Here is a 56,805-nt window from a genome sequence, read left to right as displayed (position 1 = left end):
CTCCCTACTCCATGCTCTGTTCTGACGTTCGCCTCAACAGCGACGGCCGGTGTCTCATTCCCGCAAGGAGCCGGTCCATCTGGTCACGGCGTCCGTGATGGTGAGAAGGGTCTCGTCCTCGGTGGTCCCGGCACGCTTGGGCACGGCGAACCCGTGGTCCCCGTGTGCCACTTCCACCAGTTCGTAGGCCCCCTCGGGGAACTCGCCGGGCCTGCCGAAGGGGTCGCTGCCGCCTTGCACCACCAGCGTCGGCACGCCCGCGCCGAGCAGCTCGTCCGCGCGGGACTTCTCCGGCCGCCCCGGCGGGTGCAGCGGGAAACTCAGCGCCAGAACGGCCGACGCACCGAGCTCCGCGGCGGTCCTGCACGCCACGCGCGCGCCGGCGCTGCGTCCGCCGGCGACGACCGGCAGCCCCTTCTTCGCGAGCGCCGGCCAGAGGTCGCGCCACGCGGCGTCCAGGGTCCGCGGCGCGGGAGCCACCTTCTTGCCCGCCACCCGCCACGGCTGCTCCACGAGGGCGACGGTGACGCCGTGCGCGGGCAGGACGCGCGCGATCGCCTGCAGATCGCGCGCTTCGATCCCGCCGCCCGCACCGTGACCGAGCGCCAGCACGAGGTGCGCGCGCTTCGCGCCGAACCAGGTGATCCGGGCGTCCCCGCCGGCGACCTCGATGATCTCTTTCCGCTCCATCCGGCCATTCTGGCGCGAGGCCGCCGGCCGCGCCGTTCCCGTGCGCGGTCCTGGCGGCCCTGTCGATCAGGAGGAACGCCCCCGGGTCAGAACAGCGTCGCCTCTTCCGGCGCGGGCAGCTCCTCCAGCAGCTCCGGCCCGTTGTTCCGCACGTTGCTCACCGCCGTCGTGACGGGATACGCCCGCATCAGCCCGCCCGGCGGCGGCTCCAGCAGCGACCGCAGCTCCTCCGGGTCGGTCCGGGCCGGGTCCAGCCACGCGTCCCAGCGTTCCGGCGTCAGCATCAGCGGCATCCGGGGGTGGATGTCCGCCAGCGCATGGGGTCCCTCCGCCGGCGCGACGCCCAGCGGCCCGGTCTCCGCCTCCGTCGTGATCACGGAACAGGTCACCCACCACGCCTGCGGATGGTCGTCCGGCAGGGTGCGGTCGCGCCAGAACTCGTAGAGACCCGCCATCGCGAACACCGACCCGTCGGCGGGCGTGACGAAGTACGGCTGCTTCCGCGGCCGCTTCTTCTTCCCCTCGACCTCCAGCTGCCGTTCGCCGGAGCCGGTCACCCACTCGTAATAGCCGTCGGCGGGCAGGATGCAGCGCCGGGTGAGGAAGGGCCGGCGGAACGACGGCTTGTCGTGCACCGTCTCCGCCCGCGCGTTGATCATCCGCGCCGCGCCCTCCGGCGTCTTGGCCCACGAGGGCACCAGCCCCCACTTCAACGTGCGCAGCTGGCGAACCGGAGCGGGGTCGCCCGCGTCCTTGAGAGGGCGTTCGAGAATCGCGTAGACCTCTTTGGTGGGCGCCACGTTCCAGTCGGGTTCCAGGGTCTCCTTCGGCTCCCACTTCTCGACCTCGAAGATCCCTACGAGGTCCTCCGGCCTACGACTCGCTGCATACCGTCCGCACATAAGTGCCACACTGCCACTTCCGTACGCCGTCCGAGGGAGCCGCCCGCGAAATGGTCACCACATACGCCGGCGCCGCGAGCGCGTCACTCACCGACCTGTGGGACCGCCTCTTCGGCACCCAGACCGCTCCGGAGCCGTGGCTCGTCGCCGTCACCGGGCTGGTGTCGCTCGCCGCGGTCATGCCGAACTTCCTGTGGCGTCTGACACGTAACGCCGTCACGATCGCCCACGAGGGCGGCCACGGGCTCGTGGCCCTGGTGACGGGACGCCGGCTGCAGGGCATCCGGCTGCACTCCGACACCAGCGGTCTGACCGTCAGCCGCGGCAGGCCGACCGGCATCGGGATGATCCTCACGGCCGCCGCGGGCTACACGGCGGCCCCGCTGCTGGGCCTGGGCGGCGCCTGGCTGCTCGCAGCGCACCACATCACGCTGCTGCTGTGGCTGGCGACCGCGCTGCTGCTGGCGCTGCTCGTCATGGTGCGCAACGCGTACGGGGTGCTGACGGTCACGGTCACCGGGGCGGCGTTCCTGCTGGTCTCGTGGCTGACGGGGCCGGCCGTGCAGGCCGTCTTCGCGTACACGGCCGTCTGGTTCATGCTGCTCGGCGGGGTGCGGCCGGCCTTCGAGCTCCAGTCCAAGCGGCGGTACGGCGGTGCGCCGGACTCGGACGCCGACCAGCTCGCCAGACTCACCCATGTGCCACCGGCGATCTGGTTGTTCTTCTTCCACGCGGTGTCGGTCTGTTCGCTGATCGGCGGCGGCCGCTGGCTGCTCGGCCTGTGAGACTCCGGCCGTCACACCGCCTACCACCTCCCCGTTACACCCCGGTTTCCACGTATTTGATCAAGATCTGGGTTCGCGCAGAGCCACTAAAGTGAGGGCCATGACCGAAAGCGCCGTGCAGCCCGCCCTCTGGCCCGCCCCCCTTGCGACCGGAGCCGTCGAAGCGACGGTCACCGTGCCCGGTTCGAAATCCGTCACCAATCGCGCCCTCGTCCTGGCGGCGCTGGCCGCCGAGCCTGGTTGGCTGCGCCGCCCGCTGCGCTCGCGCGACACCCTGCTGATGTCCGCGGCCCTTCAGGCGATGGGCGTGGGCATCGAGGAGACGGTCTCTTCGAGCACCGCGGGCGGCTCGGCCGACGAGCCCGTCGGCGGAGCCGGCGAGGCATGGCGCGTGATCCCCTCCGGCCTGAACGGACCCGCCACCGTCGATGTCGGCAACGCGGGCACCGTGATGCGTTTCCTGCCGCCGGTCGCCGCGCTGGCCGACGGTCCGATCCGCTTCGACGGCGACCCTCGTTCGTACGAGCGCCCGCTGAACGGCGTCATCGACGCGCTGCGGACGCTCGGCGCCCGGATCGACGACGACGGCCGCGGCTCGCTGCCCATGACCGTGCACGGTGGCGGCGCCCTGGAGGGCGGGCCGGTACGGATCGACGCCTCCTCGTCGTCCCAGTTCGTCTCCGCGCTGCTGCTGTCCGCCCCGCGCTTCAACCAGGGCGTGGAGGTGCGGCATGTCGGCGGCCGGCTCCCGTCCATGCCCCACATCCGGATGACCGTGGACATGCTGCGCGCCGTGGGCGCCCAGGTCGACGAGCCGGAGACCGGCGGCGAGCCCGATGTCTGGCGGGTGTCGCACAGCGCGCTGCTCGGTCGCGACCTGACGATCGAACCGGATCTGTCCAACGCCCAGCCGTTCCTGGCGGCGGCCCTGGTGACCGGCGGCCGGGTGACGATCCCTGACTGGCCGGAGCGCACCACCCAGCCCGGTGACGCGCTGCGTGAGATCTTCACCGAGATGGGCGGTTCCTGCGAACTGACGACTACGCCGAACGGAACGGCCCTGGTCTTCACCGGCAGCGGCCGTATCCACGGCATCGACGTCGACCTCGGCGAGGTCGGCGAGCTGACGCCTGGCATCGCGGCGGTCGCGGCGCTCGCCGACTCCCCGTCGACGCTGCGCGGTGTGGCCCATCTACGTCTGCACGAGACGGACCGGCTGGCGGCACTCACCAAGGAGATCAACGAGCTCGGCGGCGACGTGACCGAGACGGAGGACGGCCTCCACATCCGCCCGCGTCCCCTCCACGGCGGGGTCTTCCGCACCTACGACGACCACCGGATGGCGACGGCGGGCTCGGTGATCGGTCTCGCGGTCGACGGCGTGCAGATCGAGAACGTGGCGACGACCGCCAAGACCCTGCCCGACTTCCCGCAGATGTGGGCCGAAATGCTCGGGGCCTGACATCATGCGGCGCTACGGCAAGAACACCGACGAGGACGACATCCGGTCCCGGCCCAACCGCAAGGGCAACCGGCCCAGGACCAACATCCGCCCCAAGCACGAGGACGCCCTGGAGGGCATGGTCCTCACCGTCGACCGCGGCAGGCTGACCTGCCTCGTCGGGGACCGGATCATCACGGCGATGAAGGCCCGGGAACTGGGCCGCAAAGCGGCCGTCGTCGGTGACCGGGTCGGGATCGTGGGCGACCTCTCGGGCGACAAGGACACCCTCGCGAGGATCGTCCGCATCGAGAAGCGCTCCTCGGTGCTGCGCCGTACCGCCGACGACGACGATCCGTTCGAGCGGGTCGTCGTCGCGAACGCCGACCGGCTCGCCATCGTCACCGCCCTCGCCGATCCCGAGCCGCGCCCGCGCCTGATCGACCGCTGTCTGGTCGCGGCGTACGACGGAGGGCTCGAACCGCTGCTGGTGCTGACGAAGTCGGATCTCGCGTCGCCCGACGAACTGCTGGAGATGTACGGCGCGCTGGGCGTCCCGTACGTGGTCACCACGCGGGACGAGTTCGTCGACGGGCGCGCCGCGGAGCGGGTGCGCGAGCATCTGGTCGGCCGGACGACCGCGTTCGTCGGGCACTCCGGCGTCGGCAAGACGACCCTGGTCAACGCCCTCGTCCCGGACGAGATGCGGCGGAGCACCGGCCATGTCAACGCGGTCACGGGCCGAGGGCGGCACACCACGACCTCCGCCCTCGCCCTCCCGCTCGGGGACGACAAGGGCGGCTGGGTGATCGACACTCCCGGGGTGCGCTCCTTCGGACTGCACCATGTCGACCCGTCCCGCGTCATCAACGCCTTCCCCGACCTGGTGCCGGGCACCGAGGGCTGCCCGCGCGCCTGCTCGCACGACGAGCCGGAATGCGCTCTGGACGAGTGGGTGGCACAGGGCCACGCCGATCCTGCGCGGCTCTATTCGCTGCGGCGGCTGCTCGCCACCCGTGAGCGACGCGAAGGCGACTGAGTCATCGGTGTTTGCCGTCCCCGACGCCTGGTAAGTGCATAATCGCACCAGGTCGGACCGGCCGGTCATGACCGATCGGTCCGAGGCCCGGTCGGTCCCGGACCAGGCAGTCGTCGACTACGCGGGAGGCCCGGTACTCATGGCGTGGCTGCTGGTGGTGGTGGCGGGGTTCCTCGAAACGGGCTTCGCCGTGTGTCTCAAGCTGTCCCACGGCTTCACGAGGCTGTGGCCGACGGTCGCCTTCGCCGCCTTCGCGCTGGGCAGCTTCGGTCTGCTGACCCTGTCGCTGAAGAAGCTCGACGTGGGCCCGGCCTACGCGGTGTGGACGGGGATCGGAGCCGCCGGCACCGCGATCTACGGCATGGTCTTCCTCGACGACCTGGTCTCCACCCTCAAGATCATCTCGATCACGCTGGTGATCGTCGGGGTCATCGGTCTGCAGCTCTCGGGCTCGTCGCGGTGACTCCGTCGCCCAACGCCGCCCGCACCAGCTGGGCGACACTCCCACCGGCGGGCGCGACGACGAAGGACAGCGCGAGCCGCACCGCGAGTTCGCAGCGCTGAGGCAGGTCGCCCGGCTCGCCGTCACCGTCCCAGGGCCTGCGGCCGTGTCCCGGCGCGGCGAGCGAACGGTCCCGCACGGCCGCGACCAGTTCCGCCGGACCGGGCAGCCGCGCGTCCGCGCGGCGCTGGGCGGGCACCCGCGAGAGCACGGTCCCGCCGCGGACCGGGCGCGGCACCGGCAGCCGTTCACCCCAGCAGCCGGTGAGCAGTGCGCGCAGCACGGGTCTCGCACACGCCTCGGCGACGGTCCACTCGGCGACGGACACGAGCCGGTCGGCAACCGAGCCACTCTGCGTCATCAGCCGTTCCACCCCGCGCAGGTACGCGTCGGCCTCGCGCCGCACGAGGGCGCGGGCGAGGCCGTCCTTGCTGCCGAACTCGTTGTAGAGGGTCTGGCGGGAGACGCCCGCGGCGGAGGCGACGTCGACCATCCGTATCCCGGACCAGGGCAGGTCGCGCAGCGCCGCCAGAGCGGCGTTCAGCAGTGACTCCCGCGCTGCAGGCATGGTCGCCTCCCCGGCCGAGCAACTCCGGTCACAGAGTTGACGGGCTGCGTTCCACTGTCAATACAGGCGGCAGGAGGCATCGCCGCGGGCGGCCCGGGAACGACCGGGCCTGCACAGATAGAGTGGCGGCCATGCCCGACTACCACGATGATCTGCGGCTTGCCCACGTCCTCGCGGACGCCGCCGACGCCACCACCATGGACCGGTTCAAGGCCCTCGACCTCAAGGTCGAGACGAAACCGGACATGACACCGGTGAGCGAGGCCGACAAGGCGGCGGAGGAACTCATCCGGGGGCATCTGCAACGAGCACGGCCACGCGACGCGATCCTCGGCGAGGAGTTCGGCGTCGAGGGCACCGGGCCGCGGCGCTGGGTCGTCGACCCGATCGACGGCACGAAGAACTACGTGCGCGGCGTGCCGGTCTGGGCGACGCTGATCTCGCTCATGGAGGCGGGAGAGGGCGGCTACCAGCCGGTCGTGGGCGTCGTGTCGGCACCGGCGCTCGGCAGGCGCTGGTGGGCCGCGAAGGGCGGGGGGGCGTACACGGGCCGCAGCCTGACGTCCGCCACCCGCCTGCACGTCTCGAAGGTCGAGCGCATAGAGGATGCCTCCTTCGCGTACTCGTCATTGACCGGCTGGGAGGCCCAGGGCCGTCTCGACGGGTTCATGGACCTGACGCGCGCGGTCTGGCGCACCCGGGGCTACGGCGACTTCTGGCCGTACATGATGGTCGCCGAGGGCTCGGTCGACATCTGCGCGGAGCCGGAGCTGTCCCTGTGGGACATGGCCGCGCCGGCGATCGTCGTCCAGGAGGCGGGTGGCGTCTTCACAGGCCTCGACGGGCGGCAGGGACCGCACAGCGGCAACGCCGCGGCGTCGAACGGGCTCCTCCATGAGGAGCTGCTGGGTTACCTCAACCAGCAGTACTGAGGGACACACTCGCGGCGGCATCAGCGCCGGTGGGCGGGCGTGCGCCGCTCGGGCAGGGGCGTACGCCGGCCCGCCGGAGGCTCACGCGCGGGCCGGAGAGGCCGCGCACGCCCTCTTGCTGCCGTCCCGAAGGGCTGCAACTCTGAGAGTCCCCACACTTGTGAACTTGTGAATCGGTTCTCTTGCGGCCGATCACCAAGGAGGTGGCTCCCTTCATGCTCGTCCGTGACGCCATGAGCACGGTGGTCCTCACCATCGGACCCGCACACACACTCCGCCAGGCGGCCCGGCTGATGGCCGCACGCCGCATAGGCGCGGCAGTGGTCCTCGACTCCGACTCGAGCCTCGGCATCCTCACAGAACGGGACATCCTGAACTCGGTCGGCCTGGGGCAGGACCCCGACCTGGAGACCGCCGGCACCCACACCACCACCGACGTCGTCTTCGCCGCGCCTTCCTGGACCCTGGAGGAGGCGGCCGCAGCCATGACTCACGGCGGGTTCCGCCATCTGATCGTGACGGACGGGGACGGGCCCATCGGCGTCGTCTCCGTCCGCGACATCATCCGCTGCTGGGCCCCGGCCAGGAGCCGGGTGGTCGCCTAGGGGCCCTCACCGGGCCCCGGCCCGGCGGGTTCGGTACGGGAAGCGCACGCGGAAGGGGCCGGATCCCTCCCGGGATCCGGCCCCTTCCTCTGCGACAAGCAGTGCCGTCAGCCGCGCAGGGCCTGGACCGCGGCTTCGAGCCGCTTGCCGAAGTCACCGTCCGCCTGGCGGAAGTTGTTGATCGCACGCTCGGCGATGTCGTCACGCGACACCTTGGCGATGAAGCCCGCCAGGTTGTCGATGAGACGGTCCTTCTCGTCCTCGGACATCAGGCGGTAGAGGTTGCCCGCCTGGACGAAGTCGTTGTCCTCGGAGTGGACCGGGGCCGCGTGGTCGCCGGTCACGCCGGTCACCGGGATCGGCTGCCACAGCGCGCGGTCCGTCTGGTGCGGGCCGCCGAAGCTGTTCGGCTCGTAGTTCTTCGCGCCCTTGTGGCGGCCGTCGTACAGGAGGCCGTCACGGGAATGGGTGCGCGCCTCGGTGGCGTGCGGGCGGTTCACCGGCAGGTGGTCGGCGTTGATGCCGACGCGGTAGCGGTGAGCGTCGCCGTACGCGAAGAGACGGCCCTGGAGCATCTTGTCCGGGGAGGGGCCGATGCCCGGCACGAAGTGGGCGGGGCTGAAGATGGACTGCTCGACCTCGGCGAAGATGTTCTCCGGGTTGCGGTTGAGCTCCAGCTTGCCGATCTCGATCGGCGGGTAGTCCCCGTGCGGCCACACCTTGGTGAGGTCGAAGGGGTTGAAGCGGTAGGTCGCCGCCTCGGCCGCCGGCATGATCTGCACCTGCACGGTCCACGTCGGGAAGTCACCGCGCTCGATGGCCTCGCGCAGGTCGCGCTGGTGGGAGTCCGGATCCTCACCGGCGAGCTTGTTGGCCTCGGCCTGGGTGAGGTTCTTGATGCCCTGGTCGGTCTTGAAGTGGTACTTGACCCAGAAGACCTCTCCGGCCTCGTTGTTCCACTGGTAGGTGTGGGAACCGAAGCCGTCCATGTGGCGGTAGCTCGCCGGGATGCCGCGGTCGCCGAACAGCCAGGTCACCTGGTGGGTGGACTCGGGAGAGAGCCCCCAGAAGTCCCAGACGTTGTCCGCCTCCTGGGACCCGGTGTACGGGTCGCGCTTCTGGGTGTGGATGAAGTCGGGGAACTTGATGGCGTCCTTGATGAAGAACACCGGGGTGTTGTTGCCGACGAGGTCGTAGTTGCCCTCTTCGGTGTAGAACTTCAGCGCCCAGCCACGCGGGTCACGCACCGCGTCCGCCGCGCCGAGGTTGCCGGCGACGGTCGAGAAGCGCAGGAAGGTCTCGGTCTGCTTGCCGACCTCGGAGAGGAACTTCGCGCGTGTCCACTGCGAGACGTCGCGGGTCAGGGTGAAGGTGCCGTAGGCGCCCGCGCCACGCGCGTGGACGACACGCTCCGGGATGCGCTCGCGGTTGAAGTGCGCGAGCTTCTCGAGCAGCAGCTGGTCCTGGACAAGCACCGGCCCGCCGACGCCTGCGGTCTCGCTGTTCTGGTTGTCGGCGACCGGAGCCCCGGCCTCCGTGGTGAGCGGTCCCTGCGTCACGTGCGCCTCCTGCGTCATGTACTGCCCAGTCGTTCGTGCACACGACCTGTCCTTGGCGTGCGCTGGTCCCGATCCTACAATGGACAATGTCTAAGTCAAGCGAACATCCAAAGTCACACTTGTTCGGGATACGGCTCCCACCACTGTTAGGCTGGTGCTCATGAGTGACCTGTTGGAACGACTTCGCGGACGCGGCTGGCGTATGACCGCCCAGCGGCGTGTCGTGGCCGAGGTCCTCGACGGCGAACACGTGCATCTGACCGCCGACGAGGTGCACGCCCGAGCGGTGAAGCTGCTGCCCGAGATCTCCCGGGCGACCGTCTACAACACCCTGGGCGAACTGGTGAGCCTCGGCGAGGTGCTCGAGGTGTCGACCGACCGCCGCGCCAAGCGGTACGACCCGAACGCCCACCGCCCCCACCAGCACCTGGTCTGCGCCCGCTGCGGCGCGATCCGCGACGTGCACCCGGTGGGCAACCCGCTGGCCGGCCTCCCGGACACGGAGCGCTTCGGCTTCACGATCTCCGACGTCGAGGTGACGTACCGCGGCACCTGCCCGAACTGCGCTGCCGGGTGACGTAGGCGACACAGACCCACAGGCGACGAAGAGGCCCCCGATGTCCACATCGGGGGCCTCTTCGCGTCCGGCCGGAACAAAACACCGAAGGCCCGGATCCAAGGATCCGGGCCTTCGGTTTCAGTAGCGGGGACAGGATTTGAACCTGCGACCTCTGGGTTATGAGCCCAGCGAGCTACCGAGCTGCTCCACCCCGCGGCGATGAACCCAACAGTACGTCACCCCGCCGACCAGCGCAAATCCCTTGAGGCCCTGGACAGGGCCTAAGCGGTGAGCTCCTGGAGCAGTGCCTCACGCAGTCGTGCGGCCCGCTCAGCGACCTCCGCGGGGCCGAGCTCGACGGCCCTGGCGCACCACCGCTGGCCGTCGGCCAGCTCTCCCCGGCGAGCGGCGAGCAGCGCCAGCCGCAGTGCGGCCCTGCCGTGCCCGGCCCGGGCGGCCCGCGTCCACCACAGCGATGCCTCACGCTCGCTGCCCTCGCGGGCGAGCAGGAGCCCGAGGTTGAACGCGCCGCTGCGGCTGCCCGCCTCCGCCGCCTCGCGGTACCAGCGGGCGGCGTCGGCCGTGTCACCGCGTGCGGCGGCCAGCATGCCCACCCGCACCTGGGCACGACGGTGGCCCTGCTCGGCGGCCCGCTCGTACCACTCCTCGCACTCGCTCTTCTCCGCCACCGGCTCGCCGAGGGCCGGCGGTCCGGGCGGCGGGCGGCGGGCGTCCAGCACACTCGCGAGCCGGAACGCCGCCTCCGCGCTGCCGCCGCCCGCGGCGCAGCGCAGATGACGCTCCGCGCCCTGCTCGTCACCGTCCCTGAGCAGGGCGATGCCGACCTGGAGCGCCGCCTCCGTGTGCCCGGCCGCGGCGGCCCGCTCGTACCAGGTGAGAGCCGTACGGTCGTCGTCGCGGCCGGCGTGGAGGATGCCCAGGTTGAAGGCGGCGTCGACACTGCCGGCCTCCGCCGCCTTGGAGAACCACGGCTCGGCGCCGACCGGATCGCCCGCCTGAAGCAGCAGGACGGCGAGCGCGTTGGCGGCCTCGCGGTGTCCGGCGTAGGCAGCGCGGCGGTACCACTGCTCGGCCTGGGCCGTACGGTCCTGGGCAGCGCAGAGCAGACCCAGGTTGTACGCGCCGTTGACGTCACCCGCGTCCATGGCGGCGCGGTACCAGCGCTCAGCCGTCTGCGGCTCACCCCTGGCCGCGTGCAGCGCTCCGAGGGCGTTGGCCGCGTTGCCGTCGCCGTCCTGGGCGGCTCGCAGCCACCACACGGCGGCGCTCTCCTCGTCACCCGCGTCGCGCAGCAGGAAGGCGAGCGCGCAGGCGGCACGGGCCTCGCCGTCCTTGGCGGCCGTGAGGTACCAGCGTCCGGCCTCCTTCAGACGGCCGCGCCTCTCGAGGATCGCCCCCAGGTGCAGGGCGGCCCGCCGGTGCCCTCGTGCGGCGGCCTGCCGGTACCACTGGGCGGCCTCGTCGAGCAGGGCCCCGCCCTGATCCGCGGTCCGCTCCGGCGCGCCGGAGCCGGTCGCACCGGGACGGCCGTCACGTGCCCGGCGTCCGCCCGGGTGCTCGCCCGCTGCGGCCTCCGCGTCAGAGAGCACGCGCAGCGCGGGGTCGGTCTGCCCGACGGCGCCTGGGCCCGTCACGGCGGCCACCGGCTCGGCGCGACGCGCCTCGGACCGTCCCGCACCGCCCCTGGACACACCGGCGGGCCGCGCTCCGTCCTCACCGCGACGGGCACGCCGCACGGCGCCCCTCGCGGCACCCGGCTCCGCGGGTCCGGTGCCGACCAGCCTGCCGACGCCGTCGGTCCTGCGGCCCTCCTCCGCCGCCCGGCGCTCCAGGGCGCGGGCGAGCCGGTACGCCGCCTCGCGGTGGCCCTGCTCCGCGGCCGTGCGCAGCCAGCGCTCGGCGCCCACGTCGCTGCGGTGCTCCAGCAGGTCGGCTAGTGCGTACGCGCCGAGGGCATGGCCCTGCTCCGCGGACTGGCGCAGCCAGTACTCGGCGGCCGGCTCGTCGCCCCGCTCGCGGAAGTGACGTCCCAGGGCGTGCGCGGCGGCGGCGGATCCGGCCACGGCGGCGATCCGCCACCAGCCGGCCGCCTCGTCCGCGTAGCCGCGCTGGTGGAGGAGCACGCCGAGGTTGTTGGCCGCCGCGCGGTCGCCGTCGGCGGTGGCGCCCCGTAGATAGGGCTCCGCGCCGTCGAGGTCTCCACGGCGCAGCAGCAGCGCGCCGAGGACGCTCATCGCAGCGGTGTCACCGGCGTCGGCAGCGCTCCGGTGGCGCGCCTCGGCGCCGGCGGTCTCCACCGTGTCGGCGCCGTTGTCGTCCGTGTCGTCGTGACCGGTGTCGCTCCGGTTCTTGCCCGTGTGGTCGGCGCGGACCGCGGCGTCGATCGCGTCCGCCACGTTTCCGGCATGCGGCTGCACAAACCGCCCTGTCTCCAACAGAGTTGCCCTGTCCCCCATAAATTCCATCGTCGCACCACCTGCAACCCGCGTACACCTGGTATACCGCAGCCAGAGAGGTCACTTCAGCGTTTTGTCGACATGCCCACAGAGAGATAAGTCAAACACGTTCGGGCCCAACTCACGGCCCGCGGCGCGCACTTCGGCGTCACAAAGATGCGCACAAACATGAAGAGGGCCCGGATCCTGAAGGATCCGGGCCCTCTTCTTCAGTAGCGGGGACAGGATTTGAACCTGCGACCTCTGGGTTATGAGCCCAGCGAGCTACCGAGCTGCTCCACCCCGCGTCGTTGTGTTGCAACCGTACCACGACGCGGGATGGTGCCTGCTCAGGCCTGTGGTCCTCAGTCCCCGGGCGCCCCTTCGTCCGGTTTCGCGTCCGGCTCGGCGCCAGGCGTGGCCTCCGAACCCGGCGCGGACTCCGGCTGTGCCCTCTGTGCGTCGGCCGCCCGCTGCAGAGCGGCCTCCAGGGCGGCCTGCGCCTTGCCGTAAGCGGCCCAGTCCGTCGGGTTCTTCTCGAGGGCCGCCTTGGCGTCGTCGTACGCCTTCTGGGCGTCCGCGATGGCGTCCTGGAGCGCGGCGTCACCGGTGGCCGGCGGCTCGGTGGGCTCGGTGGGCGGCTCCTCCGGGTCGGTCGGCGGGGTCTCCTCGTCCGGTGCCCCCTCCGCGCCGAAGACCTGACCGAGCGCGCCGGCGAGGTCGTCGGCGAAACCGATCTTCTGGCCGTAGACGACCGCGACCTTGCTCAGGAGCGGGAACTCGGATCCCCGTCCCTGGGCGTAGATGGGCTCGACGTACAGGAAGCCTCTGTCGAGCGGAACCGTCAGCAGATTGCCGTACTTGATCGTCGAGTCCGCGCCCTTGAGGTCACGGACGTAGGTGGCGATGGGCCCGTGACGGTTGAGCCGGCTCTGCACCTGTTCGGGTCCGTCGACATTGTCGTCCGTCACCCGCAGCAGCTGGATCCGGCCGTAGTCGCTGCTCTTGGCGTCGGCGTCGACCGCCATGAAGGCCCGGAGGTTGGGCCGTCCACTGGGGGTGAACGTCGTCGTCAGGGAGAACTGCTGCGCCTTGTCGCCCGGCAGCTTCATCGACAGGTAGTACGGCGGAACCGCGTTGGTGTCCGACTTGGTCGGGTCGTTGGGCACCTGCCAGGCGTCACTCGCGTTGTAGAACTGGCCGGCGTCCGTGACGTGGTAGAGGGCGAGCAGCTCGCGCTGCACCTTGAACATGTCCTGCGGGTAGCGCAGGTGCTCCCTCAGCTCCTCCGGAATGTCGCCCTTGGCCTTCACCGTGCCGGGGAAGGCCTTCTTCCAGGTCTTCAGCACCGGGTCGTTCTCGTCCCACTCGTACAGCGTGACGGTGCCGTCGTAGGCGTCGACGGTGGCCTTCACCGAGTTACGGATGTAGTTGACCTGGTTCTGCTGCGCGACCACCGCGCGCTGCCGGTCGGTCAGCGAGTCGGCCGTGGTGTCCCCCAGCGTCGTACGCGAGGCGTAGGGGTAGCCGTTGGTGGTGGTGTAGGCGTCGATGACCCACTGGATCCGCTTGCCGATCACGGCGGGGTACGCGTCACCGTCGATCGTCAGCCATGGGGCCACCGCCTCGACGCGCTCCTTGGGCGTGCGGTTGTAAAGGATCTTCGAACCGTCGCCGATGGCGCCCGAGTACATGATCTGCGGCTCGCTGAAGGCGACGGCGTAGGCAGCGCGGTTGAGCGGGCCGGAGAGGTCGATGCCGCCCTTGCCCTTGTAGCTCGTGGTGACCTGGCCCCCGCCGTCCCGCTCGTAGTCCAGCTCCTTCTGAGGGCCGCCCACGATCGAGTACTGCGTGGTCTTCTCGCCGTAGTAGATCCGCTGCTCGTAGTCGCCGAGCATGCCCTTGGTCGGCAGGCCGGAATCCGTGAAGTCCGGGGCGCCGCTCGTGCCCGCGGCGGTGTCGGTGCCCTTGGCCGTGACAGCGCCGAAGCCGTGGGTGTAGGTGAAGTGGTCGTTGATCCAGTTGCGCTTGTCGACGCCTGCGAGGTTGAGCTCGCGCAGACCGATGACCGTGTCCTGACCCTTGTAGCGGTCGACGTCCAGGGTCGCCGGGAACTGGTAGTACTTACGCTCCTGCTCCAGCTGCTGGAACGTCGGCGAGACGATGTTCGGGTCGTTCATGCGGTAACTGGCGGCCTCGTCGGCGTTCTTCCGCTGCTGGTCGGGGTCCTTCACCTGACCCTTGCCCAGGTAGTCCGCGGGCTTGACGCCGTCGATCCCGTAGGCCTTGCGGGTCGCCTCGATGTTCTTCTCGATGTACGGCGCTTCCTTGGCCTGCTCGTTCGGCTGGACCTGGAACTTCTGCACTATGGCCGGGTACAGGCCGCCGATCAGGATCGCCGACAGCACCATCAGGCCGAAGCCGATCACCGGCAGCTGCCATGTGCGGCGCCACAGCGTCGCGAAGAACAGCAGCGCGCAGATGACGGCGATGCAGAACAGGATCGTCTTCGCCGGCAGATAGGCGTTGGCGTCGACGTAGCGCAGGCCCGTCCAGTTGTCGGTCGCCTTGAAGTCACTGGACTTCACCGCGAGCCCGTAGCGGTCCAGCCAGTACGCGACGGCCTTCAGCGCGACGAACAGGCCGAGCAGCACCGACAGATGGCCGGTGGCCGCGGCGGTCGCACGGGCGCCGGGGCTGGTGATGCGCAGCCCGCCGTACAGGTAGTGGGTCAGCGCGGCGGCGATCAGCGACAGTACGACGGCCGCGAAGCCGAAGCCGAGCAGGAACCGGTACCAGGGGAGGTCGAACGCGTAGAACGCGACATCCATCTGGAACTGCGGGTCCTTCTGGCCGAAGGGGACTCCGTTGACCCACATCAGCCACGTACGCCACTGGCTCGTGGCGGAGGCTCCGGCGATCAGCCCGACAAGAGCGGTGACCGCGAGCAGCACCCACTTCTTGTACGGGGCGATGCCCATGCGGTACCGGTCGAGGCTCTGCTGCTCGAGCGACATCGCGCTGAGCGGCGGCCGCAGCCGGTGGGCCAGCCAGATGTTCACCCCGACGGCGGTCGCCATCAGCAGACCGAAGACGGCGAACAGGCCGATCTTGGTCCACAGGGTGGTGGTGAACACGGACGAGTAGTCGACCGAGCGGTACCAGAGCCAGTCGGTCCAGAACCCGGAGAACATGACGAACACCATGGCCAGGACGGCCAGGACACCCAGTGTCATGAGCAGGGTGCGGACGCGCCGGGAGGGCCGGCCCACTCTGATCCGTGGCCCTGTCGGGCCTCCGCCGCGGTCCGGCATCTGGAAAGCCAACGTGCGCCCCTCGAAGTTCGCGGTTGTGTGATCGGGCCCCGCGATCGTAGAGCCCACTCATGCAACTTACTGAGGCTTTACCTAGTTCCCGTCGCGGGGCAGGAAGGAGGCAGGATATTGACCATGCCCAACGATTCCTCTTCCGGCCCCCCGATGGCCGCGAGCCCGCTCACCCGCGCCGTGCTCGAGATCGACGAGTACGCCTCCGGTCTCGGCTGGGACCAGCCGGCCCGGCTCTTCGCTCTCGTCGACACCCTTCAGCTGCGTTCCCAGGAGCCTGGCCTCGCCCGCCAGCTCGGTCTGGACGGCGCTGACGACGCTGCCGCGCCGCTCACCCCGGTCGAGCAGGACGAGATCCCTGCCGGCACCCCGCTCGACGAGTTCCTCGGCACCCTCGCCTGGCCCGACGCGGTGGCCGGCTGCGCCCTGACCGTGGAGCGCCTGATGCTGCCGCCCTCCGCGGAGGCCTCCGTGCCGGTCGGCCTCGACGACGCGGCCCTCACCAAGTGGGTCGCCGAGCACCCGGACCGTCAGGAGGTCCGGATGACGGTGGCCGTGCTGCGCGACGGCACACGGGAGTCCGCGCTGCGGCTGCGGGAGAAGGACTCCCCGACCGAGGTGCTGACCGGAGCCGGGCTGGTGCCGGGGCTGGCCGAGGCCCTGGCCGCCACCTTCGAGGCGTAGGACCTCCGCACATACCGGCGCCGCGCCCCGTCGGGGCGCGGCGTCGCTGTACGCGGTGGCGGCCTCAGCCCGCCGAGCAGCTCGGCAGGTCCGCGGTGGCACCCGAGTTGATCTTGGCCAGTGACTTCCGAGCGTCCTTGATGGTGTCCACCTTCACCAGCGTCAGTCCCTCCGGGATGTCGGAGACCGCGGAGGCGCAGTTGTCGCTGGGGGTGAGGAAGTACTCGGCGCCCGCGTTGCGCGCGCCGACGAGCTTCATCTCGATGCCGCCGATCGGCCCGACCTTGCCGGACTCGTCGATGGTGCCCGTGCCGGCGACGAACTTGCCGCCGGTCAGATCGTCGGAGGTCAGCTTGTCGACGATGCCGAGCGCGAACATCAGACCGGCGCTCGGTCCGCCGACGTCGGCCAGATTGATGTCGATCTCGAACGGGAACGTGTGGTCGGTGCCTGCCTGGATCCCGACGATCGCCCGGCCGTCGTCCTCCGCCTTCACCGTCGGGACCGTCACGTTCTCGGTGCCCTTCGGCTCCTTGCCCGCCTTCTCCGCGGCGGCCGCGTCGTCCGCGGGCACCACGGTGAAGACGACGTCCTCACCGGGCTTGTGCTTCACGACGAGCTTGGCGACGTCCTCCGGCTGCTTGACCACGGTGCCGTCGACGGCACGGATCACGTCCCCGGCGTGGAGCCTGTTCTGCGACGGCGATCCCTTGACCACGGAGGCGACGACGACGCGGGCCTTGACCGGCATCTTCAGCTCACGCAGGGCGGCGACCTTGGCGCTCTCCTGGGACTGGCTGAACTCCTCGGCGTTCTCCTGCGTCGACTCCGCCTCCGTCTTCCCGTTCGGGTAGAGGGTGTCGTGCGGCACGACGACATTGTCGTGTGCCACCCAGCCGTAGACCGCCTCGAGGAGGTTCATCTGGTAGTCGGCGCCGGTGACCCTGACCGTCGTCATGTTGAGGTGGCCGGTCGTCGGATACGTCTTGTGGCCCGAGATGTCGAGCACCGGCTCGCCGTCCGCGGACCCGAGAGTGTTCACCGTCGGTCCGGGCGACATCTCCGCGTAAGGGACTTTGAGGAACACGCCTGCGCAGAGCAGCGCTATGAAGATGAGGGTGGAGGCGAGCATCGTCGCGGTGCGGCGTGGCATGGAACGACAGTACGGGACATGCCTGTGGACGCACCGTCGGGGCCGGGCCGTCCGGGGCCGCTCGGCGGCCGCGGAAGGGGGCGATCAGGAGCGTACGGCGTCGGTGCCGGAGGCGGCCTTGTCCATCGCGTCACGGAAGCGGGCATAACCCGCGAGTTCCGCCACGTCACCGCTCGTGCGGTCTCGCGAAGCCCAGCTCGCCCATATCGCCGCACCGACAGCAGCGAACAGCGGGATCAGCAACCAAGCCAGAACTGCCATCGCGACCTCCCTACCCCATGAGCACACGCAACCGAGTGATCAGCAGATTAGTCATCTGCCGGTTCAACGCTCACGGCAGGGGTGGGGTTACGCAAATCGGGCGGATGGGTACTGACCGTGTTTCAGCGGATAGATGCCGGAAAATCATTCCGGCCGGCCGTCCTCAGCAAGCACCCACCCACTCTTCCGTGCCGTCGGAGAACCGCTGGTGCTTCCAGATCGGCACCTCGTGCTTGAGGTCGTCGATCAGCTTCCGGCATGCCTCGAACGCCTCGCCCCGGTGCGGGCAGGACACGGCGACGACCACCGCGAGATCCCCGACCGCGAGGTCACCCACACGGTGGACAGCGGCGAGCGCCCGGACGGGATACTCGGCGGCGACCTTCTCCGCGATGCGGCGCATCTCCGCCTCCGCCGTGGGATGGCAGGAGTAACCGAGGGTGTCGACATCGGCGCCACCGTCGTGGTTGCGCACGGTGCCGACGAACAGCGCGGTGCCACCCGCCGCGTCGTCGCCGACCGCGGAGAAGACCTCGTCGAGTGAGAGCGGCGTGTCACGGATCGCCAGCAGACGGATCGGGTCCTGCGCCGCCTGCTCACCTGGATGGTCGTGCGTGCTTGCCATGCCGTCCATCGTGCCGTACAGCACCGACAACGCGGAATAGCCGGTTCGACCGTTCGGGGACGATCCCGTTTGGAGCCTCCTACAGCGTCCCGCGCCCGCCGCCTCAGATCCTCCGCCGTGCCTTGCGCGCCCGGCGCACCAGGGCCGCAGTGCCGAGCAGCGCGACGGTCGCACCCGCTGCGCCCGCGGCCGTGGCGTCCTTGCGGCCGAGGCGGCGGCCGGCCACCGTGTGCCTGCCCTCCACCTCCTCCAGGAGCGTGGCCAGCACCTCCTCGTTGGTCCACTGCGGTCGCCAGCCGGCGTCGTGCAGGCCGCTCACGCTCACGACCCAGGGGTGCATCGTGTAGGCGAGGTCCCCGGCGGGCGAGGGCGTGAGCCCGATCCGGTGGAGCCGGGCCGCAGCGCCCAGGGCGACCGCAGAGGGCAGCTCCATGCGCCGGATGCCGCTGAGCTCCTCGACCTCCTCCTGCTCCAGCCACCCGTCGCAGCCCACGGCGAGCTCGCCCTCGACCTTCTCGAGGGCGGCGTACTCGAGCGCGCTGACCAGGTCCTCCACATGACAGAACTGCCAGGTGGGGCGTGATCCGGCGACCACCAGCAGCCGCGGCGACTCGAAGTAGCGGGTGAGCGCCGTGTCGGTGCCGCCCACCAGGACGGCAGGCCTGACCACGGTGACGTTGAGACCGGGGTGGGCGCGCGGAGCCCGGCGGGCCAGCCGCTCGATCTCCAGGAGGTCGCCGACACCCGTCGCCTCCGCGGTCGCACGCAGTTCCGCGTCCTCCGCGAGCGGGACGTCGTTGTCGGGATGCGCCCCGTAGACCATGGCGGAGGTGCACAGGACGACACGGTGCACACCGGCGGCGGCGGCAGCCGTCAGCACGGTCTGGGTGCCGCGCACGTTGTACGCGGTCCGCGCGGCGGGATCGGACTCCAGGTCGAGGTCGAGCGCCAGATGCACCACGACGTCGACGCCGCGCAGCTTCTCGGCGATGGCCGGGTCCCGCACATCGAGAATGTGCCACTGGGCCTCGGACACCTCGCCCCGGCGTTCGTCCAGGGCCACGACCTGCTTGACCTCCTCCGACGCGGCCAGCCGCCTCGTGAGGAGGTCGCCGACGCCGGTGGCGGCACCGGTGACGGCGACGACGGGGCCACGGCCCGACGGCCCGCCGCCCCCGGTCGGGGTTGAGTGGTTTCGCGCTGCGCGAACCTGCGGATCTGGGGAACTCACCAGGCGTCTCCAGCGGTTGTCTTCAGTACGTGAGCGAATGACGCATACGCACCAGGTGGCGTCCATCCTGCCGCAGGCCCAGTGTCGGCGGAGCATCGAGCCCGTAAGCGGTTCGGATGTCTACGCTGGATGGTGTTGTCGGGCAGTCGCCGCCGGCAGGAAGCCGGCGGCCCTACGAGCCGAGGAAACCCGTGAGTGACACCCCATTCGGATTCGGCCTTCCGCCGGAGGAGCCGGAGAACGGCGACGAGGGCAAGAAGAAGGATCCCGCAGGAGGTGGCCAGGGCTCCGGCGGGTCCTCCCCCGCCGACCCCTTCGGGTTCGGCTTCGGGGAGAGCGGCGGGGACAACCCCTTCGCGGCCATGTTCGGCTCCCTGAACCCGAACGACCTGGGCGCGGCCTTCCAGCAGCTGGGCCAGATGCTCAGCTACGAGGGCGGCCCGGTCAACTGGGACATGGCCAAGCAGATCGCGCGCCAGACCGTCGCCCAGGGCACACCGGACGGCACCAAGGACGCGAGCGTCGGCCCGGTCGAGCGGACCGCGGTCGAGGAGGCCGTACGGCTGGCCGACCTGTGGCTGGACGGCGTCACGTCGCTGCCTTCCGGCGCGAGCACGGCCGTCGCCTGGAGCCGCGCGGAGTGGGTCGAGGCGACGCTGCCGGCGTGGCAGCAGCTCGTGGACCCGGTCGCCGAGCGCGTCGGTCTCGCCATGGGCGATGTGCTGCCCGAGGAGATGCAGGCCATGGCAGGGCCGCTGATCGGGATGATGCGCTCCATGGGCGGCGCGATGTTCGGGCAGCAGATCGGCCAGGCCGTCGGTGTGCTGGCGGGCGAAGTGGTCGGCTCGACCGACATCGGTCTGCCGCTCGGTCCGGCCGGCAAGGCCGCGCTCCTCCCGCTGAACGTGGAGGCGCTCGGCAAGGACCTCGGCGTGCCCCGCGAGGAGGTCCGGCTGTACCTGGCCCTGCGCGAAGCCGCCCACCAGCGGCTCTTCGCCCACGTGCCGTGGCTGCGGTCACACCTGTTCGGCGCGGTCGAGGGCTACGCCCGCGGCATCAAGGTGGACACCTCCAAGCTGGAGGACGTGGTCGGCCAGTTCGACCCCACGCACCCCGAGCAGCTTCAGGAAGCACTCCAGCAGGGCATGTTCCAGCCGGAGGACACCGCCGAGCAGAAGGCCGCCCTGGCCCGTCTGGAGACCGCTCTCGCGCTCGTCGAGGGCTGGGTGGACGCGGTGGTCCACGAGGCCGCCTCGTCGCGTCTGACGTCCGCGGGCGCGCTGCGCGAGACGCTGCGCAGGCGCCGCGCCTCCGGCGGGCCCGCCGAGCAGACGTTCGCCACCCTGATCGGCCTTCAGCTCCGTCCGCGCAGGCTGCGGGACGCGGCACGGCTGTGGGCATCGTTGACCGACGCCCGCGGCATGGACGGGCGGGACGGTCTGTGGGAGCACCCCGACATGCTGCCGACGGCCACCGATCTCGACGACCCGGACGGCTTCGTCCACCGCGAGCAGCTGGACTTCTCCGAGCTGGACAAGATGCTCGGCGAAGCGGCCGGCGGCCAGGGCCACAAGCCCGGCACGGAGAAGACCGACGACTTTGGGACGGACGAGGACGAGACGGACAAGTGAGCCTCCATGAAGACGCGCTCCTCGTCCTGAAGGACTACGACGGGCAAGGGAGCCAGGGGGAGCTGCGCCGGACGTACCTGGACCACCTGCAGGCCCATCCGGACGGCATGTGGAAGTCCTGCGGGGCGGGACATCTGACGGCCAGCGCCCTGGTGATCGACCCCGAGCGCGGGCGGGTGCTGCTGACGCTGCACAAGAAGCTCGGGATGTGGCTCCAGACTGGCGGCCACTGCGAGCCGGGCGACACGTCCCTGGCCGCGGCGGCGCTGCGCGAGGCGACGGAGGAGTCCGGTATCCCGGGGCTGTCGCTGCTGCCCGGCGGTCCGGTCACCCTGGACCGGCACGCCATTCCGGCACCGTGCCACTGGCATCTGGACGTGCAGTACGCGGCCCTCGCCCCGGCGGGGGCGATCGAGGCCATCAGCGAGGAGTCTCTGGACCTGCGCTGGTTCCGCTACGACGAGGTGTCCGGCGTGGCCGACACGTCCGTCGTACAGCTCATGGAGCGCACCCGGAAAGCCCTCCGGCGCTAGCCGAGGGCACGGGTAAGGGGCGGTCGCGATGGCGACCGCCCCTTACCCGTGCTGTGCTTCCGCGCTAGTTCCAGGCGTTGTTCTGGTTCTGGGCCTGGGAACCGTGCTGGCCGACTCCGAACTGGGCGCGCACGCCCTGCCCGAGATCGGCGTTCTGCGGCGGCATGACCTCGCTGGGCTGGACCAGGGCGAAGCCCTGGCCGAGGAAGCTGAGCTCCCAGCCCTCACCGGTGTTGCCGCCGCGGCGGCGGACACCGGAGGAGTGCGTCTGCGCCTGCATCTGCACCCGCAGCGCCGAGGACCAGGCGACGATGGCGTCCGCGTCGACGTTGACGTACTTGTCCGGGGTGACCTGCATCATCAACGGCTGGCCGGAGGTCATCAGCGCGACCTTGCCCCGGCCCGAGATGTTGAGCTGGTACTTGCCCGACCCGGAGATGCCGTACTGGCTGTCCACCGCGATCACCTCGGTGTGCAGCGTGGAGTCGAGCGCCAGGACGTAGGAGCTGTCGACCGTCATGCCCTCCTGGTCGACGTCCACCACGTGGACGTACTGCGCCAGGTTGGCGAAGTAGACCGTGCCCTGCCCGGAGCAGCGCATCAGGTCGAGACCCTCACCGGTGTTGGCGCGGGCCCTGCGCTGGCTGCTCGTCTGGTACTCGCCGTCGAAGTCGACGAGCCCCTGGTAGGCCACCATGGCGCCCTTGCGGGCCAGGATGTCGTCGTGCCCGGTCAGCGCGACCCGCAGCAGCTGCGGGTTCTGGACGACGTACCGGTCCTGGCTCTGCTGTTCTGTGTTGCTGAAAAGAGGACTCTGCATGATGTGTTCCCGCTCCCCCTCAGTGCCGGATCCGCAGGCGGTCGGTACTGTCCTCACTCGGCTGTACGACGACGATGCCCTGGCCGGAGAAGGCCATCTGGTAGGCCTCTCCGCTGCCCCGCCCGATGAGCGAGGACGCCTTGAAGCTGCGCTTGCCCTTCACCTTCAGGTTCGGGGACCAGGCGACGAGCGCGTCGGGGTCGACGTACGTCTCGTCCTCGCCGCGCCCGCAGTCGACGACGATGGGCGTGCCGCGTGAGGTCAGGGCCACCCATCCGGTGCCCGCGATCTCCACGTTCCACAGGCCCTGGCCGGCGAACTTGGCCAGGCCCTTGACCTTCTCCACGCCCCACTGGAGGTGCGCGTCGAAGGCGAGGACGTTGGTGCCGTTGACCGACAGGGAGTCGTTGTTGAGGTTGATGACGACCACGTCGGCGCCGTAGTCGGCGAGGTAGAGCAGGCCGTCACCGGAGCACTTCATGATGGGCGCGCCCTCGCCGGTGACCCACTGGGCAGCGATCTGGCGGACGGCGGGCGGGTTGGGCTCGTACTGGACGAAGCCCTCGTAGGCGACCATCGAGCCGGTGCGCGCGTACAGGTCCTGACCGGTGGTCATGGCGACCTTGAGCATGGTGCGGCCGTGGTTCTCCATCCGGGCCACCACGGGGGTCGGGGCGAAGCCCGCGAGTTGCTGGTTCATTGACAGGGCTCCCTCAGACCTCGTACGGCTGGACGACGATGAAGTTGCCGGGGGCGCCCCGGAACTGGAGGTTCACGGTCTCTCCGCTGTGTCCCGGGTACGCGTTGCGGCGCAGCCGGACCTGGCTGGAGAGGATGACCTGCGAGGCGGCCGACCACGCGACGACCGCGTTGCAGTCGGCGAACGTGGTCGGCGTGACCGGCAGGACCACGGGGATGCCGTGCGTCTTGACGACGACGGTGCCCGTGCCCTGGAACATCATCGTGAACAGCGCGCCGCCGGGGATGCCGTGGCCCTCGATGCGGCGGACCTCGTGCTGAAGGGACTCGTCGAAGGCGAGGACGTTCTCGGCGGAGACGCAGATCCCGTCGCCCTGGAGCTCGATGGGGTGCAGGTGCGAGCCGTCCTCGGCGAGGAACACCTGGCCGCGTCCGGTGCAGCGCATCAGCTGCATCTCCTGACCGGTGGCGTTCCCGACGACCCGGCCGGCGAACCCGGCGCCCTTGTAGCTGAAGTCGACCTTGCCCTGGTACATGACCATGCTGCCCTGGCGTGCCAGGACGGGCATGCCGCCCATGGTCAGGTCGACCCGCATGAGCTGCTGATTCTGCGGGGTCCACCGCTGGCCGGTGGCCGTCTCGCGGTACGGCTGCAGGGCCGCTTGGAGACCGGCGCCGGTCTGGGGCACGCCCCCCGGCATCCCGCCCTGCGGCACGCCCGGGGGCTGCTGACCGTACGGGGCGGGAGCCTGCTGGCCGTACGGCGACGGCATTCCCGGCTGCGGCATCTGCCCCGGGACCTGGCCGGGCATCTGACCCGGCATCTGCCCAGGGACCTGCCCGTACTGAGGCTGCTGCGGCGGTTGTCCGTACGGGGACGGAGCGGGCGGGGGAACGGTCCCGGCCGGCGGCGTCATCGGCGCCGCCATGGTCGGGGCGCTGTGCATCTGGGGCTGCGGGGCCGCGGGGGCCTGGCCCGCCGGCGCGCCGAAGGCCGGCGCGGGCTGCGGCGTCTGGGGAGCCTGCGGTGCCTGAGGTGCGGGAGCGCCGAAGGCCGGAGCCGGGGCCGCCGCCTGCGGGGGCGGGGCGAACGACGGCGCGGCGCCCTGCGGTTGCTGGGCGGCGGGCTGCTCCTCCTCCGCGACCTCGCCGCCGAAGTTCTTCAGCAGAGCTTCGAGACCGCCGTCGAACCCCTGGCCGACGGCGGCGAAACGCCACACGTCCTTGAGGTAGAAGTCACCCAGCATCACGGCGCGCTCGGTGGTGAACTCGGAGCCGGTGAAGGCGTACCGGACGACCTCTTCGCCGCCTGCGACGATGCGGATGTACCCGGGGCCGATCTGCGACATCTGACCGGCACCGTCGATCGTGGCGGTGAAGGACAGCCTGTGGATGTTCGCCGGGATGCGGTCGAGCGTGACGCGGAACGACTCGGTGTCGCCGGACTGCGCGCCGAGCAGCTGGATGGACTCCTCGGGCGACTTCGGCTGATTGAAGAAGATGAAGTACCGGTCGTCGGAGAGCTGCTCGTTGGCATCAAGTCCGAAGCAGCTGATGTCGAAGGTCAGACCAGGAGCCGCGATCTGCACGCCCACGTACAGATCCGTTCCCGGAGTGAGATCACTGATCTTGGCCTTGTGGCCGCGTTGGAATTCCCTGGCCATGCGTTACGACCGTCCCCCATCCCGAATTGAATGCGTCGCGTCAGGCTAACCGCTGGGTGTGAGATTGAGCCAAGCCGGTACACATTCGGTACAGGACCGTCGACAGTCACTCTCCGCGATCGGCGGGCAGGTGCGGCAGCCGGCCGGCGGCGACGACGCCCTCCAGGTAGCCACGGGCCCGCTCGGTGCGGGAGTATGCCTCCAGCAGCCGCCAGAACCGGGGTCCGTGACCGGGAACGAGCAGGTGGGCCAGCTCGTGGAGGAGCACGTAGTCCACCACGTACTCCGGCATGCCCTGCAGGCGGTGGGAGAGCCGGATGCTGCCCTCGGCCGGAGTGCAGGAGCCCCAGCGGGTGTTCTGGTTCGTCACCCAGCGCACGGACGCGGGTCTGGCACGCCCGTCGAAATACTGGGCGGACAACCGCTCCGCACGCTCCGTCAGTTCGGCGTCACCGAGTACCCGCTTGCTCTCCTGCGCCGCCAGCTTGTCGAGCATCACGCCGACCCAGCGCCGCTCCTCCGCCTCCGACATCCTCGCGGGGATCAGGACGATGGTGCGGTCCCCCTCGCGGTAGGCGGAGACCGTTCTGCTGCGCCGGGCGCTGCGGCGGACCTCGACCGCGCTCGTCCCCGATCCGCGGGGCGGGGGACGCTGCGCGCTGCGCTGCTGACCTCCCGCGCTGTGCGGTGAGGTCTCCCCAGCGAGGCGAGCGGGTGGGTCGACGGGCACGGCCCCGACGTTACCCGCTGTCCCTGGGAGAAGTCGTGTCCCTGGACGCCGCACGCTTGATCCGCCCGATGGCTGCACCATTTGAACGACTAATACCCCGAACCTGTGGACAACTTTTCACACGCCTCGCCGCGGCCCCGCATTCTGACAACGGCTCGGAGACGGTCCGAGGACAAAGATCGACGGGGGAAACGGAATGCATCCGATGATGAAGCCTGCCTTGCGGCGGGCATGGCGGGACCGCCAGTCCGTGCAGTTCGGAGTGACACCCGCCCATGCGGTGACTCTGGGGCCGGTCGACACCGCGACCGGTGCCCTGATGGAGCTGCTGGACGGGACCCGGGGACTGCCTCTGCTGCGCGAGGAGGCGCGGGCGATGGGCCTGCCGGAGGGTCGGGCGGAGGCCCTGGTGCAACGACTGACCGCCGCGGGCCTGCTCGACGACCCGACGGCCGGAGGTGCGGCGGCCGCCGCGCTGCGCAAGCGGGCGGCGGCCCATGACCGGCTGCGGCCCGACATCGCCGCTTTGTCCGTGATCCATCCCGAACCGGGCGGCGCGGCAGGACTCGTGGCCGCCCGGCGGGCCATACGGGTGCAGGTCCGCGGGGCCGGGCGCGTGGGTGCGTCGATCGCCGCCACGTTGTCGGCCGCGGGCGTGGGGCGGGTCGAGGTACTGGACGGCGGGATCACGGAGCCGGGTGATGTGGCACCGGGCGGCCTGCCCGTGGAGGCGGTCGGCGAGCGCAGGGACACCGCGGCCCGGCGGCTCGTCCGCCGGGCGGCCCCCGACCGGCCTCCACGTGCCGCGGAGGCACAGGACCCGGATGGCGGGCCCGGCCTCAGCCTCGTCGTCGTGGCACCGCGCGACGGGCTGGCCGCCTACGCCCCCGCCGCGAGCGACGCGGAGAGATGGATCACGACGGGCACACCCCATCTCTATACGGGCGTTGTGGAGGCCACCGGCGTCATCGGTCCCCTCGTGCTGCCGGGATGTACGGCGTGCGCGGGCTGCATGGAGCGGGGCCAGGCCGAGCTCGACCCAGGAAGGGGGCGGCTGCTGGCACAGTGGCGCTCGGGGCGGCGCCGGACCGTGCCCGCCTGCGATGTCGCGCTGGCGACGGCCGTGGCAGGGACGGCCGCGTGCCACGCGCTGTCCTTCCTCGACGGCGGGGCACCGGTGAGCACCGGGGCCAGATGGGAGGTTTCGCTGCCGCAGTTGTCCTGGCGGTCGGAACGGATCACACCCCACCTCGACTGTCCCTGCAGTGCGGCGGGGAAAACTGAGAGGAGGCACACCTCAGCAGTAGGTCCGGCACACGACACAATGAACGGGTACACGCGGTCGGCGGAATGATGCCGTCGGCAAAAGCGGCACGCTGTCTGGGATTTGGAGGGGCGCATGTCTGATCTTCCCCGGAAGGCGGTCACCCGGACCGCCAAGCTGGCAGCGCTGCCACTGGGATTCGCCGGCCGCGCCACATGGGGGCTGGGAAAGCGGATCGGCGGCAAGTCGGCAGAGATCGTGGCGCGGGAGCTGCAACAGCGCACGGCAGAGCAGCTGTTCAAGGTGCTGGGGGAACTCAAGGGCGGTGCGATGAAGTTCGGGCAGGCGTTGTCCGTCTTCGAGTCGGCCCTGCCCGAGGAGATCGCCGGCCCCTACCGAGCCGCTCTGACCAAGCTTCAGGAGGCGGCGCCTCCGATGCCGACACGGACAGTCCACTCGGTGCTCGAGGAGCGCCTCGGGGAGGACTGGCGGGAGTTGTTCCTCAGCTTCGAGGACAAGCCGTCCGCCGCCGCGTCCATCGGGCAGGTGCACCGTGCGGTGTGGCACGACGGGCGCGAGGTCGCCGTGAAGGTGCAGTACCCGGGGGCGGGGGACGCGCTGCTGTCCGACCTGGCGCAACTGAGCCGTTTCGCCAAGCTGTTGGGGCCGCTGATTCCGGGCATGGACATCAAGCCCCTCATCTCCGAGCTGCGTGACCGTGTCTCGGAAGAGCTCGACTACGCACTGGAGGCCCAGGCTCAGCGGGAGCACGCCGCCGAGTTCGCGGACGATCCCGGCGTCCTGGTACCGGACGTGGTCCACCAGAGCGACCAGGTCCTGGTGACCGAGTGGATCGACGGCATACCGCTGGCCGAGGTCATCTCCGGCGGCACCCCCGAGGAACGGGACCGGGCGGGTCAGCTGCTGGCCCGGTTCCTCTTCTCCGGCCCGGCGCGCACGGGACTTCTCCACGCCGACCCGCATCCCGGCAATTTCCGTCTGCTTCCCGACGACGACGGCAAGGGCTGGCGTCTGGGTGTCCTCGACTTCGGCACGGTGGACCGGCTGCCGGGCGGGCTTCCCGACACCATCGGCGCATGTCTGCGGATGACCCTCGAAGGCGAGGCGGAGGCTGTCTACGGGCTGCTGTGCGAAGAGGGATTCGTCAAGGAGTCGATCGACCTCGACCCCGAAGCGGTGCTCGACTACCTGCTGCCGATCATCGAGCCGGCGGAGGCGGAGGAATTCACCTTCACCCGCGGCTGGATGCGCACCCAGGCCGCCCGGATCGCCGACGTCCGCTCTCCCGCGCACCAGCTCGGCAAGCAGCTCAACCTGCCGCCCGCGTATCTGCTGATACACCGTGTGACGTTGAGCACGATCGGCGTGCTCTGCCAGCTGAACGCGACGGTGCGGCTCCGCGGCGAGCTCGAGGAATGGCTGCCCGGCTTCGTCGTGGAGGACGCCGCGGAGGCGGACGAGGAAAGCGCGGACGGCGCCGTACTGGAGGCGGGAGCCTGACGGCCCCTGGAGCGGCTCCGGATCCGGACGGCACGCGGGAGACGGTCACCACCACTGCGGGTCGAGCCGGCCTTCGATCGCCCGGATGTTGTCACGGGCGCAGTCTTCGCAGAGGTAATGGCGGACGCCGTCCTCCACGGAGCAGGTCCAGGTCACCGGCGGCCCGTCGGCGACCTTGCCGCAGCCGGCGCACACGGTGCCCTCGTCCCCCGGCTGCTCGGGGTGGGGAGTCCTGTCCTGGTCCACCTCGCGACGATATCGCCGCCCGGCGGCGCGTGCGCGTCACAACGCACCGCGGGGGCCGGTCCGTGAGGACCGGCCCCCGCGTGGACGGCTTCGCCGTCAGTGCATGACGGCCATGGCCAGTGCGCGGCGCGCGCGCATCGACACGCGCTCGGCGCGGCGCTGCATGCGTCGGGCGGCGACCAGGCGCACGGCCTGGCGTTCCGCGTCGACTTCACGCATGCGCTCGTGCATATGCGCACGAGCCAGGGCTTCTGGGATGAGTTGCATTTCGCGGGTCCTGTTCTGACGCGAGGCGTTTGCGCCGATGGTGGTGACAGCTCGGGTGGCGGAGCCCTGGGGCTCGCTCGTGGAAGAGGTCATTGGGGCCTGCTTCTGGGGGTCGTGCGTGACGGGTCGATCGATGGTTCCGATGGCGGTCATGCCGCAACCGGGTTCTTGCGCGGGCGACCACGCGGCCGCTTGCGGGCAACGACGACACCCTGGACGAAGAGCTCCCCGCCCCAGACGCCCCACGGCTCACGCCGCTCCTTGGCGCCCGCGAGGCAGGCCTCCATCAGCGGGCAGGTGCGGCAGAGGGACTTGGCGTACTCGACGTCGGCCGGCGACTCGGCGAAGAAGACCTCCGGGTCGTAGGAACGGCACGGGACGGGCACGCCCAGGTTCTCGATGGCGTCGTCGAGCGCGGTGAGCGCAGTGAGGGGAGTCAAGGTGGAGTCCTCGGTACGGACGGGCGGGGAGGTGGTCTCGGAAGGCGGTACGGACGGGGCGTGCGCTTCGAGTTGCACGGTGTGTGATTCCTCGTCTGGTCGTTCCGGCCGGTCGGCCGGGTGGCAGTTGGTACCGGGTGCTTCTGGTCCCGAGGCCCCTTCGCACTGTTCTCCCGTTGGGGAAAACAGAAGGGCCGCGGATCCCGGGTGGGGTTCCGCGGCCCTGAAGGCGCCGGCCTGATGCCGTATCAGGCTGGATCACTCCAGGGTTCGAGCCCGCGGAAGGCCCACTTCGTGTGGTGCTGCGTCGTCTTCTGCTCGGTCTCGGCACTGGCCGCCGCAAAGGCATAGGCCTGAGCCTCTGCCGCTGCTACTCCTGCTTCCAGTGCCTTGGTCGGTCGCTCATTGCGCTCCAGGCCGGGCAGGCCGCCCAGACCGGACACGGGAAGCACGGCGGAGATGCCGGACATACCGGTGCCGAGGAACGCGGAGGAGAAGCCGAGCGAGCAGGCGGAGACGACCGAGCGATCGGTCATTTTGGCGGTGCTGATGAAGCTGGTCTTGATGCTGATCACTGGAATCGCCTCCTCTCGGCGTCTCGAGGACCGGACAGGCCGGTCACGCTATTCGGATAAGTACAGCACGAAGACAGGGCTTCAGAGAAGCCGCTGTTCTTCGTGGTTAAGAACCTATGGGTCTGGCCCGGGCGCGCGCAAACCATTTTTTCGACGAGTTTGTATCAGTCCTCCTCGTCGACCTCGCCCGGCTCCTCACCTGCGCAGATGGCCAGGACATCGGCCCCGAACCGATCGAGCTTGCGGCCGCCGACACCGGAGATCCCGGCCAACTCCGCCTCGGTGCCCGGCACGGCCTCCGCGATCGCCATCAATGTCTTGTCCGTGAAGACGCAGTACGCGGGCTGTCCCAGCTCCTTGGCCTGCCCCGAGCGCCACTCACGCAGCCGCTCGTACAGTGCCTCGTCCATGTCCGAGGGGCAGTCCTCGCAGCGCATCAGCTTCATCTCGCCCGCGTCGGTCAGCGTCTTGCCGCAGACCCGGCACAGCACCGGGCCGCGCCGCTTGCGGCGTCCGCCGCCCCGCTCGACACCGCCCGCGCCGCCGGCGGTCCGCGGTCCGGCCGCTGCGGAGCCCGGTCGGAGACCGTTCAGGAAACGGGTCGGACGGCGGGAGGCACGGCCGCCCGGCGCACGCGACAGGGCCCACGACAGGGACAGGTGCAGCCGCGCACGGGTCACGCCCACATAGAGGAGCCGGCGCTCCTCCTCCACCTGCTCGTCCGTCTTGGCGTAGGTGATCGGCATCATGCCCTCGGTGAGCCCGACGAGGAACACGGCGTCCCACTCCAGGCCCTTCGCCGAATGCAGCGAGGCGAGGGTGACGCCCTGGACGGTGGGCGCGTGCTGGGCGGCCGCCCGCTCGTCCAGTTCGGCCACCAGATCGGCGAGCGTCGCCTGCGGCCTGGCGCGCACGAAGTCCTCCGCGAGGCGGACCAGCGCCGCCAGCGACTCCCAGCGGTCGCGCACGGCACCGGATCCGGCGGGCGGCTCCGTGGTCCATCCCTTGGTGGACAGCACGGCCCGTACCTGGGAGGGCAGGTCCTCCACGTCGTCGAGCAGTGCGTCGTTGCCGCCGGCGCGGGCCGCGCCGCGCAGGGCGATGCCGGCCTCACGCACCTCCTGCCGCTCGAAGAACCGCTCGGCCCCGCGCAGCTGGTACGGGACGTCCGCGTCGGCAAGCGCCTGCTCGTAGACCTCCGACTGGGCGTTGATCCGGTACAGCACGGCGATCTCGCCGGCAGGGACACCCGCGTCGATCAGCTCGCGGATGCGGCGGGCGGTGCCCTCCGCCTCCGCGGGCTCGTCCGCGTACTCCACGTACGAGGGCTCGGGGCCCGGCTCGCGCTGGGAGATCAGCTCGAGGCGGTGTTCGGCGGCCCGTCCACGGGCCTGGCCGAGCAGGCCGTTGGCAAGGTGGACGACCTGGGGGGTGGAGCGGTAGTCGCGGACCAGCTTGACCACCGTCGCGCCGGGGTGGCGGGTGCGGAAGTTCAGCAGGTGGTCGGGGGTGGCGCCGGTGAAGGAGTAGATCGTCTGGCTGGCGTCACCGACGACGCAGAGGCTTTCCCGGTCACCGAGCCACAGGTCCAGCAGGCGCTGCTGGAGGGGGCTGACGTCCTGGTACTCGTCGACGACGAAGTGCTGGTACTGACGGCGGACATGGTCGGCGATGTCGTGCCGGTCCTGCAGGATGCCGACGGTGAGCAGCAGCACATCCTCGAAGTCGATCACCGAGCGGTCGCGCTTGAGCTGCTCGTACATGGCGTAGACCTGGCTGATCTCGGCCGGGTCACGGGGTGCGTCGCGCAGCGACTTGGCGACGGCGGCCGGATAGTCGGCGGGCACGGTCTGGGTGACCTTGGCCCACTCGATCTCTCCCGTCACGTCGCGCAGCTCGTTGCGGTCGAGGCGGATCCGGCAGCGGGCCGCGGCCTCGGCGACCAGCTGGATCTTGCGCTCGAGCAGTCGCGGCATCTCGCCGCCGACCGCCTTCGGCCAGAAGTACTGCAGCTGGCGGAGGGCGGCGGAGTGGAACGTACGCGCCTGGACGCCGCCCGCGCCGAGCTGGCGCAGCCGCCCGCGCATCTCGCCGGCGGCGCGGTTGGTGAACGTGACGGCCAGCACACTGGCGGGCTGGAGTATGCCCGCCCGCACCCCGTAGGCGATGCGGTGGGTGATCGCGCGGGTCTTGCCCGTGCCGGCTCCTGCCAGCACGCACACCGGACCGTGCAGGGCGGTCGCCACTTCGCGCTGCTCGGGGTCGAGCCCGTCGAGCACGGCGTCCGCCGACTCGGGGACCTGCGGGAAAAGAGAGGAGTGCGTTGCTGCTGTCACCCCGCCATGCTGCCAGGTCGCCGGGGGCGGATGCGGCGGTTGTCCACAGGGCTGCCTCATCAGTCGTACGAATCCGCGCCGGCCGTACGGATCCGCGTCACACCGGGCCCGGGAATCGTTACCGCGTCACGTACGTTCTAGCCCGAGGTGATGACACCCCCCGGCCCCGAGACCTAGGAGCAAGAGACGATGCAGGGCACTGTGACGATGTACAGCACCACGTGGTGCGGATACTGCCGTCGGCTGAAGAGCCAGATGGACCGCGAGGGCATCGCGTACACCGAGATCAACATCGAGCAGGACCCCGAGTCGGCGGCCTTCGTCGAGAAGGCCAACGGGGGCAACCAGACGGTGCCCACCGTGCTCTTCCCCGACGGTTCGACGCTGACGAACCCGTCTCTCGCCCAGGTCAAGCAGAAGGTGGGCGTCTAGCCCCCGAGTCCGGACCGAGCGTCGGCCCCGGCAGTCCGGTTCCACCGCGAACCGGACCGGCCGGGGCCGACGTGCGTCTGCCGGGGCCGTCGTACGGCCGCGACAGGCCTCAGACCACGTCCCCGGGCTTCGGCAGCGGCCTGCCGTACCAGAGCTCGATCAGTCGGGCCGCGATCGAGATCCCATAGGGAGGCAGCACCTCCCCGGACTCGAACGCGGCCCCCAGGTCTTCCCGGGAGAACCAGCGCGCCTCGTGGATCTCCTCGCCGTCGACCTGGATCTGCGACGTCGTGGCGCGGGCCATGAACCCCAGCATCAGGCTCGAGGGGAAGGGCCACGGCTGGCTGGCGACGTACTCCACCTCGCCCACGCCGACGCCCACCTCTTCGCGGACCTCTCGGCGCACCGACTCCTCGATGGACTCCCCCGGCTCCACGAAGCCCGCGAGGGTCGAGAAGCGGCCCTCCGGCCAGTGCACCTGACGGCCGAGGAGCGCGCGGTCCTGGTCGTCGGTGACGAGCATGATCACGGCAGGGTCGGTGCGGGGATAGTGCTCGGCGCCGCACGCCTGGCAGCGGCGGATGTGTCCGGCGGCGGCGATGACGGTGCGCTCGCCGCAGCGGGAGCAGAAGCGGTGCAGCCGCTGCCAGTTCTCCAGGGCGACCGCGTGCACCAGCAGCCCCGCGTCGCGCGGCGACAGCAGCAGCCCCGCCTCGCGCAGCCCGGCGGGCCTGGCCGACTGGTCCATGCGGCCCGGCAGGGCGTCCTTCTGGAGGGCGAAGTAGCGCACCCCTTCCTCGTCGGTGCCGAGGAAGTAGCGGTGGGTCTCGGTGACCGGGGCCTCGAAGGCCGGGGTCATGACCAGCTCGGTGCGGCCGTCGGGGGTGTCGTCGATCAGGGCCTGGCCACCGGAGACGACGAACACACGGGTCGTGGGATGGCTCCACGCGGCCGCGAGCCATGCCTCGTCGAGACGGTTGTGCGCCTCGCGGTCGATGCCGCTGGGCGCGGTGAGACCGATGGGACGGCCTGCGGCATCGGCGTAGCTCTGGGTGCTCACGGTTCTTCCAACTCCCCCGGGGCGGATCGGGACATCTGTTCAGCGAAGGGTGCGGGCCATGTCGTCCCACAGATGGGCGGTCGTCTCCACTCCCTTGAGGAGCAGTTCGAGCTCGACCTTCTCGTTCGGTGCGTGCCAGCCGTCGGACGGTACGGAGATGCCCAGGAACAGCACGGGCGCCGCGAGGACGTCCTGGAGGTCGGCCGCCGGTCCCGAGCCGCCCTCGCGGGTGAAGCGGATCTTGTGGCCGTCGAAGGCACGGCCCATGGCGCGGACGACGGACCGGAGGGCCGGGTGGTCGAGCGGGGTCAGGCAGGGCCTGGTGGCGGCCCCGAAGACGATCTCGTGCCGGATGCCGGCCGGGACGCGGGAGTCGACCCAGTCCGTGACGGCGCGTTCGATCTTGTCGGGTTCCTGGCCGGCGACCAGCCGGAAGGACAGTTTCAGCTGCGCGGACGACGGGATGATCGTCTTACCGCCGGGACCCTGGTAGCCGCCGCCGATGCCGTTCAGCTCGGCCGTGGGGCGGGCCCAGACGCGCTCGAGCGTGGAGTAGCCGGCTTCGCCGAGCGTCCCGTGGGACTTCGCGGTGCGCAGCCAGGTCTCCTCGTCGAACGGAAGCTCGGCGAACAGCTCACGCTCCTCGTCGGTGAGCGGTGCGACGCCTTCGTAGAAGCCGGGGATCGTGACCTGCTCGTTCTCGTCGTGCAGCGCGGCCACCAGACGGGCGGCGACGGTCGCGGGGTTGGGGACGGCGCCACCGAACGAGCCGGAGTGGATGTCCTGGTCGGGGCCGTGCAGCGTGATCTCGCAGTCGGCCAGGCCGCGCATGCCGGTGCAGACGGTCGGCGTGGTCTTCGACCACATGCCCGTGTCGGAGACGATCACGGCGTCGGCGGCGAGGCGGTGCGCCTGCTGTTCCACGAGTGCGCGGAAGTGCGGGGAGCCGGACTCCTCCTCGCCCTCGATCAGCAGCTTGAGGTTGACCGCGGGGGCGGTACGGCCGGTGGCCGCGAGGTGGGCGCGCACGCCGAGGGTGTGGAAGAACACCTGCCCCTTGTCGTCGGCCGCGCCGCGGCCGTACATCCGGCCGTCGGCGATCAGAGGCTCGAACGGCTCGGTGTTCCAGCCGTCCTCACGGGCGGCGGGCTGCACGTCGTGGTGGCCGTAGACCAGCACGGTGGGCGCGTCCGGGTCGCCGGAGGGCCACTCGGCGTAGACCGCGGGGGCGCCGGGTGTGGGCCAGATCTCGGCGACCGGGAAGCCGGTCTCCGACAGCTTGCCCGCGAGCCACTCGGCGCTGCGCCGTACGTCCCCGTCGTGCTCCGGCTGTGCCGACACGGACGGGATGCGCAACCACTCGGCGAGGTCGTCGAGGAAGGCGGCGCGGTGCTGCTGTATGTACGTACGGACGGCGTTGTCCGGGGTCTCGCTCATGCTCTTGAGCCTAACGGGCGCCGGCGCCGGACTCGTCGGCCGTCCCGCCCAGCAGGATGCGCTCCAGACCGGCGCGGTCGGGGAGACCGTCGGGATGCACGATCTCGCCGGTGCGTACGAACACGAACGTGGCGGTCACCGCGTCGAGCGGTATGCCGTGCTGCTCGGCCCACGCGAGGCGGTAGACGGCGAGCTGGAGGGGGTCCGCGACGCCGTTGCGCGCCGTCTTCCAGTCGACGATCTCGTACGTGTCCTCCCCGGTCCGGTACACGGCGTCGATCCGGCCCCGCACGACCCGGCCGGCCAGCGTGAACTGGAACGGCGCCTCGACGCGGTACGGGGTACGGCGGGCGTACGGCGTGCGCTCGAACGCCTCCTTGAGCGCGGCGAGGTCCTGCTCGTCCGCGATCTCGTGCTCGTCGGCGCCGCCCGGCAGCTCGTCGGGGCCGAGCATGGGCAGGGCGAGCTCCTCGAAACGCGACTCCACCCAGGCGTGGAACCGGGTACCCCTGCGGGCCGCGGGCTGCGGCGGACGGGGCATGGGGCGGGCGAGCTCCTGGGCGAAGCCGTCGGGGTCGGCGGCGAGGCGCAGCAGCTGTGAGGCGGAGAGGGAGGCCGGCACGAGGACCTCACGGACGGTCGCGCGGGTGCGGCGCAGTTCACCGGTGAGCGCGTCGAGGTCGCGGTCCCAGGACGCGATGGCGCGGGCCTCCTCGGGAGTGAGTGCCTCTCCCCTCTCGGTCCTTCCCGATGTCCGGTGCGGGTTTTCGGCCCTCCGGGGAGCAGAGGGGTACGCGGCGGCTCCCGCCCCTCCGGGGGATGCGACGGCGACGCGTTCGGAGTGCGGGGACGGCTGATGCGGGACGGTCGGCGCCTGAGGCGGGGGCGCGAACGGGTCGTCCTCCGGGGGCTCGGTCGGCCAGTCCCATTCCTCCGGGTCGGCCGGGGGAACCGCCACGGAACCGGGGTCGGCGGGCGGCACCGTCACGGACCCCGGCCTGGACCCGGACCCGGGCCCGAATTCGAGGTCGGCCTCGAACTCGGCCGCGGAGCCGAAGTCGGGCTCGGGCCCGAAGTCGAATTCCGGCTCGGGCTCCGGTTCGAGCTCGGATCCGGATCCGCGTACGCGGTCGACGTCTTCGGCCGGCGCACCCGCAGCGGAGCCGGCCCCGCTCTGTTCCGCCGACAGCGCTTCGAGGTGCGCCAGGACCGTGTCCGCTGCTGCCCGGCGGCGGGACAGGGAGACGGGGTCCAGGGGCAGCGGCCAGGCGTGGTCCGCGGTGGCCGTGCCGAGCGCCGGGTTCTCCGCGTCCTCCTCGGGCTCGTCCGCCCAGACCTCGATCTCGCCGTGGCCCTGCTCGCAGTGGTCGTACAGGGCCTTGAGGAACGCCGACGGGCCGCGCCGCCGCTTCTGGCTGGGGCCCCACCAGTGCGCGGAGCCGAGGAGGAGGGAGCGTGGGCGGGTGAAGGTCACATAGCCCAGACGCAGTTCCTCCGTGTGCTGGTGGTCCTTCATGGCCTCCTTGAAGGCCTTCAGTCCCCCGGCGTCCCACGACTCGACGTCCGGCAGTGTCTCCGCGTCGCCGCGCAGGGCGTGCGGAAGGACCTTGGACTGTGACGTCCAGGCCTCCCGGGCCTGGTCGTTCGGGAAGTGCTTGGCGACGAGCCCCGGCACGGCGACGACGTCCCACTCGAGGCCTTTGGACTTGTGCGCGGTGAGCACCTTGACCGTGTTCTCACCGCCAGGAAGGGCGTTGTCGAGCCCCTTCTCGTACTGCGCGGCGGTACGCAGGAAGCCGAGGAACGCCAGCAGTGTCGCCTCCCCGTCCAGCGCGGCGAAACCGGCGGCGATGTCCAGGAAGTTGGCGAGGGTCTCCCGGCGGCGGGCGGCCAGCGCGTGCGGCGAGGCGGACAGCTCGACCTCGAGTCCGGTGGTGGACAGCACCCGGTGCAGGACGTCCATCAGCGGGTCGGCCAGCGAACGGCGCAGGTCCCGCAGTTCGGCGGCGAGGCGGGCGAAGCGGACCCGTGCCTCCGCTGAGAAGGGGAGGCCGTCGTCCTGGCCTCCGGCGGACTCAAGGAACGTGTCGAGTGCGTCGGCGAGCGAGATGATCTCCGCCGGGTCGGTGCCCTCCACCGCTGCCGCGAGCCGCCGCTCCGGATCGTCGTCCGCCGAGGCGTGGTGGACGAGAAGCCGCGCGCGGCGGCCGAGCAACGCCAGGTCGCGCGGCCCGATCCGCCACCGGGGGCCGGTGAGGACGCGCACGAGTGAGGCGTTGGCGCCCGGGTCCTGGAGCACCTCGCACATCGCCACCAGGTCGGCGACCTCCGGCAGGTGCAGCAGCCCGGAGAGGCCGACGACCTCGACCGGGACGTCACGGGCGACCAGGGCGCCCTGGATCTCGGGGAAGTCGCCCGCGGTACGGCACAGGACCGCGATCTCGCCCGGCTCCTTGCCGGTGCGGACCAGGTGGGCGATGGAGTCGGCCAGCCACTCGATCTCCTCCGCGTGCGTCGGCAGCAGTGCGCAGCGCACGGTGCCGTCCCGCTCCGCCCCGGGTGCGGGCCGCAGTGCCTCGACCCCCTCGTGCATGGCGCGCAGCGGCGTCGCGAGGCCGTTGGCGAGGTGCAGCAGACGCCCACCGCTGCGGCGGTTCTCGCTGAGCGAGTAGCGGTCGGCGGGGCGGCCGTCGGAGTGGGGGAAGTGGACGGGGAAGTCGTCGAGGTTGGCGACGGACGCCCCGCGCCAGCCGTAGATCGCCTGGCAGGGGTCGCCGACCGCGGTGACGGCGTGGCCCGTGCCCTGCCCGAACAGTCCGGACAGCAGCAGCCGCTGGGCCACCGACGTGTCCTGGTACTCGTCGAGCAGGACGACCTTGAACTCGTCGCGCAGGAGGGTGCCCACCTCGGGGCGGGTGAGTGCGAGCTCGGCGGAAAGGGCGATCTGGTCGCCGAAGTCGAGCAGGTCCCGCTGCCGCTTGGCCGCGCGGTAACGCAGGGTCAGGTCGAGCAGCTCGCGGCGCGCCTCGGCGGCCTCCGGGACCTTGCGGAGGTCCGCGTTGGTCAGCCGGGCGCCTTCGAGGGTGCGGAGCAGCTCCGTGTCGTACTCCTTCAGGCGGCCGGGAGGCACCAGGTGCTCGGCGAGCTCCGCGTCGAGCGCGAGCAGGTCGCTCACGAGGGAGGGGAAGGAGCGGGTGAGCGCCGGGTACGGTCCCGGGGCCTCGCGCAGCACACGCGCGGCGAGCTGGTAGCGGGTGGCGTCGGCGAGCAGGCGGGCGGTCGGCTCGAGTCCGATGCGCAGGCCGTGGTCCTTGAGGAGCTGGCCGGCGAAGGCGTGGTACGTGGAGATGCGCGGCTCGCCGACCGGGGTGTCGCCGCCGAAGGCCGAGGAAGGGTCGCCCGGGTCGATGGCGTCGGGGTCGGTCACGCCGGCCCGGACGAGGGCGGTGCGGACGCGCTCGGCGAGCTCGCCCGCGGCCTTGTTGGTGAAGGTGAGCCCGAGCACCTGGTCGGGTGCCACTTGGCCGGTGCCCACGAGCCAGACCACCCGGGCCGCCATGACCGTCGTCTTCCCCGAACCGGCCCCGGCCACGATGACCTGCGGGGCGGGCGGCGCGGTGATGCAGGCCGTCTGCTCCGGGGTGAAGGGGATGCCGAGGAGCTCTTTGAGCTGCTCGGGGTCGCTGATGCGTGCGGTCACCCCGTAGAGGCTAACGGGGACCACTGACAGCAGTGGTCCCCATTTGTCCTCCGGTCCGGCTCCGCCCTGGCCTCCGGACCCGGATGCAGGACGGCGACGCTACGGCACAAACCCCGGCGCCGTGCCGTCGGCCCACAGCCCCTGGCCCGCGGCCCGTAGAGGTTCCTAGGTCGTGCTCCCACCGTCCGCGGCCGTGCCCGCGCCGGAGCCGGTGTCGCTGCCGGTCTCCGTGCCGGCCCCTTCGTCGGTGACGGAACCTCCGATGTCGGAACCCGATCCGCCACCGGCATCGGCATCGGTGTCCTGGTCCGAACGGAAGCTCTCGGCCGAGCCGGTGCCGGCGCCGGCCTCCGGGGCCTCACCGGCTTCCGTGCCGGCCCCGATGCCGGCGTCCTCTTCCGTGTCCGACTGCCCGTCCGTGCCGCTCACTGCCCCGGACGGCGTGGCGCCCGCCTCGAAGCCGAGGCCCGCGCCCCCGGTCAGGTTGTCCAGGTCGACCACTTCCTCCGCCGGCGGCGGCTGGACCTCGACCGGCTCGTCGTAGTGGGAGAGGACGATCGTGCCGGTCTCGTCACCACCGGCCTTCACGATCTTGAGGACATACGGCTTGCCCTCCTTCGCGACGTGGACCGTCGTCGTCCTGTCCTGCTCCTTCTTCACCAGGGTCACCGTCGGTACGCCCTCGACCTCGGAGTCCGGGCCCTTGGTCATCTGCTTCCGGTCCGCCTCGTCCACGTCCATCTGCGCGAACATCGCCTTGAGGTCGCAGACGCGGTCCAGGTCCTTGACGGTCCCGGTCGGCATCTTGACCCACCGGCCCTGCATGAGCTCCACGACGGCCTCGTTGTCCACGCCGGGGGACTCGGAGGAACGCTCGCGCAGTGAGGCGCTCCAGAACTGCTCGTCGCCCTTGAGGTACATGACCTCTGACACCTGACGGAGTTCGGCCCGGCCTCCCTTGACGCCGAGGAGGCCGCTGCATTTGTCGCCGGAGTCGAGGGCGAGGTCGATGGAGACCGGCTCGCCGTCCTTCTCGATCCGGCCCGCCATGGCCAGGGACTTGGCGGCTCTGGTGGCCGCGACCGCCTTGTCGGCGATCTGCCCCGCGTCGAGGCCCTCCAGCGACTCGCCGTCGCCGCTCGTCACGGCCGCAGGCCCCCTTCGCTCCCCGGAGGCTCCCTTGGCCTTGATGTCACCGTCCTGGGAACAGCCCGTCAGCACGATGACGGCACTGGCGCAGACCGCCGCCGTCGCCAGGGACTTCCGCTTGGCCGTCATGTTGTCTCTCCTCGCAGATCCGGATGGGCCCGCCACGACCGGTCGCGGTGGCCGGGAACTCCATTGGAGCTGTGCGAATGTGACATTGCATGACAAAACTCCGGTCATTCCACTATTTGGCGGCCCTCCGGCTGTGCGCTGCACGACGCGCGGAACGCGCAGTGGGCACAGTGCTGCCCGGTGGAGGGCGTGAAGCGCTCGTCGAGCACGCGGCCGGCCGCGGTGGCGAGGAGGTCCCCCACCCACTCGCCGGTGAGCGCCTCCTGTGCCTGGACCTTGGGCAGGGCGTCGCCGCCCTCCTTCTTGGCGGCCGGCTGCCGCAGCTGTACGAGCTCGGCGCCGCCCGGCTCCGGGCGGTTCCCGCCGAACACCTCGTCGACCGCGCCCTCGCGGACGGCCAGCTGGTACACGGCGAGCTGGGGATGGCGGGCGACCTCGTCCTTCGTGGGCGTCTGCTTGCCCGTCTTGAAGTCGACGACATAGGCACGGCCCTGCTCGTCCTGCTCGACGCGGTCCATGGACCCCCGGATGCGCACCTCGAACCCGCCCGCCTCCAGCGTGACGTCGAAGTCGTGCTCGGTTGCGGCGGGGCGGCGTCCGCCGCGGTCCATGACGTGCCAGCGCAGGAAGCGCTCGAGCGCGGCGCGCGCGTGCCCCTTCTCCTGCTGCGACTTCCAGGGGGCGTCGAAGACGAGCGCGTCCCACACCGAGTCGAGGCGTTCCATGAGGACGGCGAGGTCTGCGGGGGTACGGCCGGAGGCGACCTCGTCGGCGAGCACGTGCACGACGTTGCCGAAGCCCTGAGCGGCGGTCGCGGGCGCGTCGGCCTTCACCTCCCGGCCGAGGAACCACTGGAGCGCGCAGCTGTTGGCCAGCTGGTCGAGTGCGCTGCCGGAGAGCGTGACGGGCTGGTCCCGGTCCCGCAGCGGCTTCGCACTGTGGGTGGCGTCGTACAGACCCCACCAGCGGTACGGGTGCGCGGAAGGCACCAGCGGCTGGCCCTCCTCGTCGGTCAGCGCCGCGAGACGGGCCAGCCGGCGGGCGGCGGCCTCCCGCAACCGGGGTGAGGCGTCCGGATCGACGGTGGTGGCGCGCAGCTCGGCGACGAGCGGGGCGACGGCCAGCGGACGGCGCGGACGGCCGGTCACATCGCGCGGCTCGACGCCCAGTTCGGCCAGGAAGCGGGAGGGCTGGTCACCGTCGTCGGCAGGGGCCTTGACCGCGGTGACGACGAGACGGTCGCGGGCGCGGGTTGCCGCCACGTAGAACAGCCTGCGCTCCTCCGCCAGCAGGGCGCCGGGGGTGAGCGGCTCGGCGAGCCCGTCCCGCCCGATACGGTCGGCCTCCAGGAGGGAGCCGCGGCGCCGGAGATCGGGCCACAGACCCTCCTGCACACCGGCGACCACGACGAGACTCCACTCCAGGCCCTTGGAGCGATGCGCGGTCATCAGCCGTACGGCCTCCGGGCGGACCTCCCGCCGGGAGAGGGTGTCGGCGGCGATGTCCTGCGCTTCGAGCTCCTCGATGAAGTTGAGCGCGCCACGGCCGCCGGTGCGTTCCTCCGCGCGCGCCGCCGTCTCGAAGAGCGCGCAAACGGCGTCGAGATCACGGTCGGCGTTGCGGCCGGCCGCGCCGCCGCGGAACGCCGCACGCTCCAGGCGCTGCGGCCACGGGGTGCCGTCCCACAACAGCCACAGGGCCTCTTCTGCGGTGCCTCCACCCTCCAGGAGTTCGCGCGCCTTGCGCAGGAGGGCGCCCAGCCGCTGGGCGCCGCGGGCGTACGCCGGATCGTGCGCGACAAGGCGCTCGGGCTCGGCGAGCGCGCGGGCGAGAAGCTGGTCGGACGGCGGCGGCAGGGCGTTGCCGCCGGCCCGCTCCTCGTCGCGCAGCGCCCGGCCGAGACGGCGCAGATCCGCGGTGTCCATGCCTCCGAGCGGGGACGAAAGGAGGGTGAGCGCGGTCTCGGTGTCGATCCACGCGGCGGCCTCGGGACCGGGCTCCCGCTTCTCGTCCGCCCCCTCCGAATCCCCGGGGAGCGCAGCCGCCCCATCACCATCGGCCCCCTCACCCACCTCCTCCGGATCCCCGCCGGCCGCAGCCGCCCCATCACCGGCGCCGGGCTCCTCGCCCGCTCCACCGGGGACGGGCGAGGGCGCGGGCGGCGTGTCCGCCGGGCGGCCGGCGGCCGCCGTCGCGACCGTGCGCAGGGCGGTCAGAAGCGGCGCCACCGCCGGTTCATGGCGCAGGGCCACGTCGTCGCCGTCGATCTCGAGGGGTACGCCCGCCGACGTCAGGGCGCGCCGCATGGAGGGGATGGTGCGGCCGCCCGCCCGGACGAGGACCGCCATCTCGTGCCAAGGGACGCCGTCCTCGAGATGGGCGCGGCGCAGGATGTCCGCGATGTTGTCCAGCTCCGTGGAGGCCGTCGGATAGGTGTACGCCTCGACGCGGCCGCCCTCGCGGGCCGCCGCCAGTTCGCGATGGGCACGGACCTTGCCGGCCGGCAGCCGTGTCAGCGGCATCCGGCGGGTCAGCAGCCTGGTCGCCGCCAGCAGGGCGGCTCCGCTGCGCCGGGACGTGGTCAGCACGGCGACGCGGGCGGGACTGCCGTCGGCGCGGGGGAAGGCGTCGGGGAAGTCGAGGATGCCGTTCACGTCCGCGCCGCGGAACGCGTAGATCGACTGGTCGGGATCGCCGAAGGCGACGAGTGTCCGCCCGCCGCCCGCCAGCGCGCGCAGCAGCCGCACCTGGGCCGGATCGGTGTCCTGGTACTCGTCCACGAACACCGCGTCGTAGGCGGGCAGCGCCACCTGCTCGGCCAGCAGGACCGCCCGGTGCACCAGTTCCGCGTAGTCCAGCACGCCCTGGAGGTCGAGGACGTCCAGGTATTCGGCGAGGAACAAGGCGGCGGCCCCCCAGTCGGGCCGGCCGATGCGGGCGGCGAAGCGGGCGAGGGAGTCCGGGCCGAGGCCCAGCTCCCGGCTCCGGGCCAGCACGGCACGGACCTCGTCGGCGAAGCCGCGGGTGGTCAGGCACGCCCGCAGTTCGTCGGGCCAGCGGACGCCGGGCAGGCCGATCTGGCCGGCGAGGAGTTCCCGCACGGTGACGTCCTGCTCGGGACCCGACAGCAGGCGCAGCGGTTCGGCGAACAGGTCGGCGTCCTGATGCGAGCGGACGAGCGCGTAGCAGTAGGAGTGGAACGTCGTGGCCTGCGGTCCCCGCGCGCCGCCGAGCCGCAGCGCCATCCGGTCGCGCAGTTCCACCGCCGCTTTGCGGCTGAAGGTGAGGACGAGGATGCGAGAAGGGTCCGTGCCCGCCGCGATACGAGCCGCGACGGCCTCGACGAGCGTGGTCGTCTTGCCGGTGCCGGGTCCGGCGAGCACCAGAAGCGGCCCGTCTCCATGGTCAACCACCGAGCGCTGGGCGGCGTCCAGAAGAGGGGGATTCACGGGGCCCGGAGGGGTTCGCACCAGCCGGTACGCGCCCGGGGACCTTCCGCCCCGCCCGTGCGGGCGCGGGAGAACCCCCTGCCGTACCTGCTGCGGGTACGGCACATGCCCGGTGGTGGAGGAGGAGCTCACGTGGATCGCCGGTCCTGGTGGGTGTGCTGGTGATGAGAGTGCGGTGCGTGCCGCGCGCTGAAGACGCTACGCCAGGCGCCCGGGTGCGGACGGCGGAGCCGTCCCGTACCCCGTACGGTCCTCGGAGTCCCCGCCCTGTCGCCGCTTGGCGGAAGCTGTCATATGTGAGCTTCGTCGCTTTGCGCCCCGGCGCCGTCCCACCGTGCGCGTTTCATGTCGAGGCGCGGCACATGCCCTTGGGCGGCGCGGGACGCTTCACGCAGCGGGGTCCCTTCTTCGCGGTACCGGTCGAGGGCGCGCAGCTCGTGGCCCGGGAGCAGGACACCGTCGGAGCGCACCACCCGCCACCACGGCACGGCGCCGCCGTACAGCGCCATGACGCGGCCGACCTGGCGGGGTCCGCCCTCGCCGAGCCACTCCGCGACGTCCCCGTAGGTCATGACCCGGCCCGGCGGGATCCGCTCGGCGACCTCCAGAACCCGCTCGGCGTACTCAGGCAGCTCGTCCATCCGACCCATCCTGCCGCACGGCACCGACAACGCCGGGTCCGTGACGACCATGACGCGGGCCGCTCCGGCCGGGAGCGGTGCAGGAGGAAGGGGCGCGGCCTCAAGACGGGCGGCCGGGCCGGCCCTGGGCGAGAAGGCCGCGGTGCGGAGAGGGAGAATCGGCACATGGGAGGCAAAGAGGGGTACCGATCGCGCCTCGCGACCCCGCATTGCACCCTGATGCCCCCCTCTGTCGTCCGGTCGTGCCACCATCGTGCGGGCGGTGACTGGTGATACGAGATCAAGAAGAGACAGAGACGGCGAAGGAGCAGGGCGTGCAGCCGAAGGCAGCAGGCACCCCTGATTCCGAGCCGCACCCGGAGAAGGCGGTTCCCGGCAAGGAGACACCGGCGGCCGGGGCACCGGAGGCCGAGGTGGCCCACGCGGACCAGGTCTCCGGGGACGAGCCGCTGCTCGCCGCGCGCGTGCACCGCCCGTCGGACCTGATGCGGCTGCTGATCGGCATTCTGGTCATCGCGGTCGTGCTGGCCGTCGCCGCCTTCGCGCAGGGCACCACGAGCGGTCTCGAACAGGACATCAACAAGGGCACCGGGCAGGCCCCCGACCTGTTGGTCAAGATCGCCGGCCTGGTCTCCAGCATCGCCGTGCTGCTCGTGCCGGTCGCGTTCGCCATCGAGCGGCTGATCAAGCGGGACGGTCTGCGGATCGCGGACGGCGTGCTCGCCGCCGTCCTCGCCCACGGAGTCACCCTCGCCACCGACCTCTGGGTCGCCAAGGCCGCCCCCGGCTCGCTCCAGGACGCGCTGACCCAGCAGCAGACCGGCGGCGAGCTGACCGATCCGGTCCACGGATACCTGGCACCGGTCATCGCCTATATGACGGCGGTGGGGATGGCCCGCAGACCCCGCTGGCGCGTGGTCCTGTGGATGGTGCTGATGCTCGACGCCTTCGCGATGCTCGTCGCCGGCTACACCACCCCGTTCTCGGTGCTGCTGACCGTGCTGCTGGGCTGGACCGTCGCGTACGGCACCCTCTACGCCGTCGGCTCACCGAACGTCCGCCCCACCGGCCGGAACCTGCTCGCCGGCCTGCGTCATGTCGGGTTCCGCCCGGTGACCGCCATGCGTGCGGAGGACGACGCCCCGGAGAGTGCGGACCAGGACCGCGGCCGCCGCTATCTGGTGTCGCTGGAGGACGGCCCGCCGCTGGACGTCACCGTCGTCGACCGCGAGCAGCAGGCGCAGGGCTTCTTCTACCGCGTGTGGCGCCGGCTGACACTGCGCTCGATCACGACCCGCCGTTCCATCCAGTCGCTGCGTCAGGCACTGGAGCAGGAGGCCCTGCTCGCGTACGCGGCGATCGCCGCCGGTGCCAACGCTCCCAAGCTGATCGCCACGTCGGAGCTCGGTCCCGACGCCGTGATGCTCGTGTACGAGCACTCCGGCGGCCGTTCCTTGGACTCCTTGGCGGACCACGAGATCACGGACGACGTGGTGCGCGGCGCCTGGCGCCAGGTGAAGGCGCTCCAGTCGCGCCGCATCGCGCACCGCCGGCTCGCCGGCGACGCCATCCTGGTCGACCCGGACGGCCGGGCGATCCTCACGGATCTGCGCGGCGGCGAGATCGCCGCGGGCGACATGGTGCTCCGGATGGACATCGCCCAGCTGCTGACGACCCTGGGCCTGCGGGTGGGCGCCGAACGGGCCGTGGCCGCGGCGGTCGAGGTGCTCGGCCCGGACAAGGTCGCCGACTGCCTGCCGCTCCTCCAGCCGATCGCCCTGAGCCGCTCGACCAGGGCCACCCTGCGCCATCAGGCACGCGAGCGTGCCCAGCGCGAGAGGGAGGCGGTGCTGGAGGCGTCGGAGGCGGCGAAGCGGGCCCGTACGGAGGAGCCCTCCGCCGACGACCGCAAGGCGGTCCGCAAGGTGGAGCGCGCGGAGAAGCAGGCGGACAAGCGCGCCATGGACGAGGCCATGGACGAGGTGCGCGAGGAGGACCTGCTCTCCCAGATCCGCCGGCAGGTGCTGCTGATCAGGCCGCAGGCTCCGGTGGAGCCCGTCCGTCTGGAGCGGATCAGGCCCCGCACGCTCGTCAGCTTCATCGCCGGTGCGGTCGCCGCGTACTTCCTGCTGTCGCAGATCGCCGGCATCGACTTCGGCACCGTCTTCGCGAACGCCCACTGGGGCTGGGTGGCGGCGGCCCTGCTGTTCTCCGCGCTCAGCTACTTCGCGGCGGCGATGAGCCTGCTGGGGTTCGTGCCCGAGCGGGTCGGCTTCCTGCGGACGGTGCTGGCGCAGGTCGCCGGGTCGTTCGTCAAGATCGTCGCCCCCGCGGCGGTCGGTGGCGTGGCCCTGAACACCCGGTTCCTCCAGCGTTCCGGTGTCCGGCCGGGTCTCGCCGTCGCCAGCGTGGGCGCCTCGCAGCTGTTCGGGCTCGGCGCGCACATCATGCTTCTGCTGTCCTTCGGCTATCTGACCGGCACGGAGAAGACGGCGTCGCTCACCCCGTCCAGGACGGTGATCGCGGGGCTGCTGACGGTCGCCGTGCTGGTGCTGGTGGTGACGGCGATCCCGTTCCTGCGGAAGTTCGTGGTGACCCGGCTGCGGTCGCTGTTCGCCGGCGTCGTGCCGCGCATGCTGGACGTGCTGCAGAGGCCGGGCAAGCTGATCACCGGCATCGGCGGGATGCTGCTGCTGACGGGTGTGTTCGTGCTCTGTCTGGACGCGTCGGTCCGGGCGTTCGACGGCGGGCACCAGCCGGTGAGCTACGCGAGCATCGCCGTGGTGTTCCTCGCCGGCAACGCACTGGGCTCGGCTGCGCCGACGCCCGGCGGTGTGGGCGCCGTCGAGGGCGCGCTGCTCGGCGGTCTGGTGCTGGTGGGCGTCCCCGGAGACGTCGCCGCGCCCGCGGTGCTGCTCTACCGGACGATGACGCTGTGGCTGCCGGTCCTGCCGGGCTGGTTCGCCTTCACGCACCTCACCCGCCAGGGCTCCCTCTGACGGGCCGCCGGGCGGCCTGACGGCCCGCCCGCGGCCCGCCGGAAGGTCACCCGTCCGGCGCAGCGCCACAGCCTCCACCCGCATGGACCGTCGCCCGTGCGGGGTACGCGGTGGCGGCGCACGATGGCGACATGCCGATAACTTCCTCCGCCGCGCGCGCCGCGGTCGCCGCCGCCGTGACAGCCGCACTGCTGGCCGCCGTCGGGTGTTCCGACGAGGGGAACGGCGGCGAGGACCGGCCGAAGGACCTCGCCTCGCAGCAGCTCGAATGGCGGCCGTGCCCCGCCCCCTCGGAGGCGGAGGGCGGCGGTCCGGCGCCGTCGCCGCTGCCGGGAGGGACGAAGTGGGAGTGCTCCTTCATGGACGTCCCGCTCAACTACGCGAAACCGGACGGCGAGACCATCGAGCTGGCCCTGATCCGGGCCCCGGCGCGTGACACCGCGAACCGCATCGGCTCTCTCGTCTACAACTTCGGCGGACCGGGCGCCTCCGGGGTGCACACCCTGCCGTCCCTCGCCTCCGACTACGAGAACCTCCGGGAACGCTACGACCTGGTGAGCTTCGATCCGCGGGGAGTCGGCCGCAGCGTTCCCGTGGAGTGCCTCGACGACAGGGAGATGGACGAGTACGCGGCCGAAGACCCGACGCCCGACGACGCGGCCGAGGAGAAGACCTTCCTGGAAGGCATCGAGGACTTCACCGACGCCTGCGAGGAGAACTCCGGTGACGAGCTCCCGTACGTCGGCACCGTCAACGCCGCGCGGGACCTGGACCTGATGCGGCAGGTCCTCGGCGACGACAAGCTCCACTACTTCGGCATCTCGTACGGGACGGAGCTGGGCGGCGTCTACGCCCACCTGTACCCGAAGAACGTCGGCCGGGCCGTCTTCGACGCCGTCGTCGACCCGACGCAGGGCGCCGTCCAGAGCGCGCTCGGCCAGGTCAGAGGCTTCCAGCAGGCCCTCACCAACTTCTCGGAGGACTGCCTGGAGCGCGGCGACGCGTGCCGGCTCCCCGGCTCGTCCGTGCAGGAGATCCAGGACTGGATCATCGGTTTCCTGGACCGGCTCGACAAGAAGCCCATCCCGGGGATCGGCGAGCGGATGCTCACCGAGGGGCAGGCCGCGAACGGCATCATCCAGACGCTCTACTCCAAGGAGTACTGGAAGCTGCTGGAGCAGGGTCTCGACGAGGCGGACGGCGGCAACGGAGCTGTGCTGATGGCGTTCTCCGACGCGCTGAACGGGCGCTCCGAGAACGGCACCTACAGCAACATCCAGGCGGCGGGCACGGCCATCGGCTGTGCCGACAACAAGGCCCGCTACACCCTCGAGCAGGCCAAGGCCATGGTGCCCGAGTTCCGCAAGGCCTCCCCCGTCTTCGGCGAGTACCTCGCCTGGGGGCAGGCGAGCTGCAGCAAATGGCCGGTCCCGGGCACCTGGGACCACCCGGACGTCTCGGCGGCGGGCGCGCCGCCCATCGTGGTGGTCGGCAACACCGGCGACCCGGCGACGCCCTACGAGGGCACGAAGGCGATGGCTCAGGCACTGGGCAAGGGTGTCGCGGTCCAGGTCACGTACGAGGGCGAAGGGCACGGCTCGTACGGCAGCAGCCCCTGCGTCCAGGAGGCCGTGAACGGCTACCTGCTGAACGGCCGGGTCCCCTCCGACGGCACGGTGTGCAGGTAGTGCCGGCGCAGGCCCTGCCTAGGATGTCGAAACTGCCTTCGACGACCGTTGGGATGTGTGGGATGAGACATCGGGTGCGAGCGATGGCCCTGGCGACGGCGACGCTCCTCGTGGCAGCCGGCGCGGCCGGATGCAGCGGCGACGGAGGCGACGGGGCCGTCGACGGGCGCAACAGCGACTCCCCGTCCACCGCCGGCTCCTCCCCCGCGGTGAGCCCTCCCGGTGATCCCGCGCTGCCTGCCGTGCTGACCGGCCAGAAGCCCGACTGGAAGCGCTGCGAGGCCCCGACCACGGCGTACGGCAGCTCGGCCCAGGCACCCGGCGGGCAGTGGCAGTGCGCCACGGTCCAGGCGCCGCTGGACTACGGCGACCCGGCCGGGGAGACCATCGGCATCGCGCTGATCCGCTCCAAGGCCAAGGACCCCGAGAAGCGCATCGGCTCGCTGCTCTTCAACTTCGGCGGACCCGGCGGCTCCGGCGTGGCGGCGCTGCCCGGGGCGGCCGAGGGCTACGACAGCCTGCACAGCCGCTACGACCTGGTCGGCTTCGACCCGCGCGGGGTGGCGGAGAGCTCCGCGGTGGTGTGCCGTGGCGACAAGGAGACGGCGAGGTCGCTGGGCCTGGACGCCACTCCGGACACCGCGGCGGAGGAGAAGACCTACATGGCGGACGCTGCGGCCTTCGGCAAGGGCTGCGCCGAGCGGTCCGGCCGGGTCGTCCCGCACGTCGGCACGGCGAACGCCGCACGCGACATGGACCTGATACGCCACGTCCTCGGCGACGACAAGCTCCACTACCTGGGCTTCTCCTACGGCACGGAGCTGGGCGGCGTCTACGCCCACCTGTACCCGAAGAACGTCGGACGGCTGGTCCTCGACGCCGTGGTCGACCCGTCCGCCGACTACGCCGGGCACTCGCGCAACCAGGCACGCGGATTCCAGCGCGCGCTGGAGAACTACTTCAAGAGCCGGGGCATCAGCGCGGAAGAAGGCACCGGACGCATCGTGAAACTGCTGCGGCAGCTCGACCGCAGGCCGATGCCGACGGCGGACGGCCGACGGCTCACCGAGAGCCTCGCGCTGACCGGGATCATCCAGCCGCTGTACTCGCAGAGCAGCTGGAAGTATCTGACCCAGGCGCTGGACGCCGCGGAGCGGGGCAACGGCACGGGGCTGCTGCTGATGGCCGACTCGTACAACGATCGTGACGAGAGCGGCCGTTACGGCACCCAGAGCCATGCGCAGCGCGCCATATCGTGCGCCGACGCCAAGGGCCGGGTGCTGCCCGCCGAGGTGCGTTCCCGTCATCTCGCCGAGTTCACCGACGTGTCCCCGGTCTTCGGCCCGTATCTGGCGTGGGACCTGGCCGGCTGGTGCGCGAAGTGGCCGGTGCCCGGCGAGTGGGAGACGCCGGAGGTCTCCGCCGAGGGCGCGGCGCCGATCCTGGTGATCGGTACGACGGGCGACCCGGCGACCCCGTACGAGGGTGCGAAGAAGATGGCCGACGAGCTCGGCGAGGGCGTCGGCGTGCTGATCACCAACAAGGGTGAGGGCCACGGCGCGTACGGAAGCGGGAAGTGCGTGACGGAGACCGTGGACGCCTATCTGCTCGAGGGCGAGGTGCCGCAGAACGGCAGAACCTGCACCTCCTGAGCCGCCCGCCGCCGGCACGGCGAAGGCCCCGGACCGCTCGACGCGGTCCGGGGCCTGTCTGTTGCCCGGGCGATCAGTAGACCGGCTTCTCCGGCTCGATCTGGTTGACCCAGCCGATGACGCCGCCGCCGACGTGCACCGCGTCGGCGAAGCCCGCCGACTTCAGTACGGCGAGGACTTCCGCACTGCGGACACCCGTCTTGCAATGCAGGACGATCTTCCGGTCCTGGGGCAGGTCCTGGAGGGCGGTGCCCATCAGGAACTCGTTCTTCGGGATCAGCCGGGCACCCGGGATCGAGACGATCTCGTACTCGTTGACCTCGCGGACATCGATGATGTCGATGTTCTCGCCGTCGTCGATCCACTCCTTGAGCTGCTTGGGAGTGATCGTCGCACCGGCCGCCGCCTCCTGGGCCTCCTCGGACACGACGCCGCAGAAGGCCTCGTAGTCGATGAGCTCGGTGACGGTGGGGTTCTCGCCGCAGACCGCGCAGTTCGGGTCCTTGCGGACCTTCACCTGGCGGTACTGCATCTCGAGGGCGTCGTAGATCATGAGCCGGCCGACCAGCGGCTCACCGATGCCCGCGAGCAGCTTGATGGCCTCGTTGACCTGGATCGACCCGATGGACGCGCAGAGCACACCCAGCACGCCGCCCTCGGCGCAGCTCGGGACCATGCCCGGCGGCGGGGGCTCCGGGTAGAGGCAGCGGTAGCAGGGCCCGTGCTCGGACCAGAAGACGGAGGCCTGGCCGTCGAAGCGGTAGATCGAACCCCACACGTACGGCTTGTTCAGCAGCACACACGCGTCGTTGACCAGGTAGCGCGTGGCGAAGTTGTCCGTGCCGTCGACGATCAGGTCGTACTGGCTGAAGATCTCCATCACGTTGTCGGCCTCGAGCCGCTCTTCGTGGAGGACGACGTTCACGTACGGGTTGATGCCCTTGACGCTGTCACGGGCGGATTCGGCCTTGGAACGGCCGATGTCGGCCTGGCTGTGGATGATCTGGCGCTGCAGGTTCGACTCGTCGACCTCGTCGAACTCCACGATGCCGAGCGTGCCGACACCGGCGGCCGCCAGGTACATCAGGGCCGGCGAGCCGAGTCCGCCCGCGCCCACGGCGAGCACCTTGGCGTTCTTCAGCCGCTTCTGCCCGTCCATCCCGACATCCGGGATGATCAGGTGGCGGGAGTACCTGCGGACCTCGTCTACGGTGAGCTCGGCTGCGGGCTCGACCAGGGGTGGCAGCGACACGGGGGCTCCGTCGGTCGGTATGTCAGTACGGTTGTTCTCCTCGTAACACTGCCACGGCCCTTCTCATTCCGAGACACCACGTCCGATCTGCGAGACGATTTCGTCCCAGTAGCCGGGCAGTGTCTCGAACGGCCCGATATGCCCTTTTCCCTCCCATCGGCCGCCCCGGTCCGTGAAGAAGATGGTGCCCGCGCCCTGCCACCGGGCGATGCGGGTGGCCTCCTCCAGGTGTGTGCGGGGCACGCCGTGGACGAAGTGGACGAACCGTTCCGGCGGATATTCGGCCGTCCACTCCGCCACCTGTGACCAGCGGTACTCCGCCCACGGCCCGGAGAAGGTGACCAACTGGTCCGCGGCCTCCGCGTAGCCGGGGTACGGATGCGAACCGTGCCCCAGCACCAGGTGCCCCCCGTCCACCACGGCGTCCAGCGTCGCGGTGGTCCGGCGCACATTCGCCAGATCGGCCCGTTCCGTGGGACAGCGGTCCAGCAGGAAGCCGTCGACCTTGTACCAGTCGAAGAAGTGCTGGGCATCACGCACCAGGTCGCCGAAGGCCCGCGATCCGTGGGACATGTCGAGGTGCCCCAGGACTCGCACGCCGGCGTTGCGCAGCCGGCCGACGGCGTCCAGACAGTGCGGGTCGGGCCGGTCGCCCGGCCCTGCCGCGACGTTGAGGACGACCCAGTGCAGCGGTGTCCCCGGCCGGGTCAGCTCGGCCCATTCGGTGGACGCGAGCAAGGGATGCGCGTAGCCGGGGACACCGAACCCCAGTCTTTCCGCGCCGGTGGCGGACAGCTGTGTGTCCGTGGTGGTCAGATGCGGCATGCCGCCTCCATCCAGATGTCGGCGAGGGACTCCTCGAGGTTGATACGGGGACGCCAGCCGAGCCGGTCGCGGGCGGTGCGCACGTCCGCCTGCTGCCAGGTTCCGCAGCCGTCGGGATAAGGGGAGGGGGTGGCGGCGAGGTGCTCGACGATCGACTCGGAGCGCGGGCTGCCGATGACCGGGCGGCCGGGCGGCGCGTCCAACTCGTGCAGGGCGCCGGCATAACCGGCGACCCTCGCGAGGATCGACGCGGCGTCCCTGAGCTTCACGGCCCGGCCGGTGCCGATGTTGACGACGCCCTGCGCCGCCGAGAGCGAGGCAGCGTGTACGGCGCGCGCCACGTCACGCACGTCGACGAAGTCGCGCTGCACGCCGAGGCCGCTGAGCTTGAGCTCCCCGTCGCCGGACTGCATGGCGCGCCGCATGGCCTCGGCGAGCCGGCCGAGCGGGGAGCCGGCCGGCGTGCCGGGGCCGACGGGAGAGAAGACGCGCAGGACGACGGCGTCCAGACCCGAGCCGAGCACCAGCTCGGTGGCGGCGAGCTTGCTCACCCCGTAGGGGCCGCCGGGGCGGGGGACGGCATCCTCCGCGGTCGACGAGCCCTGCTGCGAGGGGCCGTACTCGGACGCACAGCCGACCTGGACCAGCCGGGCGCCGCAGCCGCTGCGACGCAGCGCCTCACAGACGGTCGCGACAGCGACGGTGTTGTGCCTGGTCAGTTCGCGGGCGCCGCCACGGGTGGCGCCCGCGCAGTTGATGACGACACCGGGGTGCACGGCGCCCAGGAAGCGGGTCAGCGCTCCCGGGCTGCCGCCGGAGAGGTCGAAACGGACATCGGCGTCGTCGCCGCGGCCCAGGGCGGTGAGGTGCACGGCCGGGTCGGCGAGCAGCCGGTCGGCGACGAATCGGCCGAGGAATCCATTGGCACCGAGCAGGAGCACCCTCATCGCGCGGCTCCTCGGGGCCGACGGGCCGGAGCTGGGTGTTGCGGTGTCATGTGGCTTTCTCCTTAGGGATGTTGCTGTCGGTGCCCTGGCGGACGGTTACTCCGAGGTGTCGGCTCCGCGGAGTGCGGCGGATGCGCCGGCGGCGTTCGGAGCGGGTCAGGAGGTGTGTGCCGAGGCCCGGGCCAGGGCCGGTACGGCGTGGGCGAGCAGCCCGAGAGCGGCGACGCCGCAGGCGAGAGCCGGTACGGCCGCCACGCCCCAGGCGGCGACGATCGCCTCCACGGGACGGGCCAGGGCTTCGAGACCGGGCAGGCGTCCCGCCAGCAGCAGCGCCGGGGCGGCTGCTTCGGCGGCGCACGCGGCGGCCAGGGCGGTGGCCGCAGGGCCTGCGAAGCCGTGGACGATGAGCAGACGCGCGAGGAACAGCAGCGTTCCGAGCGCGGCGGTCGGGGCGAGTGGGTCGCCGGGGAGCACCAGCCCGGTCGCCGCGAGCAGCGCCATGAGCGTGCCCGTGTACAGGACGAGCGCCGCGAGGAGCAGCGGCCGGGCGCCGGCGGCGAACTCGTCGAGGCTCCGGCTCCGTTCGAGCCTGCGCCGGGCGAGCGCGGAGAAGAGGTGGGCGCACCAGGCCGCCGGGGCCACGGCCGACGCGAGCCCGACGAGCGGCGCGGGATCCATGGGCCAGGCGCCGTCGGGGCCGCCGGTGTTCACCTCGCGCAGAAGCCCCTGGCCGTAGGCGGCGTAGGCGAGCAGGCAGAGCGTCCACATCCGTACGGAGGCGACGCTGCGGCCCTTCGCGCGAAGGGGTCCGCGGCGCAGGCACAGCGCGACCGTGACGGCCACCGCGGCGGCGCCGGCGACGCCCACCACGAGCCGGAGCGCGCCTGCGGTGGCCGCCGCGCCGGCGACCGTGAGGGCGCACACGGCGCCCGGCAGCAGCGCCAGGAGGAGCCCCGGGGCGGGGAAGGCCCGGCCGGCGCGCGGATCGGCGGGGCGCGCCGGCCGGACGGGGGCGGCGGTGTGCTCCTTGCCTCGGGGCACACGCGCGTACATCTCCTCGGCGAGAGCGAACACATCGCGGTGGCGGAAGCGTGCCGCGGTGCGGTCCGTGACTCCGTGCGCCTCGAGGCCCGCCGCGATCTCCAGCGGGTCGACGGCCTGCTCGCACAGTTCGCGGTGGCGGTGCATGAGCGCCTTGACCGGGTCGGCCGGCCCCCGACGTCCCTGCCGCGCGTCGCCGGGGCCGCCGTCCGCGGGGGCCGAGGACCGCGGCGGCTGCCCGGGGCGTTCGGTGCGCGTCCGGACGTCGTCCGTCCGGGTGCCCGGTCGCGGTGCGGCGCCGGCCTCCGGTGACGGCTCTGCCGCCGCGTCCGGCCGGTGGCCCGCGACCCCGTCGACGGTCGCGGTGGCCCGTTCCTCGTGGAGTTGGGTGAGGGCCGCGAGGGCCAGGGCCGGGTCGGGCGCCCGCCCGACGCCGGCCGGCTCCGCGTGCGCCGTGCTGCCCGTGACTCTCGGGGCCGTCATGGCTGTGTCTCCTTCGCCGTCTCCGGTGGAGCTCCGGCCGCGACGAGACGCGGCCCCTCCGCCCAGCTCGGGGTGCGGGGGCGGGCCGGCGCGCCGGTCCAGGAGGCCGGGACGTGACACTCGGCCGGGTGCGCGAAGGGCAGCGGTCCGCCGTCGGCGTCGACGACGTCCCGCTGGACCGGCGAGTGCGACATCAGCTCCAGATAAATGCCGCGAAATGCCGTCAGGTTCTGTTCCACGGTGAAGAGTTCGAGTGCGCGGGCGCGCGCCGCGGCGCCGAGGCGCTCCCGCCGCGCCCCGTCACGCAGCAGGGAGACGCAGGCGTCGGCGAGCGCCCGCGGATTGCGCGGGGGCACGACGAGCCCCGTGCCGCCGATGACCTCCACGACCGCCCCCACGTCCGTCGACACGGTCGCGCGACCGCAGAACATCGCCTCCACGAGACTGATCGGGAAGCCCTCGACGACGCTGGACAGGACGACCACTCCCCCTGCCGCGTAGGCGTCGACGAGCTCCGGCGCCTCGGGGCCGCCGATCTCCTCGAAGGAGACCGGGTTGTCGCCCACGGCATGGGCGCCGTCGGCCTCGTCCGGGAAGAGCTGGGCGGCGAGCGCCTTGCAGTGGGCGAGGTAGGTGACCGCCTCCGGGCTCCGCACGGGCGCGCCGAACAGCCGGAGCCTGGCAAGCGGTTCCGCCTTGCGGATCTCGGCGAAGGCGTGGAGCAGGGAGATGATGTCCTTGGACGGCTCGATCCGCCCGACCCAGACGAGGGTGTGCGGGTCGCCGGTGTCGGCACTCTCCCCGACGGCCGCGAAACGATCCGCCTCCATGCCGGGATAGACGGTGCGCAGCTTCTCCCGGGCCGCGCCGCACCTCTCCTGCCAGCGCCGTGCGTGGGTGTTGCCGGGCGTGATGACGGACGCCTGCCGGTAGACCTCCGCGGCCAGCCGGCCGTGGAAGGCGGCGAGGAGGGCCCGGACCGGTGCGCTCAGCCCGGCGTCGGTGGCCGCGAGGTAGTGGGCGCGCAGTTGGACGCCGTACTCGGTGACCAGCAGCGGGACTCCGCAGAAGCGTTTGGCCAACAGGCCGGGCAGGGCTGCCGGCCCACCGGCCGCCGCGTGGCAGAGGTCGACCGCGCCGAGGCCGTCCTCGTCGTACCAGTCGAGGAGCAGGGGGCGCAGGGCCCGCTCGAGCCGGTCGGCGAAGGCGAGGTGGTCCACCACCGTCGCGCCGTGGACGGTGCGGCGTGTGCCGGGCGCCCGGCAGGCCGACTCGAGGGCGCGCACGGCCGTCTCCGAGCGGAGGGCGGCGTACAGCCCGCCGTGCTCACGGGCGAGTTCCGCCAGTCCGTACAGCCCGTCGGCGAATCCGTCGCCGTCGGCGCACACCGCGGCGGCGAGGTCCTTGAAGTGGCCCGCGAAGCGCCGGCGTTCACGCCGCCCGTAGGTCCGGCCGTCGTCCGCCAGCGCCCACAGGGCCGCCGTGCGCACCCTGCGAACCTGCGGGGGGAGCTGGATGCAGCCGTGCTTCTCCTGCTGAGCGCTCCGGCTGAGGGCGTACAGGTCGAACTCGTGCTGCTCGAGCCCGCGCACCAGCCGGTCGCACCAGAGTCTGGACTCACCGGTCGCATACGGATAACCACCCTCCGTAAGCAGTCCGATCCGCACAGGTGCACCCCCGATCTCCCTTTGTGGGCGGCCGCCGTCGATTTCCGGCGACTCACAGCGGAACGACGTTAAGCGGACATGCCGGTGGGGGGGGGGGGGGGGGGGGGGGGGGGGGGCGGGGGGGGGGGGGGGGGGGCGCGGGGGGGGGCGCGGGGGGGGGGGGCGGGGGGGGGGGGCGGGGGGGCGGCCCCCGGGGGGGGCGGCGCCGGC

The 56,805-nt window shown here is 71.6% G+C and carries 46 protein-coding genes and 2 tRNA genes; 16 read left to right on the top strand and 32 right to left on the bottom strand.

Annotated elements, in window-relative coordinates:
• Window positions 1-54: 54 nt before the first annotated feature.
• Together ACIPJI_RS09555 and ACIPJI_RS09550 are read right to left on the bottom strand one after the other, a co-directional pair.
• Entirely contained in the window at window positions 55-690 is a 636-nt protein-coding gene (locus ACIPJI_RS09555) for an alpha/beta family hydrolase (protein WP_356621345.1), read from the bottom strand.
• Between the two features lie 86 nt (window positions 691-776).
• Window positions 777-1,592 carry an SOS response-associated peptidase gene (locus tag ACIPJI_RS09550; RefSeq protein WP_307708198.1) on the bottom strand — a complete coding sequence of 272 codons (816 nt, stop codon included), beginning with the start codon at window positions 1,590-1,592 and terminating at the stop codon, window positions 777-779.
• Between the two features lie 50 nt (window positions 1,593-1,642).
• On the opposite strand from ACIPJI_RS09550, the gene ACIPJI_RS09545 reads away from it, so the two are divergent.
• The 4 genes from ACIPJI_RS09545 to ACIPJI_RS09530 all read left to right on the top strand — a co-directional run bounded on the left by ACIPJI_RS09545 (window position 1,643) and on the right by ACIPJI_RS09530 (window position 5,320).
• Window positions 1,643-2,377 carry a M50 family metallopeptidase gene (locus tag ACIPJI_RS09545; protein WP_307708197.1) on the top strand — a complete coding sequence of 245 codons (735 nt, stop codon included), beginning with the start codon at window positions 1,643-1,645 and terminating at the stop codon, window positions 2,375-2,377.
• A 100-nt stretch (window positions 2,378-2,477) separates the two neighbouring features.
• Window positions 2,478-3,839 (top strand): 3-phosphoshikimate 1-carboxyvinyltransferase, encoded by a 1,362-nt coding sequence (gene aroA / locus ACIPJI_RS09540; protein WP_307708196.1) that lies wholly within the window; start codon window positions 2,478-2,480, stop codon window positions 3,837-3,839.
• A gap of 4 nt (window positions 3,840-3,843) precedes the next feature.
• Entirely contained in the window at window positions 3,844-4,857 is a 1,014-nt protein-coding gene (gene rsgA, locus ACIPJI_RS09535) for a ribosome small subunit-dependent GTPase A (RefSeq protein WP_356621343.1), read from the top strand.
• A gap of 139 nt (window positions 4,858-4,996) precedes the next feature.
• Window positions 4,997-5,320, top strand: a complete 324-nt coding sequence (locus ACIPJI_RS09530; RefSeq protein WP_356621419.1) for a multidrug efflux SMR transporter — start codon at window positions 4,997-4,999, stop codon at window positions 5,318-5,320.
• Here the strand turns inward: ACIPJI_RS09530 and ACIPJI_RS09525 are convergent.
• On the bottom strand, window positions 5,286-5,927 hold the full coding sequence (locus ACIPJI_RS09525; protein ID WP_402245365.1) for a TetR/AcrR family transcriptional regulator: 642 nt from the start codon (window positions 5,925-5,927) through the stop codon (window positions 5,286-5,288). The genes ACIPJI_RS09530 and ACIPJI_RS09525 overlap by 35 nt on opposite strands.
• Window positions 5,928-6,058: 131 nt before the next feature.
• On the opposite strand from ACIPJI_RS09525, the gene hisN reads away from it, so the two are divergent.
• Together hisN and ACIPJI_RS09515 are read left to right on the top strand one after the other, a co-directional pair.
• Entirely contained in the window at window positions 6,059-6,859 is an 801-nt protein-coding gene (gene hisN, locus ACIPJI_RS09520) for a histidinol-phosphatase (RefSeq protein ID WP_307708193.1), read from the top strand.
• Between the two features lie 215 nt (window positions 6,860-7,074).
• Window positions 7,075-7,464 (top strand): cyclic nucleotide-binding/CBS domain-containing protein, encoded by a 390-nt coding sequence (locus ACIPJI_RS09515; protein ID WP_307708192.1) that lies wholly within the window; start codon window positions 7,075-7,077, stop codon window positions 7,462-7,464.
• A gap of 107 nt (window positions 7,465-7,571) precedes the next feature.
• On the opposite strand, the gene ACIPJI_RS09510 is transcribed toward ACIPJI_RS09515, so the two are convergent.
• On the bottom strand, window positions 7,572-9,023 hold the full coding sequence (locus ACIPJI_RS09510; RefSeq protein ID WP_307708191.1) for a catalase: 1,452 nt from the start codon (window positions 9,021-9,023) through the stop codon (window positions 7,572-7,574).
• A 160-nt stretch (window positions 9,024-9,183) separates the two neighbouring features.
• Here ACIPJI_RS09510 and ACIPJI_RS09505 point away from each other — a divergent pair, with 160 nt between their 5' ends.
• Entirely contained in the window at window positions 9,184-9,600 is a 417-nt protein-coding gene (locus ACIPJI_RS09505; RefSeq protein WP_402245363.1) for a Fur family transcriptional regulator, read from the top strand.
• 124 nt (window positions 9,601-9,724) lie between these two features.
• On the opposite strand, the gene ACIPJI_RS09500 is transcribed toward ACIPJI_RS09505, so the two are convergent.
• From ACIPJI_RS09500 to ACIPJI_RS09485, 4 genes are all read right to left on the bottom strand, one after another.
• Window positions 9,725-9,798, bottom strand: a tRNA-Met gene (locus tag ACIPJI_RS09500).
• A 65-nt stretch (window positions 9,799-9,863) separates the two neighbouring features.
• Window positions 9,864-12,068 (bottom strand): tetratricopeptide repeat protein, encoded by a 2,205-nt coding sequence (locus tag ACIPJI_RS09495; protein ID WP_402245361.1) that lies wholly within the window; start codon window positions 12,066-12,068, stop codon window positions 9,864-9,866.
• 204 nt (window positions 12,069-12,272) lie between these two features.
• A tRNA-Met gene (locus ACIPJI_RS09490) sits at window positions 12,273-12,346 on the bottom strand.
• 57 nt (window positions 12,347-12,403) lie between these two features.
• Window positions 12,404-15,352, bottom strand: a complete 2,949-nt coding sequence (locus tag ACIPJI_RS09485) for a UPF0182 family protein (protein ID WP_356621418.1) — start codon at window positions 15,350-15,352, stop codon at window positions 12,404-12,406.
• A 135-nt stretch (window positions 15,353-15,487) separates the two neighbouring features.
• Between ACIPJI_RS09485 and ACIPJI_RS09480 the strand changes: the two genes are divergently transcribed.
• Complete coding sequence (locus tag ACIPJI_RS09480; protein ID WP_307708190.1) at window positions 15,488-16,048, top strand: PPA1309 family protein; 561 nt, start codon at window positions 15,488-15,490, stop codon at window positions 16,046-16,048.
• Between the two features lie 64 nt (window positions 16,049-16,112).
• On the opposite strand, the gene ACIPJI_RS09475 is transcribed toward ACIPJI_RS09480, so the two are convergent.
• From ACIPJI_RS09475 to ACIPJI_RS09460, 4 genes are all read right to left on the bottom strand, one after another.
• Entirely contained in the window at window positions 16,113-17,201 is a 1,089-nt protein-coding gene (locus ACIPJI_RS09475; protein WP_402245359.1) for a PDZ domain-containing protein, read from the bottom strand.
• An 84-nt stretch (window positions 17,202-17,285) separates the two neighbouring features.
• Complete coding sequence (locus tag ACIPJI_RS09470; protein WP_307708188.1) at window positions 17,286-17,462, bottom strand: hypothetical protein; 177 nt, start codon at window positions 17,460-17,462, stop codon at window positions 17,286-17,288.
• Window positions 17,463-17,625: 163 nt separating this feature from the next.
• On the bottom strand, window positions 17,626-18,087 hold the full coding sequence (locus tag ACIPJI_RS09465) for a molybdenum cofactor biosynthesis protein MoaE (protein ID WP_307708187.1): 462 nt from the start codon (window positions 18,085-18,087) through the stop codon (window positions 17,626-17,628).
• Window positions 18,088-18,190: 103 nt separating this feature from the next.
• The gene (locus ACIPJI_RS09460; RefSeq protein WP_307708186.1) at window positions 18,191-19,318 is read right to left on the bottom strand and encodes an SDR family oxidoreductase; all 1,128 of its coding nucleotides are present in this window, start codon (window positions 19,316-19,318) and stop codon (window positions 18,191-18,193) included.
• A gap of 191 nt (window positions 19,319-19,509) precedes the next feature.
• Here ACIPJI_RS09460 and ACIPJI_RS09455 point away from each other — a divergent pair, with 191 nt between their 5' ends.
• Complete coding sequence (locus ACIPJI_RS09455) at window positions 19,510-20,949, top strand: zinc-dependent metalloprotease (RefSeq protein WP_307708185.1); 1,440 nt, start codon at window positions 19,510-19,512, stop codon at window positions 20,947-20,949.
• Entirely contained in the window at window positions 20,946-21,482 is a 537-nt protein-coding gene (locus ACIPJI_RS09450; protein WP_402245357.1) for an NUDIX hydrolase, read from the top strand. Before ACIPJI_RS09455 ends, ACIPJI_RS09450 begins: the two co-directional genes overlap by 4 nt.
• A gap of 64 nt (window positions 21,483-21,546) precedes the next feature.
• Here ACIPJI_RS09450 and ACIPJI_RS09445 read toward each other — a convergent pair whose 3' ends face one another.
• From ACIPJI_RS09445 to ACIPJI_RS09430, 4 genes are all read right to left on the bottom strand, one after another.
• Window positions 21,547-22,302, bottom strand: coding sequence for an AIM24 family protein (locus ACIPJI_RS09445; protein WP_402245355.1), 756 nt, complete (start codon window positions 22,300-22,302; stop codon window positions 21,547-21,549).
• A gap of 19 nt (window positions 22,303-22,321) precedes the next feature.
• Window positions 22,322-23,002, bottom strand: a complete 681-nt coding sequence (locus ACIPJI_RS09440) for an AIM24 family protein (protein ID WP_307708182.1) — start codon at window positions 23,000-23,002, stop codon at window positions 22,322-22,324.
• A 13-nt stretch (window positions 23,003-23,015) separates the two neighbouring features.
• Window positions 23,016-24,665 (bottom strand): TerD family protein, encoded by a 1,650-nt coding sequence (locus ACIPJI_RS09435; protein WP_356621336.1) that lies wholly within the window; start codon window positions 24,663-24,665, stop codon window positions 23,016-23,018.
• 106 nt (window positions 24,666-24,771) lie between these two features.
• On the bottom strand, window positions 24,772-25,395 hold the full coding sequence (locus ACIPJI_RS09430) for a SprT-like domain-containing protein (RefSeq protein WP_402245353.1): 624 nt from the start codon (window positions 25,393-25,395) through the stop codon (window positions 24,772-24,774).
• Between the two features lie 196 nt (window positions 25,396-25,591).
• Here ACIPJI_RS09430 and ACIPJI_RS09425 point away from each other — a divergent pair, with 196 nt between their 5' ends.
• A complete protein-coding gene (locus ACIPJI_RS09425; RefSeq protein ID WP_402245351.1) occupies window positions 25,592-26,749 on the top strand; it encodes a ThiF family adenylyltransferase in 1,158 nt (385 codons plus the stop codon).
• 45 nt (window positions 26,750-26,794) lie between these two features.
• Window positions 26,795-28,180, top strand: a complete 1,386-nt coding sequence (locus tag ACIPJI_RS09420; protein ID WP_356621333.1) for an AarF/ABC1/UbiB kinase family protein — start codon at window positions 26,795-26,797, stop codon at window positions 28,178-28,180.
• A gap of 45 nt (window positions 28,181-28,225) precedes the next feature.
• On the opposite strand, the gene ACIPJI_RS09415 is transcribed toward ACIPJI_RS09420, so the two are convergent.
• The 5 genes from ACIPJI_RS09415 to ACIPJI_RS09395 all read right to left on the bottom strand — a co-directional run bounded on the left by ACIPJI_RS09415 (window position 28,226) and on the right by ACIPJI_RS09395 (window position 32,104).
• Window positions 28,226-28,426 carry a hypothetical protein gene (locus ACIPJI_RS09415; protein WP_307708177.1) on the bottom strand — a complete coding sequence of 67 codons (201 nt, stop codon included), beginning with the start codon at window positions 28,424-28,426 and terminating at the stop codon, window positions 28,226-28,228.
• Between the two features lie 96 nt (window positions 28,427-28,522).
• Window positions 28,523-28,846, bottom strand: a complete 324-nt coding sequence (locus tag ACIPJI_RS09410; RefSeq protein WP_307708176.1) for a hypothetical protein — start codon at window positions 28,844-28,846, stop codon at window positions 28,523-28,525.
• Window positions 28,843-29,211, bottom strand: coding sequence for a WhiB family transcriptional regulator (locus ACIPJI_RS09405; protein WP_005312256.1), 369 nt, complete (start codon window positions 29,209-29,211; stop codon window positions 28,843-28,845). The genes ACIPJI_RS09410 and ACIPJI_RS09405 overlap by 4 nt, the downstream gene beginning before the upstream one ends.
• 170 nt (window positions 29,212-29,381) lie before the next feature.
• Complete coding sequence (locus tag ACIPJI_RS09400; protein WP_356621332.1) at window positions 29,382-29,708, bottom strand: hypothetical protein; 327 nt, start codon at window positions 29,706-29,708, stop codon at window positions 29,382-29,384.
• Window positions 29,709-29,872: 164 nt separating this feature from the next.
• Window positions 29,873-32,104, bottom strand: coding sequence for an ATP-dependent DNA helicase UvrD2 (locus ACIPJI_RS09395; protein WP_402245348.1), 2,232 nt, complete (start codon window positions 32,102-32,104; stop codon window positions 29,873-29,875).
• A 129-nt stretch (window positions 32,105-32,233) separates the two neighbouring features.
• On the opposite strand from ACIPJI_RS09395, the gene ACIPJI_RS09390 reads away from it, so the two are divergent.
• Window positions 32,234-32,476 carry a mycoredoxin gene (locus ACIPJI_RS09390; protein ID WP_005312266.1) on the top strand — a complete coding sequence of 81 codons (243 nt, stop codon included), beginning with the start codon at window positions 32,234-32,236 and terminating at the stop codon, window positions 32,474-32,476.
• Window positions 32,477-32,585: 109 nt separating this feature from the next.
• Here ACIPJI_RS09390 and nudC read toward each other — a convergent pair whose 3' ends face one another.
• From nudC to ACIPJI_RS09360, 6 genes are all read right to left on the bottom strand, one after another.
• Window positions 32,586-33,536: an NAD(+) diphosphatase gene (nudC, locus tag ACIPJI_RS09385; protein WP_356621330.1), complete on the bottom strand. Its 951-nt coding sequence runs from the start codon at window positions 33,534-33,536 to the stop codon at window positions 32,586-32,588.
• A 39-nt stretch (window positions 33,537-33,575) separates the two neighbouring features.
• Entirely contained in the window at window positions 33,576-34,973 is a 1,398-nt protein-coding gene (locus tag ACIPJI_RS09380; RefSeq protein WP_402245347.1) for a dipeptidase, read from the bottom strand.
• A 10-nt stretch (window positions 34,974-34,983) separates the two neighbouring features.
• On the bottom strand, window positions 34,984-38,673 hold the full coding sequence (locus ACIPJI_RS09375) for an ATP-dependent helicase (RefSeq protein WP_402245345.1): 3,690 nt from the start codon (window positions 38,671-38,673) through the stop codon (window positions 34,984-34,986).
• A 165-nt stretch (window positions 38,674-38,838) separates the two neighbouring features.
• Window positions 38,839-39,951, bottom strand: a complete 1,113-nt coding sequence (locus tag ACIPJI_RS09370; protein ID WP_402245343.1) for a hypothetical protein — start codon at window positions 39,949-39,951, stop codon at window positions 38,839-38,841.
• Window positions 39,952-40,055: 104 nt separating this feature from the next.
• Entirely contained in the window at window positions 40,056-43,532 is a 3,477-nt protein-coding gene (locus tag ACIPJI_RS09365) for an ATP-dependent helicase (RefSeq protein WP_402245341.1), read from the bottom strand.
• 158 nt (window positions 43,533-43,690) lie between these two features.
• A complete protein-coding gene (locus ACIPJI_RS09360) occupies window positions 43,691-44,041 on the bottom strand; it encodes an MGMT family protein (protein WP_307708168.1) in 351 nt (116 codons plus the stop codon).
• 314 nt (window positions 44,042-44,355) lie between these two features.
• Between ACIPJI_RS09360 and ACIPJI_RS09355 the strand changes: the two genes are divergently transcribed.
• From ACIPJI_RS09355 to ACIPJI_RS09345, 3 genes are all read left to right on the top strand, one after another.
• The gene (locus ACIPJI_RS09355) at window positions 44,356-47,040 is read left to right on the top strand and encodes a lysylphosphatidylglycerol synthase domain-containing protein (RefSeq protein ID WP_356621326.1); all 2,685 of its coding nucleotides are present in this window, start codon (window positions 44,356-44,358) and stop codon (window positions 47,038-47,040) included.
• A 131-nt stretch (window positions 47,041-47,171) separates the two neighbouring features.
• The gene (locus ACIPJI_RS09350) at window positions 47,172-48,728 is read left to right on the top strand and encodes an alpha/beta hydrolase (RefSeq protein WP_402245339.1); all 1,557 of its coding nucleotides are present in this window, start codon (window positions 47,172-47,174) and stop codon (window positions 48,726-48,728) included.
• 62 nt (window positions 48,729-48,790) lie between these two features.
• Window positions 48,791-50,380 carry an alpha/beta hydrolase gene (locus ACIPJI_RS09345; RefSeq protein WP_402245336.1) on the top strand — a complete coding sequence of 530 codons (1,590 nt, stop codon included), beginning with the start codon at window positions 48,791-48,793 and terminating at the stop codon, window positions 50,378-50,380.
• A 73-nt stretch (window positions 50,381-50,453) separates the two neighbouring features.
• On the opposite strand, the gene moeZ is transcribed toward ACIPJI_RS09345, so the two are convergent.
• The 5 genes from moeZ to ACIPJI_RS09320 form a co-directional block, all read right to left on the bottom strand.
• Window positions 50,454-51,632: an adenylyltransferase/sulfurtransferase MoeZ gene (gene moeZ, locus ACIPJI_RS09340; RefSeq protein WP_159687595.1), complete on the bottom strand. Its 1,179-nt coding sequence runs from the start codon at window positions 51,630-51,632 to the stop codon at window positions 50,454-50,456.
• A 63-nt stretch (window positions 51,633-51,695) separates the two neighbouring features.
• A complete protein-coding gene (locus ACIPJI_RS09335) occupies window positions 51,696-52,457 on the bottom strand; it encodes a spherulation-specific family 4 protein (RefSeq protein ID WP_356621323.1) in 762 nt (253 codons plus the stop codon).
• Window positions 52,445-53,404 carry an NAD(P)-dependent oxidoreductase gene (locus ACIPJI_RS09330; RefSeq protein WP_159687600.1) on the bottom strand — a complete coding sequence of 320 codons (960 nt, stop codon included), beginning with the start codon at window positions 53,402-53,404 and terminating at the stop codon, window positions 52,445-52,447. Before ACIPJI_RS09330 ends, ACIPJI_RS09335 begins: the two co-directional genes overlap by 13 nt.
• 156 nt (window positions 53,405-53,560) lie before the next feature.
• On the bottom strand, window positions 53,561-54,928 hold the full coding sequence (locus tag ACIPJI_RS09325) for a hypothetical protein (RefSeq protein ID WP_402245334.1): 1,368 nt from the start codon (window positions 54,926-54,928) through the stop codon (window positions 53,561-53,563).
• Window positions 54,925-56,595: a DUF3492 domain-containing protein gene (locus ACIPJI_RS09320; RefSeq protein ID WP_402245332.1), complete on the bottom strand. Its 1,671-nt coding sequence runs from the start codon at window positions 56,593-56,595 to the stop codon at window positions 54,925-54,927. Before ACIPJI_RS09320 ends, ACIPJI_RS09325 begins: the two co-directional genes overlap by 4 nt.
• Window positions 56,596-56,805: the final 210 nt, after the last annotated feature.

Origin of the sequence: Streptomyces sp. NPDC086835 (assembly GCF_044745705.1) — a bacterium.
Lineage (GTDB): Bacteria > Actinomycetota > Actinomycetes > Streptomycetales > Streptomycetaceae > Streptomyces.
Note: the sequence above shows the minus strand (reverse complement) of the source record. Positions and strands in the feature narration are given on the sequence as shown.

What these genes read in the sequence shown, in the direction of transcription:
- aroA (WP_307708196.1), top strand. Translation starts at nt 2,478, where the DNA reads ATGACCGAAAGCGCCGTGCAGCCCGCCCTCTGGCCCGCCCCCCTTGCG.
- ACIPJI_RS09380 (WP_402245347.1), bottom strand. Translation starts at nt 34,973, where the DNA reads ATGAGCGAGACCCCGGACAACGCCGTCCGTACGTACATACAGCAGCAC.
- ACIPJI_RS09550 (WP_307708198.1), bottom strand. Translation starts at nt 1,592, where the DNA reads ATGTGCGGACGGTATGCAGCGAGTCGTAGGCCGGAGGACCTCGTAGGG.
- ACIPJI_RS09485 (WP_356621418.1), bottom strand. Translation starts at nt 15,352, where the DNA reads ATGCCGGACCGCGGCGGAGGCCCGACAGGGCCACGGATCAGAGTGGGC.
- ACIPJI_RS09420 (WP_356621333.1), top strand. Translation starts at nt 26,795, where the DNA reads ATGTCTGATCTTCCCCGGAAGGCGGTCACCCGGACCGCCAAGCTGGCA.
- hisN (WP_307708193.1), top strand. Translation starts at nt 6,059, where the DNA reads ATGCCCGACTACCACGATGATCTGCGGCTTGCCCACGTCCTCGCGGAC.
- ACIPJI_RS09505 (WP_402245363.1), top strand. Translation starts at nt 9,184, where the DNA reads ATGAGTGACCTGTTGGAACGACTTCGCGGACGCGGCTGGCGTATGACC.
- ACIPJI_RS09465 (WP_307708187.1), bottom strand. Translation starts at nt 18,087, where the DNA reads ATGGCAAGCACGCACGACCATCCAGGTGAGCAGGCGGCGCAGGACCCG.
- rsgA (WP_356621343.1), top strand. Translation starts at nt 3,844, where the DNA reads ATGCGGCGCTACGGCAAGAACACCGACGAGGACGACATCCGGTCCCGG.
- ACIPJI_RS09345 (WP_402245336.1), top strand. Translation starts at nt 48,791, where the DNA reads ATGAGACATCGGGTGCGAGCGATGGCCCTGGCGACGGCGACGCTCCTC.
- ACIPJI_RS09425 (WP_402245351.1), top strand. Translation starts at nt 25,592, where the DNA reads ATGCATCCGATGATGAAGCCTGCCTTGCGGCGGGCATGGCGGGACCGC.
- ACIPJI_RS09445 (WP_402245355.1), bottom strand. Translation starts at nt 22,302, where the DNA reads ATGCAGAGTCCTCTTTTCAGCAACACAGAACAGCAGAGCCAGGACCGG.
- ACIPJI_RS09545 (WP_307708197.1), top strand. Translation starts at nt 1,643, where the DNA reads ATGGTCACCACATACGCCGGCGCCGCGAGCGCGTCACTCACCGACCTG.
- ACIPJI_RS09495 (WP_402245361.1), bottom strand. Translation starts at nt 12,068, where the DNA reads ATGGAATTTATGGGGGACAGGGCAACTCTGTTGGAGACAGGGCGGTTT.
- ACIPJI_RS09360 (WP_307708168.1), bottom strand. Translation starts at nt 44,041, where the DNA reads ATGGACGAGCTGCCTGAGTACGCCGAGCGGGTTCTGGAGGTCGCCGAG.
- ACIPJI_RS09395 (WP_402245348.1), bottom strand. Translation starts at nt 32,104, where the DNA reads ATGAGGCAGCCCTGTGGACAACCGCCGCATCCGCCCCCGGCGACCTGG.
- ACIPJI_RS09410 (WP_307708176.1), bottom strand. Translation starts at nt 28,846, where the DNA reads ATGACCGCCATCGGAACCATCGATCGACCCGTCACGCACGACCCCCAG.
- ACIPJI_RS09335 (WP_356621323.1), bottom strand. Translation starts at nt 52,457, where the DNA reads ATGCCGCATCTGACCACCACGGACACACAGCTGTCCGCCACCGGCGCG.
- ACIPJI_RS09350 (WP_402245339.1), top strand. Translation starts at nt 47,172, where the DNA reads ATGCCGATAACTTCCTCCGCCGCGCGCGCCGCGGTCGCCGCCGCCGTG.
- ACIPJI_RS09325 (WP_402245334.1), bottom strand. Translation starts at nt 54,928, where the DNA reads ATGACGGCCCCGAGAGTCACGGGCAGCACGGCGCACGCGGAGCCGGCC.
- ACIPJI_RS09435 (WP_356621336.1), bottom strand. Translation starts at nt 24,665, where the DNA reads ATGGCCAGGGAATTCCAACGCGGCCACAAGGCCAAGATCAGTGATCTC.
- ACIPJI_RS09525 (WP_402245365.1), bottom strand. Translation starts at nt 5,927, where the DNA reads ATGCCTGCAGCGCGGGAGTCACTGCTGAACGCCGCTCTGGCGGCGCTG.
- ACIPJI_RS09440 (WP_307708182.1), bottom strand. Translation starts at nt 23,002, where the DNA reads ATGAACCAGCAACTCGCGGGCTTCGCCCCGACCCCCGTGGTGGCCCGG.
- ACIPJI_RS09475 (WP_402245359.1), bottom strand. Translation starts at nt 17,201, where the DNA reads ATGCCACGCCGCACCGCGACGATGCTCGCCTCCACCCTCATCTTCATA.
- ACIPJI_RS09330 (WP_159687600.1), bottom strand. Translation starts at nt 53,404, where the DNA reads ATGAGGGTGCTCCTGCTCGGTGCCAATGGATTCCTCGGCCGATTCGTC.
- ACIPJI_RS09480 (WP_307708190.1), top strand. Translation starts at nt 15,488, where the DNA reads ATGCCCAACGATTCCTCTTCCGGCCCCCCGATGGCCGCGAGCCCGCTC.
- ACIPJI_RS09390 (WP_005312266.1), top strand. Translation starts at nt 32,234, where the DNA reads ATGCAGGGCACTGTGACGATGTACAGCACCACGTGGTGCGGATACTGC.
- ACIPJI_RS09530 (WP_356621419.1), top strand. Translation starts at nt 4,997, where the DNA reads ATGGCGTGGCTGCTGGTGGTGGTGGCGGGGTTCCTCGAAACGGGCTTC.
- ACIPJI_RS09555 (WP_356621345.1), bottom strand. Translation starts at nt 690, where the DNA reads ATGGAGCGGAAAGAGATCATCGAGGTCGCCGGCGGGGACGCCCGGATC.
- ACIPJI_RS09515 (WP_307708192.1), top strand. Translation starts at nt 7,075, where the DNA reads ATGCTCGTCCGTGACGCCATGAGCACGGTGGTCCTCACCATCGGACCC.
- ACIPJI_RS09470 (WP_307708188.1), bottom strand. Translation starts at nt 17,462, where the DNA reads ATGGCAGTTCTGGCTTGGTTGCTGATCCCGCTGTTCGCTGCTGTCGGT.
- ACIPJI_RS09370 (WP_402245343.1), bottom strand. Translation starts at nt 39,951, where the DNA reads ATGACGGCCAAGCGGAAGTCCCTGGCGACGGCGGCGGTCTGCGCCAGT.